This window comes from Xanthomonas sp. D-99, assembly GCF_017746145.1.
GTDB lineage: Bacteria > Pseudomonadota > Gammaproteobacteria > Xanthomonadales > Xanthomonadaceae > Xanthomonas > Xanthomonas cissicola.
In genome coordinates, this window is sequence record NZ_JAGHWU010000041.1 from 1 (window position 1) to 57671 (window position 57671).

Below are 57671 nucleotides of genomic sequence, written 5' to 3' on the forward strand. Positions count from 1 at the left end.
GCGATGGGGAGCGTGCGTCTGTGAAGCGGGAAATTCCCGCGGAAAGCGCCAGAAATGGCGAAATTCCGAAGTTCCAAAAGCCACTCTTCGGAACGACGCCACCTTCCGCCCTGTCAGGTCTCGTTGTTCAGACCTTCCCTAGGGGGCGCAGTTTTACAGATCCTGTTGTTTTCCTTTGCGCTGCAGGTATTTGTCATCCTTGCGCCGTTCTATATGCAGTGGGTGGTGGATCAAGTACTGGTGTCGGGCGATCACGACCTTTTGATGGTAGTTGGCCTGGGGTTCGGCTTGGCGCTATTGCTGCAGATCGGCATCGGACTGCTGCGTGGCTGGTCGGTAGTATATCTGTCGTCCACGCTCGGTCTACAATGGATGACTAATGTCTTTGCGCATCTTCTGAAGTTGCCACTCTTTTTTTTTGAAAAGCGCCATTTAGGCGATGTGACGTCGCGTTTGTCGTCTGTGCAAATCATCCAGAACACACTCACCACCAGTTTCGTCGAGTCAATCATTGATGGGCTGATGACGATCGTAACGCTGGGGCTGATGTTGATATACAGTTGGAAGCTTGCGTTGGTGACCTTGCTGGCGGTTGGTCTTTATTTAGCGATTCGGGCAATTGCCTTTCATCCGATGCGCAACTGCACCGAGCTGCAACTTGTTGCAGCTGCCAAGCAACAAACCCACTTGTTGGAGTCTTTGCGCGGTATTCAGAGTCTGAAGGTCGCAGGTGAGGAATCGCAACGTCGATCTACTTATGAAGGCTTGCTCAATGATACGGTCAACCAGGATGCGCGGTTGGCGCGTATGGGGCTTGGATTCAGCACAGCGAGCCAGCTTGTATTTGGCATAGAGCGGATTGCGGTGATCTGGATTGGTGCCACTATGACGTTGGATAATGTGTTTTCGGTCGGAATGTTGGTCGCCTATCTGGCGTACAAGGACCAGTTTGCTACACGCGTGAGTGCTTTGATCGACAAATGGATCGAGTTCCGCATGTTGCGGCTGTATGGGGAGAGATTGGCCGATATCGTGCTGACGCCGCCGGAATGCGATTACGCATTACCGGAAGTACTGCCGCCGACTGAGCCGCGCATCGAAGTGGAAGGGCTATCCTTTCGGTATGCCGAAGGTGAGCCGTGGGTACTCAAGGGATGTAGTTTCAGCATCCACGCCGGTGAGTCGGTGGCGATCATCGGCCCGTCTGGCTGCGGAAAGACTACGTTGTTGAAGCTTTTGCTTGGTCTGCTGCAGCCGACCGAAGGCGTCATCCGCATCGGCGGTCATGACGTGCATAAGATCGGCCCGCGCAATGTGCACGCGATCGTGGGTGCGGTAATGCAGGACGACCAGTTGTTCGCCGGAAGCATCGCCGACAACATCAGTTTCTTCGACCAGGATTTCGATCTTGAGCGGATCGAGGCGGCAGCGCGGCTGGCAGCGGTCCATGAGGATATCGCTGCAATGCCGATGGGTTACCACGGATTGATTGGCGACATGGGCAGTTCGCTGTCTGGCGGCCAGAAACAGCGAATCATCCTGGCACGGGCGCTATATCGTCAGCCGAAGTTGCTGTTTCTGGATGAAGCCACCAGTCACCTCGACGTGATGTGTGAGCGACTGGTCAATGAGGCGGTCAAGCAGCTGAAGGTAACCAAGGTGCTCGTAGCGCATCGACCTGAGACCATTGCCAGCGCAGACCGGGTGATCGTGCTTGAGCAAGGGCGCGTGGTACAGGAGTTTCATCCCCACGCGGCGCTTTCGGACGTGCTTCCCGCCCGAGATATCGAGCGCGCGCATGGTCCTGCTGTTGTATAAACCCTCAAGAACTCGCTGGTCGGGGCGGTTGACATGGAGCAGGCACAGTGAGGAAGGCGATGGGTTTCAGGAGCGCCGTGGTAGCGGCCAGCATGCTGCTGTCGGGCTGCGCGAGTGACGACTGGGGGACGGCAGGCGCCTCGTCCCCGCCTGCCGATTGCCTGGTGGGCAACGACGATGGCCCGGTGGCGCCGGCCGGTGCAACGGGTGCGCGCAGCCTGCGCGACTCACGCTGCGATCCCACCAAGCAAGCGGAGTCCACCGGCATGCGTGCCGATCCGATCAAGCCGAACTTTGGCAAGCGGAACGAGTGAAGCACCAGCGGCGCGCTGCGACATCGATCGTTGCCACAGCCGCTCTCGATACGGCTCGCGCTGCTAGAATACCGGCCGTTCCCCCCGCCTGCGATGTACGCCATGAGCCAGACCGCCACCGCGCCCGCCAATGCCGAAAAGCGTTACACCGTGCACCGCGGCGACCTGCCGCTGAGCTGCCCGACCCCTGCGATGGCGCTGTGGAACTCGCATCCGCGCGTGTACCTGCCGATCGAAGACGAGCCCAACGGCGAAGCCAAGTGCCCGTATTGCGGCGCGCTGTTCGTGCTCGCCGACTGATACTGGCCGGATGCACCGCCTGACCGTGGTGCAACTGCTGCCGGCACTGCAGTCCGGCGGCGTCGAGCGCTCCACCCTGGAAATCGCTGCCGCGCTGGTGCGCGCCGGTCATCGCGCCGTCGTCGTATCGGCCGGCGGTCGCCTGGTCCAGCCGTTGCTGGACGCTGGCGGCGAGCATCTCACGCTGGAGATCGGCCGCAAATCGTTGCTGACGCTGCGGCATGTGGCCGGCCTGCGTCGCCTGTTCGCCGAACTCGGGGCCGATATCGTGCACGCGCGTTCGCGGCTGCCGGCCTGGCTGGGCTGGTACGCGCTGCGCGGAATGCCCAAGGCGGCGCGGCCGCGTCTGGTGACCACCGTGCACGGGCTCAATTCGCCCAGCCGCTACAGCGCGGTGATGACCTACGGCGAGCGCGTGATCTGCGTGTCCAAGACGGTGCGCGAGTACGTGTGCACGCACTACCCCCAGACCGATCCGGCGCGCCTGCGCACCATTCCGCGTGGGGTGGATATCGCACAGTTCCCGCGCCGGCTGCAGCCGGACCGCCGCGCACGTGCATGGGCGCAGACGCTGCTGCCCGGACTGCCGGCCGATGCACCACTGCTATTGCTGCCGGGCCGCGGCACGCGCCTGAAGGGGCATGCCGATGGTCTGCACCTGCTCGCCGAGATCCGTGCAGCCGGCGTGCCGGCCTTCCTGTGGTTGCCAGGCGCACGCGAGCCCGGGCGCGAAGCGTATGTGCGGGAGCTGGAGACAGAAGCCGCCAAACTGGGCGTTGCCGAGGCCGTCGCCTTGACCGAGCCCACCGCCCGCATCGCCGAGGCCTATGCGGCCAGCGATCTGGTGCTGCAGCTTTCGCGCAAGCCGGAAGCCTTCGGTCGCACCGTGGTGGAGGCGCTGTCGGTCGGCCGTCCGGTACTGGGCTGGGCGCATGGCGGCGTGGGCGAACTGCTGGCCGAGTTGCAACCCAGTGGTGCGGTTGCCGCCTTCGATGCCCAGGCCTTATGCGCGCAGGCACTGCAGTTGCTGCAGCGCGCCCCGGCAGCGCCGGCCGGGATTCCCTACACGTTGCAGGCCATGCAAACGGCCACTCTGAAGGTCTATGACGAACTCCGCCGCTGAGGCCCTCCCGCGGGCGCCCGTGTTGACGCCCGATGCCGGCCGCTGGGCGCCGCTGTGGGTGATCGTGTTCGTGGCGCTGTGGCCTACGCCCGGCCTGGCCGAAACGGTGTTGTCGCTGGGTGCGTTGTTCGCGGCGTACCGCCTGTTGCATGCACGCTTTCGCGGCGGCACGCGCCTGCTCAGCGGCGCGGCCTGGGCGCTGACCAGCGTGTTGTTCCTGGCGTACTGGTTGCCGCAGATGCTGTCGGCGTTCGACGCGGTGGATGCCGGCCGCGCGCTGCGCAAGTCGGCCACCGATCTGCGCTACCTGCCGTTCATGTGGTTGTGCGCCATCGCCGTGGCCAATGCGCAGCGTCGGCGTCGCACCTTTACCGGGCTGGCGGTCATCGGTGGAGTGTGGACGCTGGACGCGCTGCTGCAGCCCGCCTTCGGCACCAGCCCGTTGTTCTTTGGCATCGATCAGATCAAGCAGCTGATCAGCGGCCATGGCCTGTGCACGGCCCAGGAGCTGGCGCTGGTGGACAGGTTGAGCGGCGTGTTGGGCCCCTGCAATCTGAAGTTCGGGCAGACCCTGGCCAGCCTGTCGCCGTTCCTGTTGCTGGCGTTGGGGCGGCGTCATGTCTTGGCCTGGCTTGTCGGTGCGGCGGCGGTCGGCATCGTGTTGGTGTTGGCTGGCTCGCGCGCATCGTGGATCACCTATGGCGTGATCATGCTGCTGTCGGGTTGGCAGCTGCTGGGCGGGCGTCGTTTACTGGCTGTGGCGGTGGCCGGCGCACTGCTGGCCGTAGCGCTGGTGGCGGTGGCGCCACAGGCGCGCGAGCGCATCCAGCGCACCACGCTGGCGTTCGGCAATGGCGAACAGGGCGTGGACCAGGCCCTGTCCGGGCGCGCCCAGATCTGGGGCGCGGCGCTGTGCATGATCCGCGAGCATCCGCTCAACGGCGTGGGTGCGCGCGGGTTCCGGCAGGCCTATCAGGCCTGCAATCCAGCACCTGGCCGAGCGCCGGCATGGGGCGACGGGCCGGCCTTTCATGCGCATCAGATCGTGCTCGAAATCCTGGCCGAAACCGGCGTGATCGGCTTGCTGCTGTGGCTGGCCGGCGCGGCGCAGGCGTGGCGCGCGTGGCGCTACTCAAGCGTGGTGGCGCGCGAGCAGGCGCGGCCGGCAATGATCGCGCTGGTGGCCACGGTCTTTCCGTTCAACACCCATCTGGCGTTCTATTCCAGCTTCTGGGGCGGACTGAGCCTGATGCTGGCCGGGCTCTATGCCGGTGCCTTGCTCAACGACGATGCGGACCGCGTGTCGCAGTAACGCGGTGCGTAAGGGTGATCGGCACCGCGTCGATTTGCGAGCGTGCAGCGGCAACGCCCACACCTGCATTGCAGGCGTTCGCCGGCCCGGCGTCAGCGATAGAACGCGCTACGCCCCCCCGGCTGGCGCTTGAAGCGCCGATGGATCCACAGGTACTGGTCCGGCGCTTCGCGCACCATGTCTTCGATCGCGGCATTGACCTGCGTGGTATCGGCGATGACGTCATCGGACGGAATGTCGGCCAACGGCGGCGCGATCTTGAGGATGTAACGGCCACCCTCGCGACGATGGAAGTAGGGCACTACCGCGCAGCCGGTCAACCGCGCCAGCTGATGCGTGGCGGTGATGGTGGAGGCCGGATGTCCGAAGAACGGCACGAACACGGTGTCCTTGCCGCGCATGTCCTGATCCGGCGCATACCACAGAAAACCGCCGCGCTTGAGATGCTTGATGGTGGCGCGCAGGTCTTCGTTGGCGAACATGTGCGTGGCATAGCGCAAGCGCCCACGCTTGACTGCCCACTCGAACACCGGGTTGCGATGCCTGCGGTACATGCCGGCCAGCGGCACGTGGTCGCAGAGCAGGCGCCCGCACATTTCCAGTGTCATGAAGTGGCCGGACACCAGCAACACGCCGCGCTTTTGCTGTTGCAGTTGCTGCAGATGCTCCAGGCCCTCGATCTGCACGCCAGGTCGAATGGCATCGATGCTGCCCCACCAAGCGCGCGCGAACTCGAACAGGCCTACGCCGAGCGCGTCGAAACTGTCGCGCAAAAGCCGCGCTCGCCAGGCATCGTCCTGTTCGGGGAAACACAGTTCGAGGTTGACCTCGGCCGCGCGCCGACGTGTGCCCGCCAGGCGCATCGCAAGCCAGCCCACGCCGCGGCCCACTGCACGTTGCAGCGTCCAGGGCAGGCGCCCGGCCACCACCATCACCACCAGGCCCAGATACATCGGCCAATGCTTGGGGTTGCGCAGGGAAGGGCGGACGGCGACGTTGGCGGGCTCGGACATGCGCCAATTCTAGAGCGTGTTATGCACTTTGAGATGAGATGCATTGGCCGCTGACGGCCAACCCTCCGGGAAGCGCCCTGTGGCGCACCGATACTGCGTGCGCGCCTTGCCCAGGCGGCCGGCCTGGGCCGCAGCACACGCCTTGTCTCGACGCGCCACAGGACGCTTCGCACTCACCTCACAGTACATAACACGCTCTAAGGGATTGCATCCAGCCGGCAGCGTGCACATGCGCACGCACGGACGCTCCCGTATCCTGCACCCATGCGGAAAGATCCGATCGAATGGCTGTTGCGCGGGCTGTACTCGGCGCTGCTCTACTTGTTGTTGCCGGTCACGGTGTACCACCTGGTATGGCGTGGCTTTCGCGTGCGCGAATACTTCAATCGCTGGAACGAGCGCTATGCGTCCTACACGCATGCCTGTGGGCGGCCACGGGTATGGGTGCACGCAGTGTCGGTGGGCGAGGTCAACGCGGCCGCGCCGCTGGTCAACGCGCTACGTGCGCAGCGCCCGGATATCCGTTGGGTCATCACCACCATCACCCCCACCGGCTCCGAGCGCGTGCGCGCGCTGTGGGGCGATGCGGTGGACCATGTGTACCTGCCCTACGACGTACCCGGCAGCGTGGGGCGGTTTCTCGAACACTTCCGCCCGCGCCTTGCGTTGATCCTGGAAACCGAGCTGTGGCCGAACATGTTGTTCGGCTGCCGCGATCGCCAGATTCCGGTGTACATCCTCAATGCGCGATTGTCGGCGCGTTCGTTGCGCGGTTATCGGTTGCTGGCACCGTTGATCAGTCGTGCGCTGCGCACCGTCACCTGCGTGGCGGCGCAGTCGCAGGACGATGCCGAGCGGTTCGTCACCCTGGGCGTGCGCCCGGATCAGGTGATCGCGTTGGGCAATCTCAAGTTCGATATCGCCGCGCCGGCGCAATTGCAGGCGTTGGTCGCGCAGTTCCGCATGCACGTGCCGGCCACGCGCCCGGTGTGGATCGCCGCCAGCACGCACGAAGGCGAAGAGGCGGCCGTCGCCGATATCCACGCACGTGTGCTGCTGCAATTTCCGGACTTGCTGCTGTTGTGGGCGCCGCGCCATCCCGAGCGCTTTGCCAAGGTCGAGACATTGGCACGCGAGCGCGGTTGGCGCGTTGCCACGCGCAAGACCCAGCAATGGCCGCAGGCAGGCGACAAGGTATTCGTCATCGACACCCTGGGCGAGCTGATGAGCTTCTATGCGTGCGCGCAGGTGGCTTTCGTCGGTGGCAGCTTGCAGCCGATCGGCGGACACAACCTGCTCGAGCCGGCCGCCGTCGGCACGCCGGCAATCACTGGCCCGCATCTGCATAACTTCTCGGAGATTTCGCGGCGCATGCGCCAAGCCGATGCCGTTGCCATCTGCGAGGATGCCGAGTGCGTCTACCAGGCGTTGGCGCGCCTGCTCGCCGACCCCGCACAACGCCAGGCGATGGCCACTGCGGGCCTGGCGCTGGTCGCCAATGGCAAGGGCGCCGTGACCCGCACCTTGGTTCAGATCGCTCCCGATCTGCCGCCGCTGGCGAGCGAGGGCGTTGCGGCGTGAGGTCTGTCGCCCGGTGCGTGGCTGCGTGCATGGACGTGCTGCACTCCACCGAGGCGTGACCCCGGATTGCAGCCTTCGTTGCGTTCGGCGGTGAGAGCGTGCGCCAGGGAGTGAGACGCGCGTGGTCGGATCGCTCCGGTCGCATGCTGCATGCCGGAGTTGCCGGTTTACCGTACTTGCAACAGACCTCACAACAGGTGCGCATGCAGTTGCATCGCGCACAAAAAAAGCGGGCCTGGGCCCGCTTTCTCGTGCATCCCGTGGGTCTTACTGCAACGAACCACTGCCCTGCAGCTTGGATTCGGCATCCTGCGACAGCAGGCGATTGACATCCTGCAGGTCGGTGATGTCGAGCTTGCCGATGGCCTGGCCCAGCAGCAGGCGGTTCTGCAGGAAGTTGTAACGCGACTGCGCGTAATTCAGCTGCGCCTGGAACAGCGTGCGCTGGTTTTGCACCACGTCCAGCACGGTGCGCGTGCCGACTTCCAGGCCCACCTGCGAGGCGTCGTAGGCGGCCTGCGCCGACACCACGGCCAGACGGCGGGCTTCCACTTCGCTGATACCGGCAACGACGGTCTGGTAGGCATTGCGGGTGTTGCGATCCAGCGCGCGCTTCTGCTGCTCGTAGGTGTCCTGCTGGATGTCGCGTTGCGACAGTGCCTGGCGCACGGCCGACTGGGTCGCACCGCCGGCAAAGATCGGAATCGTCAGCGTGATGCCGACCGAATCGGTATCGATATTACGGCCTGCGGTGGTGAAGTTGCCCGCCGCCTCATCGACCGTTCCCTGGCCACCCCAGCTATTGCTGCGGCCGACATTGGCACCCAGGCTCAGCGTGGGCAGATGGCCGGCACGCGCAGCACTGACCTGCGCCTCGGCAGCGCTGACCTGCAACTGCTGCGCCTTCAGCGCGGGATTGTCGGCGATCGCGGTGGCAACCAGCTGATCCACATTGCTGTAGGCGGCCGGTACTTCGGGGCGGAACTCATCCGGCAATGCGCGCAAGCCGACCACGGGCTGGCCGGTCAGCTCGGTCAGAGCCTGGTAGTAGTCCTTGAGCGTATTGCGCGCGGTGATGGTGTCTGCACGCGCCTGGTCGTACTGGGCGCGGGCTTCGTGCACGTCGGTGATCGGCGCAAGACCCACTTCCAGACGCTTGTCGGCGTAGTCGAACTGCTTCTTTGCGGCCGCTTCGTTGGTCTCGGCTGCCGCCAGCGACTCGATCCCCACCAGTACCTGGAAATACGCCGCCGAGGTGCGGGTGATCAGGTCGTTGTTGGCCGATGCCAGGGTGAAATCCGCAGCCTTGGCCACTTCGCGCTGCGCACGCAGGTTGGAAAACTGCGCCCAGTTGAAGATGGTCTGGCTGCCCTGAATCGCGTACTGGCGCTGCTTGGTCGTGGAACGGCCATCGACGCCCTCCAGCTCGCGATGCGACTGGGTGTAGCCGGCGCTACCGTCCAGCTGCGGCAACAACGCCGCACGCGCCTGCACCTGACCTTCCCGATTGACCAGACGCGTGGACTCGGCCACGGCCAGCTGCGGATCGCCGTTGCGGGCCATTTCGTAGACCTGCAGCAGGTCGGTGGCGTGCGCAGCCATGGGAGACAGGGCGGCGGCCAGGGCCAGAACGAGGGATCGGCGGATCATCGGGGAAGCTTCCTTGGGAATCAGAATTGGAATCGGGGCGTCGGTGCGGCGCCCTGGAGATAGGCGAGGTCGGTTTCGAACAACGATTCGATGCGCGGGGCGTTGACGTCGCCACGGACCAGGACCGCTTCCATCACCGGGTCGTGACCGCGCACGACGAACAGCCGGCCGTTCGGGCGCAACCACTGCAGCCACTGGACGGGCAGCGTGTCGACCGCGCCGGTCACGCAGATGGCGTCGAAGCGACGCTCGCTCTGCCAGCCGAAGACGTCGGCGGTTTCGATGCGGACGTTGCTGCCCAGGCCGGTGCGATCCAGATTGGCGCGTGCGGCGGCGGCCAGCGCCGGATCGATCTCCAGGCTAAGGACTTCGCGTGCCAGTGCGGCCAGGCAGGCGGTGGCAAAGCCGCTGCCGGTGCCGACTTCCAGGACGTCCTCGCCTGGTTGCAGATCCAGTGCCTGCAACATGCGGCCTTCGACCACCGGCTTCATCATCTTGTGGCCGGCCGACAGCGGAATTTCCACGTCGACATAGGCCAGCGTCTTGTAGGCCTCCGGCACGAAGGCTTCGCGCGGCATGCGCGCCAGCACGTCGAGTACGCGCAGGTCCAGCACGTCCCACGGCCGGATCTGCTGCTCGACCATCTTTTCGCGGGCCTGGGTGAAATCGATCGTCATGATGCGGGTATCCAACGCGGTGGGGCGAACATTTTACCGGTGCGCGAGGCGCCTGGCGCATCTAGCATCGCCGCGCGCTGGCATCCGGCGCAGTGCCGGAAGTCATCGCCACCAAAGGCCGGGGCGCTCAGCGCGGCGCATAGGCCCTCAAAAAGAAGTCCACGCTGGTGTCGATGTGCTCATTGACCTGGGCGCGGGTGGGCTGGCCGTGCAGGCCGCACATCATCAAGGCGTAGAGCTCGCCCTTGAGCAGGCAGAAGAATTGCGAGGCGGCGCGTGCGACCTCCGGGATCTCCAGCTGGCCGTCGGCCACCCGTGCGGACAGGAAATCCGCCAGCGCCCGCTGCGTGCGCTTGGGGCCTGCATCCCAGAACATCTCGCGGATATGCACGTCGCCGGTCCCCGGCGCCATCATCATGCGGTGGGTGGAGATGGCCGATTCGGTGCTGACCATGGCGAAGAACGCATGGGCGATCTCGGTGAGCTGGTCGCGCAATGCGCCCTTGGGCGCGTGATCGAACAGGTCGTCCGGCATCATGTGCTGGCACTGTGCGCGGATCGCCTCGGAAAACAGGCTCTCCTTGTCGCCGAAGTGGCTATACACGGTCAGTTTGGAGACGCCGGCCTGTGCGGCGATCCCATCCATGCTGACCCCTGCATAGCCCTGCTCCATGAACATGGTGCGGGCGGCACCGAGGATGGCGGCACGCTTTCCAAGATCCTTGGGACGACCAGGGCCGTTGCTCTTGGTCTTGGAATTGAGAGGGGACGAGCTGGACATGCCGCCAATACTAGACCATCGGGTTCTATATTTATACTCGGCGCCGAATCGGTACGTTAACGGTTCCGTCTGCCCGGTTCCCGGTGTCGTGCCGCTCCCGGCAGCTGTCAGGGATCCACCGAAGGCAGCGCAAAAACCCCGGTGATAAATTTGCCGTAGGCCTGCCGGTGCATACGGTAGGTATCTCCAGCAGGCACGGACGAGGGGACGGGGAGCGTGGGAAGGGGCGGTACGCAGGCGCACACAAGCTGCGTTCGCAGCACGTGCGTGCGGCGGATCGGGCAGGCGTGGCTGTGGCTGCTGTGGTGCTGCGCAGTGCTCAACGCCTGGCCGGCCGGCGCGCAGGTGCTCAAACACACCGCTTACCACACCGTCACGCGCTGGAACATGGACGACGGCCTGCCGCACAACCTGGTGCACGCGGTGGCCCAGGGCGAAGACGGGCTGATCTGGCTGGGTACCTGGGAAGGCGTGGCGCGCTTCAATGGGCGCGACTTCACCGTGTACGACCGCCAGAACACTCCCGGCGTCGAGCTGGGCGGGGTCTTCGTGGTGGTGCGCGACAGCACCGGCGGGATGCTGTTCGGTACTGCGTTCGACGGTGTCTACCACTATCAGGATGGTCACTGGCAGCAGCTGGGGGATGCGTCGGCGCGGCATCTTGCGGTCAGTGCCCTGCTGCGGCGTGCCGATGGCGCGCTGTGGGTGGGCACGCCGCAGACGCTGTACCGCATCGAGGGCGACGGGCGGGTGGTCGACGTCGGCCGCCAGACCGGCTTGCCGCGTGCGCGCGTCACCGCCCTGTCTGCAGACGAAAGCGGCGACCTGTGGGTTGGCACCGAGGTCGGCCTGTATCGCCTGCCGCGCGATGGCGGCCAGGCTGCGGCCTGGGGCAGGGTGCACGGGATGCGCGATGCGCCGGTGCGGCGGTTGGCCAGCGACCGGCAGGGCGGCCTGTTGGTCGCTGGCGACGACGGCGTGTGGTGGTGGAGCCGCGGCGGTGGCCTGCAGCGTTTCCGCCAGGGCCAACGCGTGGATTCGGTGTTGCTGGACCGCCGTGGGCACCTGTGGATGAGCCTGTCTTCGGGAATGCTGGTGGTGCACAGCGGCCCGAACGACCCGGACGAGCAGATCGCCATCTCCGGCGTCGCCAGCCCGGCGCTGCTGGAGGACGCCGAAGGCCTGATCTGGGTCGGCAGCACCCACGGGCTGTTCCGTATTGCCGAGGGCGCCGCGCATGGTGTCACCCACGACGAAGGCCTGAGTTCGGACTACGTGCGCTGCGTGCTGCAGACCGGCCAGGGCACGGTATGGGTGGGTAACGCCGTCGGCCTGGATCGTTGGCGCGACGGCACCATCAGCCGCGTGTCGCTGTCGCCCAGCGAAGGTGGGCGTGTGCTCGAGCAGTCGGTGCTGGCGCTGGCCGATGCTGGCGATGGCGGCGTCTGGGCCGGTACCTATAGCCAGGGCGTGGTGCGTCTGGACGCGCAAGGCCACGTGCTGGTGCGCATCGGCGCGGCCGATGGCCTGCCCTCCATGTCGGTGCGTGCGGTGTTGCCGGACGGCGACGATCTGTGGATCGGCACCACCGCCGGGTTGGTGCGCTGGCGCAATGGCAAGGCGCGTCGCTACACCGCAGCCGATGGCGTACCCGATGGCTCGGTGCAGGTGTTGTACCGCGATGCGCAGGGCATCGTCTGGATCGGCACCGATCGCGGTGTGACCGCGCTGTCGCCGGACGGCAGCACCCGCGCCTGGCTGGGCGAGCAGGATTTCCCGGGACAGAACGCCTTCGATTTCCTGCGCGATGCCGCTGGCGATGTGTGGATTGCCAGCGATCGCGGCCTGCTGCGGTTGCGCGGCGACAGCTTCCGCGTCTACGACCACCGGGTCGGGCTACCGCGCGACAAGGTGTTTCGGGTGATCGACGACGGTCGTGGCTATTTCTGGTTGTCGAGCAACCACGGGGTGTTCCGCATCGCACGCGATAACTTCGACCAGCTCGATGCGGGCACGCGCGAGCAATTGAGCGTGGAAGTGGTCGACCGCAGCGACGGCATGCCCAGCAACCAGGGCAACGGCAGCAGCGCACCGGCCGGCTGGCTGACCCGGTCCGGGCAGTTGCTGTTCCCCACCGCCGCGGGCCTGGGCGTGATCGACCCGGCCCGCGTGGGGACCTTGCAAGGCCATCGGCTGCCGATCGTCTTCGAGCGTCTGCTGGTCGATGGCATGGTGCAGCCGCTCAGTGGCCCGCACCGGTTCGGTGCCGAGACGCGGCGTATCGCGATCGCGTACGCCGGGCTGAATTTCCGCGGCCCGGACAAGGTGCGGTATCGCTATCGGCTGGAAGGCTTCGACCCGGAGTGGGTGGATGCCGACAATGCCAGCGAAGCGGTCTACACCAATTTGCCGCCGGGCCGCTTCCGCTTCCGCGTGCAAGCGATGTCGCTACCAGTGGACTGGCGGCAAAACGACCTGCTGGGCGAAGCCAGCCTGGTCATCGAACTGGCGCCGCCGTGGTGGCGCCGGGGCGAAGTGATCGGCCTGGGCATCCTCGCCCTGGCCAGCGTGATCTACGGGTTTTACTTATGGCGTACCGCCAGCTATCGCCTGCGTCAGCGCCAGCTCAATACCGTCATCGACCGGCGCACGCGCGAACTGAGCGACAAGAACCTGGCGCTGCAGCAGGCCAGCCAGGAGCGCGAAGCGTTGATGCGCCAGCTCGAACACCGCGCCAGCCACGATGTGCTGACTGCGCTGCCGAACCGGCGCGAAGCCGAGCGCGTGTTGCAGCAATGGTTCGACGAGGCGCACGCCGGTGGCGCGGCGTTGGCGCTGGCGTTGATGGATATCGATCACTTCAAGCGTATCAATGACGACTACGGCCATGAGGTCGGCGATGCGGTGCTGTCGGCCATCGGCGAGGTGTTGGGCGAGCAGGATCAGGCGCACTGCTTCGCCGCGCGTCACGGTGGCGAAGAATTCCTGCTGGCGGCTACCGGACTGGATGCGGTACAGGCGCGCGCGCTGTTCGAGCGCATGCGACAGCGACTGGCCGACATCGAAGTCGATGCGCAAGGCATGACGGTGCGTTGCACCGCCAGCATGGGCATGGCGATGAGCGAGGAAGCGCCCAGCCGGCGCGAATTGCTGGCGTTGGCCGACCGTCGTCTGTACGAAGCCAAGCGGCAGGGGCGGGATCGCTTGATCGGGCCGTAAGACGTTGCTTAGGCCCGTGAACGGCTGGATGCTGGAGCGATGCAGCACACGTGTTGTGACAGCGCACGGCTGGTGTGTGGCGAAGAACAATCGCAGCATTGCGGGCCGGTTCGCGGCATCGCCGAGTCCGCAAGCCGCGTGTGCATGACGCATCGCACTGCTCGTGCGGTCGTGCCGAGATCGACCTGCTGACGTCATCTTTCGCCGACGCGTGCAGCACGCTGCAGACATATCGCCCGCAGCCTACGCCTGCGCCGGATCCGCCTGCGCGTGCAACAACGCAACAAACGCCTGCGCAGCGCGCGACAAGGTGCGCCCGCCATGGGTGACGCAACCCAGCTCGCGGGATAACGCGACATCGGCCAGCGGCAGCGCCACGATCTGATGGTCGATCATGCGCTCGGGCAACACGCTCCACGCCAGGCCCACCGACACCAGCATCTTGATCGTTTCCAGGTAATTGGTGGTCATGCGCAGACTCGGCACCAGACCGCGCTCGGCGAACAGGTTGGCAACGATGCGATGGGTGAAGGTGCCTGGATCGGGCAATACCGCCGGGTGCGTCACCACATCGTCCAGCGACACCGCAGGCAGTGCTGCCAATGGGTGGTCGGGTGCAACCACGAACTGCAAGCGGTCATGCCAGATCGGCTGCGCGCGCAGCGGAGCGCGCGTGTCCGGTGCCAGGGTTGTCACTGCCAGTTCCACCTCGCCGCGCAGCACCGCGGCGTACGCCAACTCCGAATCCAGGAACTGGATGTCCAGCGCCGCCTGCGGATGTCGCGTGGCAAAACCGCGCAACAAGGCCGGCAGGCGGTGCAGACCCACATGGTGGCTGGTGGCCAGACTCAAGCGGCCGCCAACGGCTGCGCCCAAATGCTCCAGCACGCGGCGGGTGTCCTGCAGCTCGGCCAGGATGCGTTGCGCGCGCGGCAGCAACGCCTGTCCGGCTTCGGTCAGCACCACCTGCCGGCCCAGGCGATCGAACAGCCGCGCCGACAATTGCGCCTCCAGGAGTGCGATGCGTTTGCTCACCGCTGGCTGGGTCAGGTGCAAGGCCTCGCCGGCTGCCGAAAAGCTGCCGCTCTCGGCGATCGCCACGAAGGCATTGAGGCTCGCCAGGTCCATTGCTATTCCTAAAATTCATTTCTTGAATAAACAATATGAATTTGCGTAATCCAAGGCAAGCTCCTAGCATCGATCTCAGCCAGGTGGGCGCACCCACCATCCGCCACTCGGATTGCCGCGATGACTGCCAAGACCCTGTACGACAAGCTGTGGGAACTGCACGAGGTCACACGCCGTGACGATGGTTCGTCGCTGATCTACATCGACCGCCACATCCTGCACGAAGTGACCTCGCCGCAAGCTTTCGAAGGCCTGCGCCTGGCCGGGCGCAAGCCGTGGCGCATCGACGCCAATATCGCCACGCCCGATCACAACGTGCCGACCACGCGCGCCGAGCGCCAGGGCGGGCTGGAGTCGATTTTCGACGAGGTCTCGCGCCTGCAGGTGCAGACGCTGGACGAGAACTGCGACGACTTCGGCATCCTCGAGTTCAAGATGAACGATGCGCGCCAGGGCATCGTGCATGTGGTCGGCCCGGAGCAGGGCGCCACCCTGCCGGGCATGACCGTGGTCTGCGGCGATTCGCATACCTCCACCCATGGCGCATTCGGCGCGCTGGCGCATGGCATCGGCACCTCCGAGGTCGAGCACGTGCTGGCCACGCAGTGCCTGATCGCCAAGAAGATGAAGAACATGCAGGTGCGCGTGGAAGGCACGCTGCCGTTCGGGGTGACCGCCAAGGACATCGTGCTGGCGGTGATCGGCAAGATCGGCACCGCCGGCGGCAACGGACATGCGCTGGAATTTGCCGGCAGCGCCATCCGCGCGCTGTCGATGGAAGGCCGCATGACCATCTGCAACATGTCCATCGAAGCCGGTGCGCGTGTGGGCATGGTGGCCGTGGACGAGAAGACGATTGCCTACGTCAAAGGGCGCCCGTTCGCCCCCAAGGGCGCCAACTGGGAGGCGGCGGTCGCGTTATGGAGCACGCTGGTCTCCGACCCGGACGCGCACTTCGATACCGTGGTGGAGTTGCGTGCCGAAGACATCAAGCCGCAGGTCAGCTGGGGCACTTCGCCGGAAATGGTGCTGGCCATCGATCAGCACGTGCCCGATCCGGCCATCGAGCAGGACCCGACCAAGCGCGATTCGATCGAGCGCGCGCTGAAATACATGGGGCTGAAGGCCAACCAGCCGATCACCGCCATCCGCCTGGATCGCGTGTTCATCGGCTCGTGCACCAATTCGCGCATCGAAGACCTGCGTGCCGCGGCCGCAGTGGCCAAGGGCCGCAAGGTCGCTTCCAGCATCAAGCAGGCCTTGGTGGTGCCGGGCTCGGGGCTGGTGAAGGCACAGGCCGAAGCCGAAGGCCTGGACAAGGTGTTTCTGGATGCCGGCTTCGAATGGCGCGAGCCAGGCTGCTCGATGTGTCTGGCCATGAACCCGGACAAGCTGGGGAGCGGCGAGCATTGCGCTTCGACCTCCAACCGCAACTTCGAAGGCCGCCAGGGCGCCGGTGGCCGCACGCATCTGGTCAGCCCGGCGATGGCGGCGGCTGCGGCGGTGAGCGGTCATTTTGTCGATGTGCGTGAACTGCAGGGAATCGAGAGTCGGGAATAGGGAATCGCAAAGTCCTGCTTCCCGCTCTGCCCATTCCCGACTCCCCATTCCCCATTCCCGGCCTCTCTCAATGACTCCTTTCACCCAACACACCGGACTGGTCGCGCCGCTGGATCGCGCCAATGTCGATACCGACCAGATCATTCCCAAGCAGTTCCTCAAGTCGATCAAGCGCACCGGCTTCGGGCCGAACCTGTTCGACGAGTGGCGCTATCTGGATATCGGCGAGCCTGGTCGCGACAACAGCACGCGCCCGCTCAATCCGGAATTCGTGCTCAATTTCCCGCGCTATCAGGGTGCCAGCGTATTGCTGGCCCGGGAAAACTTCGGCTGCGGTTCCTCGCGCGAGCATGCGCCGTGGGCGCTGGACGAATACGGCTTTCGCACCGTGATCGCGCCGAGCTTTGCCGACATCTTCTACAACAACAGTTTCAAGAACGGGCTGCTGCCGATCGTGCTGGCCGAAGCGCAGGTCGATGCATTGTTCGAACAATGCCTGGCGACCGAGGGCTACCAGCTCACCGTGGATCTGGCCGCGCAGCGCGTACGCCGCCCCGATGGCGTGGAGTACGGCTTCGATATCGATGCCTTCCGCAAACACTGCCTGCTCAATGGCCTGGACGATATCGGCCTCACCTTGCAGGACGCCGATGCCATCGGGCGCTTCGAGCAAGGCCATCGCGCGCGCCAACCGTGGTTGTTTGGCGCGTTGCAGTAGTGTCGAGCGGCAGATGCGCGCGCTCACCGCGCTGCGTGCGGACTGCATTGGATTGATGTCAATGACGCTGCGGCGTCACTTCACGAGGATGGCATGAGCAAGCAGATTCTGATTCTTCCCGGCGACGGGATCGGGCCGGAGATCATGGCCGAAGCGGTCAAGGTGTTGAAGCGCATTGATGCGCAACACGGTCTGGGTTTCCAGTTGGTGTATGACGAGCTGGGCGGCGCTGCGTACGATAAATACGGCAGCCCATTGGCCGATGAAACACTGGAGCGTGCGCGTGGCGCCGATGCGGTGCTGCTGGGTGCGGTGGGTGGCCCGCAGTGGGACACCATCGACCCGTCGCTGCGCCCGGAGCGCGGGTTGCTCAAGATCCGCTCGCAGCTGGGCTTGTTCGCCAACCTGCGGCCGGCATTGCTGTATCCGCAGCTGGCCGATGCGTCCACGCTCAAGCCGGAGGTGGTGGCCGGGCTGGATCTGCTGATCCTGCGCGAACTCACTGGCGGCATCTATTTCGGCCAGCCGCGTGGTAACCGCACCCTGGACAACGGCGAACGCCAGGCGTACGATACCTTGCCGTATAGCGAGAGCGAGATTCGTCGCATCGCCAAGGCCGGCTTCGACATGGCACGCCTGCGCGGCAAGAAGCTGTGTTCGGTCGACAAGGCCAACGTGCTGGCATCAAGCCAGCTATGGCGTGCAGTGGTCGAAGAAGTGGCCAAGGACTACCCGGATATCGCGCTGTCGCATATGTATGTGGACAACGCAGCGATGCAGTTGGTGCGTGCTCCCAAGCAGTTCGACGTGATCGTGACCGACAACATGTTCGGCGACATCCTGTCCGACCAGGCATCCATGCTCACCGGTTCCATCGGCATGCTGCCTTCGGCCTCGCTGGATGCCAACAGCAAGGGCATGTACGAACCCTGCCATGGCTCGGCACCGGATATCGCCGGCAAGGGCATCGCCAATCCGCTTGCCACGATCCTGTCGGTGGCGATGATGTTGCGCTACACCTTCGCGCAGGCCGATGCCGCAGACGCAATCGAGCGCGCGGTCGGCAAGGTCCTCGACCAGGGCCTGCGCACCGCCGACATCTGGTCCGAAGGCACCACCAAGGTTGGCACCGTGGCGATGGGCGATGCGGTGGTGGCTGCGCTCTAGGTTCTGCGTTCGTTCTTGTGGTTGTGAGTGCCAGCGGCCATCGTTTGACGACGATGGCCGCTTTCGTTTGCGTTGTTCGGGTGTGGTGTTGTGTTGTTTGAGCGATCGAAGCGCGACTTGCACTGCCTGCAAGTGAGCAGTTCTACGCAGGCGGTGCTTGCCTGAGCGGTCGGTCGAGGCAGCGCCAGCAGCAACCCAATACGCTCGTAGCAGACATCGAAGGCCAGATGCCAGAACGGCCAGCAGATCGCTCTGCTGGCCGTCAGATTTGCAGCGCTCAGCGAGCCACCGCTTTATGCCACCGCAGCGGTCTTGCTGGCGACCACGCCACGCTCGCGCTGACGCAACAAGCGGTTGGCCACATCGAGCCACGCAAGTGCGCTGGCCTCGATGATGTCCTTGCTGGTGCCGGTGCCTTCGTATTCCACGCCGTCGTGGCGCACGCTCAGGCTGGCTTCGCCGCGCGCGTCCGCACCGATGCCCACGCTGTGCACCTGGTAGCTGTCCAACTCCAGCTTCACGCCGGTGGCCGAGGCCAAGGCGCCGAAGAGCGCATCCACTGGCCCGTTGCCCTGCGCGGTTTCAGCCACACGGTTGCCTTCCGGGTCGGACAACTCCACCAACGCGTTGGCGCGGCTGCCCACGTCGCTGATGGTCATCGACGCCAGGCGATAGCCTTCCTGCACCGTGGCATCCTGCATCAATGCCTGCAGATCGGCATCGGTCACCACGCGCTGCTTCTCGCACAGCGCCTTGAACTGTTCGAACACCAATTTGACCTCTTCTTCCTCCAGCAGATAACCCAGCGCGCGCAGCCGCTGCTCGACCGCGGCGCGGCCGCTGTGGCGGCCCAGTACCATTTGCGAGGATTCCCAGCCCACATCTTCCGGGCGCATGATTTCGTAGGTGCCACGATGGCGCAGCATGCCGTGCTGATGAATGCCCGATTCGTGCGCGAAGGCGTTGCCGCCCACGACTGCCTTGTTGCGCTGCACCGGCATGCCGACCAGGCGTTGCAACAATTGCGAGGTGGACACGATACGCGGCGTATTGATTGCCGAATCGATGTTGTAGAACGCACCGCGCACTTTCAGCGCCATGGTGATTTCTTCCAGCGCGCAATTGCCCGCGCGCTCACCGATGCCATTGATGGTGCATTCCACCTGGCGCGCACCGCCTTCGATGGCCGCCAGCGAGTTGGCCACCGCCAGGCCCAGGTCGTTGTGGCAGTGCGCGCTGAAGATGACCTTGTCGGCACCTTCCACGCTGGCGATCAGGCGCGAGAACATGCCGCGGATTTCTTCCGGCGTGGTGAAGCCGACCGTGTCGGGCAAATTGATCGTGGTGGCGCCGGCGGCGATCGCCACACGGGTGACCTCGGCCAGGAAATCTTCTTCGGTGCGGGTTGCATCTTCGGCAGAAAATTCCACATCGTCGATATAGCCGCGCGCCAGCGTCACATGCCGGTGCACCGATTCCAGCACCTGCTCGCGGCTCATGCGCAGTTTGTGCTCGCGGTGCAGCGGGCTGGTGGACAGGAACACATGCAGGCGCGGGTTTGCGGCTGTCTCCAGCGCCTTGGCCGAGGTTTCGATATCGGCCTGCAGGCAGCGCGACAACACTGCCAGGGTGGGGCGGCGCAGTTCACGGCCCATCATCGCCACCGCTTCGCGGTCCGAATGCGAGCTGGCAGGAAAACCGGTTTCGATGATGTCCACGCCGAGTTCGTCCAGCGCGCGCGCCATGACCAGCTTCTGCTGGGGCGTCATGCTGCAGCCGGGGGATTGCTCGCCGTCGCGCAGGGTGGTGTCGAAAATTCGGATACGCGGGGTCTGGTTGGATACGGTCGTGTTCACCAGGAAGACTCCTCTACGGCGATGGCGGTGACAGGCGTTGAAGCGACTGCGGATGGGCGGGAAAGAACGGGTGTGGCGGGTGGCGGATTGGCGCTGCGTTCGCTGCGGAGTCGCTCGGTATTGCGACGGCGCGGCTTGCGAGGCGGACGCGGCCGCACCTCGGACAAGAGTGTGGCCAGCACGGTTGCGTCGATATTACCGCCAGAGACCACTGCACATTTGCGTTTGCCGGAAACGCGGCGACCGGCGGCCAGCGCGAGGGCGCCGGCGCCCTCGGCAATGACGTGTTCTTCCAGTGCCAGGCGCACCAATGTTTCGCGCAATTCGGCCTCGCGCACGATCACCACATCATCGAGCAGGCTCGAGCACAGGCGGCGCGTGAGCAGGCCTGGAATCTTGACCTTCACGCCATCGGCGAGCGTTGGCACCGGGGTGATTTCGCGCAGATCGCCGCGGACGGCGCGCGCCATCGAATCCACCCCTTCCACCTGCGCCCCGACCACGCGCACGCCTTGCGACTTCAAGGCTAGCGCCACGCCGGAAGCCAGGCCGCCGCCGCCGATCGGCACGATCACCACGTCCGGCGCATGCGCCGCCAGCTCGATGCCGACGGTGCCCTGGCCGGCGATCACGTCCGGGTCGTCGAAGGCGGACAGGAAGCGATAGCCGTTCTGCTCGGCCAGCTCGCGCGCAAATGCGAACGCTTCATCGTAGCTGTTGCCGTGCTGGCGTACGGTGGCGCCCCAATGCGCGACACCGGCAATCTTGGTCTGCGGCGCGCCATAGGGCATCACCGTGATGGCCTGCACACCCAGCCGGTACGCCGACCACGCCACACCTTGTGCGTGGTTGCCGGCCGAGGCGCAGATCACCGGACGCTCATCGCCGCGTTCCAGCCCGGCCAGCAACGCATTCAATGCGCCGCGCACCTTGTAGGAACCGGTGCGCTGCAGATTCTCCAGCTTCAACCACACACCGAAGCGTTCGGCGTAGTGCAGCGGCGTGGGCGACAGGTACTTGCGCAGGCGTGCCTGCGCGGCCAGGACGTCGGCCACGCTGACGGCCACGCCGACGGCCACGTCGCCTACCTCTGGCTCCTGTGCGGAAGGGCGGCCGGAATCAGGCATTGCGGCACGCGCGCGGGCGATCCGGAAGAAGACACCTCCGGACGGCAGTCTGATGGTCGCGCGAGGTCTGCATGCTCATGCCGCCGCCTCGATCGATTCCAGTGCGGTGATCACCACCGATTCGCAGTCGTAGACCTTTTCCAGCTGCAGGCGCAGCGTTTCCGGCGGACGGTTGCTGTCCACATCCAGCAGCAGATGCCAGCGCCCGGCATCGTCTGGCGCTGCTGCGCCCTGGATCGCGCATGGGCGGAAGCCGCGGCGTTCGGTCATGCCGATCACCCGCACCAACGCGCCTTCTGCCGGCTTCAGCACCAGATCAAGCCGGTAACGCATGCGATGTCTCCTTGGCCGCGTGTGCGGGATTGCTGTCCAGCATGGTGCTGTTGGCGTTGTTGGGCGGCACCAGCGGCCACACATTGGCGCGCGCGTCGATGGCGACATGCAACAGGCCGGGACCGGGCTGCGCCAGCAAATCGGCCAGTGCCGCATCCACGTCACCGCGGGCGATGATGCGCTTGGCCGGGATGCCGAACACCTGCGCCAGCGCCGCAAAATCCGGGTTGTCGGACAGGTCGATCTCGCTGTAGCGCTCGGCAAAGAACAGTTCCTGCCACTGCCGCACCATGCCCAGCGAGCTGTTGTCCAGCAGCACGATCTTCACCGGCAGCTTGCAGCGCGCAATGGTCACCAGCTCCTGCACGTTCATCATGAAACTGCCGTCGCCGGAAACCAGCACCACGGTGCGGTCAGGGCAGGCGAACTGCGCGCCCATCGCGGCCGGCAGACCGAAGCCCATGGTGCCGAGCGCGCCGCTGGTGAGGTGATTGCGCGGGTCGTTGAAGCGGCAATGCTGCGCCACCCACATCTGATGCTGACCCACATCGCAGGCGATGATGGTGTCGGCCGGAGCCACTTCGCTCAGGCGCTTGAGCAGCGCCGGGGCATAGATGTCGGTACCGGGCGCGTCGTAACGCGCGCCGAATTTTTCGCGGTTGGCAAAACAACGCGTGCGCCAGGCCTGGCAGTTGGCCCGGGCTGCGCTCAGTGCCTTGAGACTGGTGGCCACGTCGCCGGGCACTGCGATGTCGGCAGTGCGCAGCTTGGAAATTTCATACGCGTCGGCATCCAGGTGGATGACGCGCGCAAACGGTGCGAACTCGCTCAGCTTGCCGGTGGCACGGTCGTCGAAGCGCGCACCGACCACCACCAGCAGATCGCATTCCTGGATGGCCATGTTGGCCGCACGGGTGCCGTGCATGCCCAGCATGCCCAGGTAATCGGGATGCGCATGCGGCAGCGCACCCAGGCCGCGCAAGGTCAGCGCGGTCGGGATGCCGGTGGCTTCGACAAAGCGCCGGAACGGCTCCACCGCGCCCGCTAGCGCGATCCCGCCCCCGCCGTACACCACCGGGCGTTCGGCGCCGGCGATCGCCGCCAGTGCTTCGGCCAGTTTCGCGTCCGCTGGCGCCGGCGGCGGCTGCACGGCTGCCGGAACATGCGGCGGCAGATGCGAGGCATCTGCCACCTGCACGTCCTTGGGCAGGTCGATCAGCACCGGCCCGGGACGTCCTTCGCGCGCGATGCGAAATGCCTGGCGCACCATCTCCGGAAGCTCCTCCACGCGCCGCACCAGAAAGCTGTGCTTGACGATCGGCATGGTCATGCCGAACACGTCCAGCTCCTGGAATGCATCGGTGCCCAGCAACGGGGTGGCGACCTGGCCGGTCAGGCAGATCATCGGCACCGAGTCGAGCATCGCATCGGCGATGCCGGTGACCAGGTTGGACGCGCCCGGGCCGGAGGTGGCCAGGCACACGCCGACCCGGCCGCTGGCACGGGCATAGCCGTTGGCAGCCAGTGCAGCGCCCTGTTCGTGACGAACCAGGATGTGCTTGAGCCTGGAATCCACCAGGGCATCGTAGAACGGCATGATGGTGCCGCCCGGATAGCCGAATAGCGTTTCCACGCCTTCGGCTTCCAGGGCCTGCGTCAGCCAGCGCGCGCCATTGCGGGGCGTGCTGTGTGCGGAGGTGTTCATGCGTTGCGGACCTTCGGTTTAAGCGGTGGGGGAGGCGGCGGCGTTATGCCGCCTGTTGATTCGCAGGTGCGGCAGCGGCTTGCTGTTGCCCGTTGAGCCACACCATCTTGGCGCGGAGCTTCTTGCCCACTTCCTCGATCGGGTGCTCCAGGTCGGCCTGCTTGAACTTGTTGTAGTTCGGCAGGCCGGCGTCGTATTCGGCCACCCAGTTCTTGGTGAAGGTGCCGTTTTGGATGTCGGTCAGCACGTCCTTCATGCGCGCCTTGGTGCTGGCATCGATCACGCGTGGGCCGCTGACATAATCGCCGTATTGCGCGGTTTCGGACACGAATTCCAGCATGCGGGTGATGCCGCCTTCGTAAAACAGGTCCACGATCAACTTCAATTCGTGCAGCACTTCGTAGTATGCGATTTCCGGCTGATAGCCGGCCTCGACCAGCACTTCGAAACCGGCCTGCACCAGCGACGAGGCGCCGCCGCACAGCACGGCCTGCTCGCCGAACAGATCGGTTTCGGTTTCTTCCTTGAACGTGGTCTTGATGATGTTGGCGCGCGCGCCACCCAGGCCGCCGGCATAGGTCAGCGCGAACTGCTCGGCCTTGCCGCTGGTGTCCTGGTACACCGCATAGATGCACGGCACGCCGCGGCCGATCTCGTATTCGCGACGCACCAGCGCACCCGGGCCCTTGGGCGCGACCAGCACCACGTCCAGATCGGCGCGCGGTTTGATCATGTCGAAGTGCACGTTCAGGCCATGCGCGAACAGCAGGCAGGCGCCCTGCTTCATGTTCGGCGCGATGACGTCTTCGTAGAGCTTCTTCTGCACCATGTCCGGGGTCAGGATGGCGACCAGGTCAGCGCTCTTGACCGCCTCGGACGGTGCCACGACGGTGAAGCCGTCGGCCTGGGCCTTGGCTTCGGTCGGGCCACCGGCACGCAGGCCGACGGTGACGTCGAAGCCGGAATCGCGCAGGTTCAGCGCGTGTGCGCGGCCCTGGCTGCCGTAGCCGATGATCGCGATTTTCGGTTGGGTGTCGTTGCTCATGGGATGTCCTTGCGGAGTTGGCAGTGGAGATTGGTCGATAAATGGATCAGCCGGCAGTGCGGGCACTGGCCGGCTGAGCAAAGCGGGGACGCGCGATGACACGGCGCAGGCAACCACAGGCGGCCATGCGCGTCTGGGCGCACGGCGATGTTGCGGATGTGGCAATGATGTCGTTCATGTCATTCGAAACTTTTGGTGATCCCTGAAACGCGAAACCCCGCGCCGTTGCCGGTGCGGGGTCTGATCGAAGCCTTGTGTGTCTGTTGCCTACACGAAGTCTCGTCCCGCACCGGTTGGCGAGGTAATAAGTACGAGCACGAGAAGCGACGCGGCCGACGCGCCGAAGGGCGCGGACATCAGAGCATTCGAGGTGGTGGGGCGGTGCAGCATGGGTTGAGATAACCATCGCCGCCGGTGAGGTGTCAACCCTTGCGGGTGAAACATCCGCGGGCCCGCTGCACGTATCGTGCGAAGCCGCATGGCAGCAGCATGGTTACCGCTGAAACCGCATCGTCTCATGATCTGCAGAGCCGACCTGGATCACCAACTGCGCGGGTTTATCGTAACTCGCACTGTTGATCGGGCGCTGTGCCCCGGGCCGCTGGTATGGTGGGTCATCCACTGTTGTGTCTTGGGGAGTTGCCTGTACATGCGTCGCGTACCTGTCTTGTTGGTGTCTGCTCTGGCGCTGCTCGCGTCACCTCTCGGCGCTGCCGACCGCGTCACCGGGCTGCCGTTTGCCACCCGTTCGGAAGTCATTGCGCCGCATGCCATGGCCGCCACCTCGCAACCGCTGGCCACCCAGATCGCGCTGGATGTGATGAAGGACGGCGGCTCGGCGGTGGATGCAGCGATCGCGGCCAATGCGGCGCTGGGCCTGATGGAGCCAACCGGCAATGGCGTGGGAGGGGATCTGTTCGCGATCGTCTGGGACCCCAAGACCAGCAAACTCTATGGCTACAACGGCTCGGGCCGCTCGTCCAAATCGCTGACCCTGGCTGAATTCCAGCGCCGCGGCCTGAAGGACATTCCGCCGACCGGACCGTTGCCGGTGTCGGTGCCGGGCGCGGTGGATGGCTGGTTCGCGCTGCACGCGCGCTTCGGGCGCAAGCCGATGGCGCAGAACCTGGCGCCGGCCATCCGCTACGCGCGCGAAGGCCACCCGGTGGCCGAAACCATCGCCTACTACTGGGACCGTTCGGTGCCGCGGCTGTCGCAATACCCGGGTTTCAAGGAGCAATTCACCATCGACGGCCACGCGCCGCGCAAGGGCGAGCTGTGGAAGAACCCGAACCTGGCCAACACGCTGCAGCAGATTGCCGACGGCGGCCGCGATGCGTTCTACAAGGGCGAGATCGCGCGCACCATTGGCGCCTACTTCAAGGCCAATGGCGGGTATCTGAGTTACGACGACATGGCCAGCCACCAGGGTGAGTGGGTAGAGCCGGTCAGCACCAACTATCGCGGCGTTGATGTGTGGGAACTGCCGCCCAACAGCCAGGGCATCGCCGCGTTGCAGATGCTCAACATCCTGGAAGGCTACGATTTCTCGAAGATTCCGTTCGGCTCGGCCGAGCACGTGCACTTGTTCACCGAAGCCAAGAAGCTGGCCTTCGCCGACCGCGCACGCTTCTATGCCGACCCGGCGTTTCAGCCGGCACCGCTGGCCAGGCTGATCTCCAAGGACTACGCCAGTCAGCGGCGTGCGCTGATTTCGATGGACAAGGCGCTCAAGGAAGTACAACCGGGGACACCCAAGCAACTGGAAGAAGGCGACACCATTTATATGACCGTGGCCGATGCCGACGGCATGATGGTGTCGCTGATCCAATCCAACTACCGTGGCATGGGCAGCGGCATGGCGCCGCCGGGGCTGGGTTTCATCCTGCAGGACCGCGGCGAGATGTTCGTGCTGAAGAAGGATCACCCCAACGGCTATGCGCCGGGCAAGCGGCCGTTCCAGACCATCATCCCGGCCTTCGTCACCAAGGACGGCAAGCCCTGGCTGAGCTTCGGCGTGATGGGCGGGGCGATGCAGCCGCAGGGGCATGTGCAGATCGTGATGAACCTGGTGGACTTCCACATGAACCTGCAGGAAGCCGGTGACGCGCCGCGCATCCAGCACGAGGGCTCCACCGAGCCCACCGGCCAGGCCACCGCGATGAGCGATGGCGGCGAGGTCAACCTGGAAACCGGCTTCTCCTACGACACCATCCGCGCGCTGATGCGCAAAGGCCACCGGGTGATCTTTGCCGACGGCCCGTACGGCGGGTATCAGGCGATCGCCCGCGATCCGGCCAGCGGCGTGTACTACGGTGCCTCGGAAAGCCGCAAGGACGGACAGGCGGCCGGATATTGAGCGCGGTACGGTCGAGGTTGCCGCTCAATTCCGGCCGCCGCACGCCGCTAATCACGGGATGGAGCAGGAGCCCCTCATGAATTCGATGCAACAGCCCGACCCGCCGTCGCAGGCCCAGACGGCCGTGCTCCCGGATGCGCCCGTGGCCTTGCTGCGCCTATCTGCCGAGGCGTGTGTGGTGGCCTGCAACCGCGTTGGCCTGGATGTGCTGGGCAAGACCGCGGCCGAGCTGCAGGGGGCGCCGGCCTCGGTGGTGTGGGGGTTGAGCGCCGCCGATCTGGTGGGCGAAGAAGGCGTCTGGGCTGCCCCGGGCGACGACCCGGCGCGGCGCGTGCGCTATGTGCGCGACCGCGCGCAGGGCGGCTGGATGCTGTCGCTGCCGCATGTGGAAACCGCGATCCTGCTGCGCGAGGCCACGCGTCTGGCCGACGGCAGCCGGCCGGTGCCGATCTCGCCCCTGCTGCAACCGCTGGTTGCGCGTCTGCAGGCCGAGCACGAAGACCGCACGGTGCTCGAGCGCACCGCGCAGGCGCTGGCCGGCTGCGAACTCGAACTGTTGTTGCCGCCAGGACTGGCAGAAACCGAGATGGGCCGGCGCCTGCAAGCCGGGTTCGGCAATCTGGCCGAGGCCATCCGTCAGGCAGTGGCCTTGTCGGTGCAGATCGCCGCCGAAGTGCCGCCGCTGGTGGCCGAAAACGATGAAATGGTGCGCCAGTCGCAGGCGCAGAACGAGGCGCTGGACGGCGCGCGCACCGCGGTGGAGCGGTTGTCGTCGAGCCTGCAGGACGTCAATGCCGAGCTGGCACAGGTGATCGCGCTGGCCGCCAGCGCCGACGACAGTGCGCGCCAAGGCGTGGCCGCCGCGCATGCGCTGGGCCAGGCGATGCATGAAGTGGAGCGCCGAGCGTCGCGCGCGGGCGAAGTCATCGAAGTCATCGATTCGGTGGCGTTCCAGACCAATATCCTGTCGATCAACGCCAGCATCGAAGCCGCGCATGCCGGCGATGCCGGGCGCGGGTTTGCGGTGGTGGCCACCGAGATCCGGCGGCTGGCCGAACGCGCCGCAGCGGCGGCGCGCGACGTGCGCGCGATCCTGGCCGAAACCAGCGCCGCCGTGGGGGAGGGCGCAGCCTCTGCACGTGGTACCGAAGCGGTGCTCGATGGCATCACCCGCGTGCTCGGGCAGGCCAGCAGCGCGATGACCACGGTGGCCGGGCGCATCCAGGCGCAGGACGGGGAAATTCGCGGGATCGAGCGTGCGGTAGATGGCGTGGTGGCGTTGGGCCGCAGCAATCTGCAGCATGCTGCGCACGTGGCCGAACGCAGCGAAGCGCTGGGGCGCGGCACCGAAACCCTGCGCGATTGCGTGGGCTTGTTCCGGTTGCCGCCGGACCCACTGCTGGTGCCCAGGCACGCGCGGGTCAAGGAGCTGGCCGTTGCCACGGCCGGCAAGATCGGCAGTGCGCTGGCGCAGGCCATTGCGCGCGGGCAAATTGAGCAGGCTGCATTGTTCGCGCGCACCTATACGCCGATCGCCGGCGTGGAGCCGCCCAAGTTCAATACCGACTTCGATGCGCTCTGCGACCAGGTACTGCCCGCTTTGCAAGAGCCGCTGCTGGACGCGCACCCGTGGATCGTCTTCGCCATCTGCGCCAATCCCGATGGCTATGTGCCCACGCACAATCTGCGCTTCACGCAACCGTTGACCGGCGATGCCAAGCGCGATCTGGTCGGCAACCGCACCAAGCGCAAGTTTACCGACCGCGTTGGGCGCAGCGTGGGCGCGCACACCGACCCATACCGCCTCCAGGTCTATCGCCGCGATACCGGCCAGATCATGTTCGACCTATCCGCGCCGATCTTCGTCGGCGGCAAGCACTGGGGCGGCTTGCGGGTGGGCTATACGTTGGAGTGATGGCGTTGACCGGCCGGCGTTTGGCGGCTGTGCGTCAACCCGGGCAACAAAAAAAAGCCGCCGAAGATCGGCGGCAGGGAGAGAGAGCAGGTTTCTTGTTGTAGTGGCTGCAGGCTAACGGTGCGATGTGCCGTGGAAATGTCTGTGCATGTCGCCATCGCCGTGCCGTGTGCCAGGCGCTCGATTGCGTGTTAGCCGTGGCACACAGACAACGACCTCCCGAAGGAGGCCGTTGTGACACCACGTGGATCAGGACAGCGTGCTCAGAAGCGCTGGGTGTACTGCAGGTAGCTGTAGCGTCCCGGGATGGCGTAGGCCGGATCGAACGAGTTGGCCGAGGCGCTGAGCGCGACCGGCGGGTCGCGGTCGAAGACGTTGTTCAGGCCCAGCCGCACGGTCGCATTCCACGGAAGCTGGTAAGACACCTGCATGTCGTTGAACGCAGTCGCCGCAACGTGGCGATAGTTTCCGTTGTCGTCCAGTTCCGAATCGTAGTCCTTCATGCCCGAGTAGTAACGCACGGCCCAGTTGGCGGCCAGATTGCCGTAGCTCCAGTCCAGGGTGAGCGTGCCGCGGGTGCGCCAGTTCGGATTATTGGTGTGGTAGATGCCGTTGTAGCTTTCCCACGCAGAATTGTCGTCCTGCTTCTGCTCGTTGACCGCCACGTAGGTCGAATCCAGCGTCAGCATGAACTGGCCGATTGCGGTCTGCGGCAGTTTGTAACGCGCGGTGAAATCGTAGCCCTGCATGCGTTGCTCGCCGATATTCACCGGCTGGATCACCAGGCCGGTGATGGTCCCGGTCGCATCGCGGGTCACCAGGTCGCAGAACGCCGAGACGTTGAACTGGTAGCACTGCGTCAGGATCTGATTGGCGCTGAATTCGGTGATGGCGTCGGTGATCTGGATCTTCCACCAGTCCAGCGACACGTCCAGGCCCTGCACCAAAGCCGGGCTGTAGACAAAGCCAAGCGTGGTGTTCTTGGACTTTTCCGGTTGCAGATTGGCGTTGCTGGTGTAGGTGAACGGATAGATGGTCTGGCCGGAGTTGCCGCTGGCGCTGTTGTATTCGGCAACGTAATTGGCAGGCACGCCGCGGGCGGCGCATGCGGCCGCAATCGCGCTGGTGTAGGAGGTGCTGTTGGTCGAGCAGGGATCGGAGTAGGTATCGAAACTGTCCGACGCGCCCAGATACAGATCTTCGATCGATGGCGCGCGGAAACCGGTGGCGTAATTGCCGCGAATCAGCAGGTCGGCGACCGGCTTCCACTTGAAGCCGAACTTGCTATTGGTGGTGCTGCCGAAGGTGTTGTAGTCCGAATAGCGCACAGCCGCGCTCAACTCCAGCAACTGCGCACCAGGCACATCCTTCAGCAGCGGAATCGCCACTTCGGTGTAGTAGTCGTTGAGCGTGTACGAGCCGGAGGTGGGCGTGAACGAATTGCCCGAGGTATAGCCGGCAGAGATCAGGGCATCCGGTGAGGAAAACCCGCTTTCCTCGCGGTGTTCGACACCGGCGGCAAAACTCATCCAGCCGGCGGGCAGCTCGAACAGGTCGCCGGTGAGGTTGGCGGTGAAGCTGCTGTTTTTGTATTGATAGGTGTTGTGCGCAGTGAACAGGATGTAGTCCAGCATTTCCTGGGTCACGCCACCGGCCGGCGACAAGGGGTTGAACGGTACGCAGCCGGTAATGACGGCGCCGCCGCTGTCCAGGCACGCCAGGGTGCCATTGACGATGGCCGATGCCCCGAGCGCATTGCTCAGGTTGAGCAGATTGACATCGCCATACTGGGTTTCGGTCTGGTCGGTCTGGTTGTGCGCAAAGCCCACATCCCAACTGAACTGCCGGTCGGCAAACTGGAAGTCGCCTTCCAGCCCGGTGTACACGTGCGAGGTCTTGACGTCCTGCTGGTAGGTGCGCGCGAATTCGGTCAAGCGATGCGACCAGCCCACATCGCGCCCGTCGCCGCCGTAGGCCGTGTTGTACGGGTTGTAGTAGCTGTCGCCGCTCAACAGGATGCCGGTGTTGACCGAAGCCAGCGGAAAGCCGGCCAATTGCTGCGACGACTGGCGGCGGTTATACAGTCCATCGAACTTGAAGCGCACGTTGTCGGTGAGTGCGTAGTTGCCCTGCACATACAACGCGTCGCGCTTCTGTGGTGTCACCAGGTAATTGTCCTTGGCGTAGTTGTAGCCATATTCGGATGTATTGAAGGCGGTGTACTGGTCCAGGCCGTAGCGCGGATACCTGCTGTCGCCGCTGGCGGTAGCACTGTCGGGCAACACCGTCCATGCGCCGCTGGTGCCATTTGCACGGAGGCGGCCGCTTGCCGAGTAGCTGCTGTAGGCCGAAGAGCCCGCGCCGTACACCGGCTCGGCGGAGATCTCCCGGTCGCCTGCCATCACCGCATCTTCCTTGACGCTGGACAAGCCGATGACCAGGTTGCCGCGCTCGCCGGTGGCGCCCACGGTGGCATCGAAGGAGGTGCGCTGGCCATCGCCCTGGCCATATTGGCCAACGTAGGCGTTGACTTCGGCACCATCGAAATTGGTACGGGTGATGATGTTGACCACGCCGGCGATGGCATCGGAGCCATAGATCGACGAGGCGCCATCCTTGAGGACTTCCACGCGCTCCACGATGGCCGAGGGAATGGTGTTCAGATCCACCGAACCGGACAGGCCCGAGACCCAGCGCCGGCCGTTGACCAGCACCAGCGTGCGAGAGGCGCCCAGGTTGCGCAGGCTGACCGTGACCGAGCCGTCGCCGCCGTTGTTGACGGTGCTGTTCATCGTTGCACCGTTGGAAGGGATGCGCTTGAGAACGTCGGCAACCGAGGTCAGGCCCTGCTTTTCGATGTCCTGGCGCGTCAGGACCAGCACCGGTTGCGAATTTTCCACATCGACCGAGCGGATGCGCGAGCCGGTGACTTCGATCTTGTCCAGGTTGGTCGGACTCTTGTCGGTTTGTTCCTGGGCGATGGCGCTCGTGCTGACGCACAGGCTGATGGCGATCGCGAGCGAGCCCCGACGCATGGTCGGGTGGAGCGTTGTCATAGTCATATGTACGGCGGTTCCCGGTAGAGGAGGAGCGACAGCGCGATCCCCGTGAATGACACCTGCATGCGCGCGGCGTTTCCGGCATGCCCTGCAGGCTTAGCGGGAATTTAACGAGCGGGTTTCGCCGCCGTTTTTCGTCAATCGGCGCCTTGTTGCGTGGCCACGCGCGCAATGCATTGGCGCGCCATGTAATGCCTGCGCAACGCAGGGCGTGTGCTGCAGCGACGTGGGATGACCTGTGCGGACATATGTCGCCGCCGGACGCGACAACCTTGCCACGCGCAACAGCAGGCCGGTGCGGGCGCCGCGTCAGTGCGGTATGCCCTATGGGTTTGGCTTGGCGCCATGCGCGCCGCAGGTCTCTGGCGACGTTTGTTTAGCCGCGCAGGGTGCGATGTGGTTTAATCGCCGCAGAAGTGGGGGTACCGCAGCGTGCTGCGGTTGAGATAGTCCCTTCGAACCTGATCCGGCTGATACCGGCGTAGGGAAGCTTCGTCAGATGCGATGGTTCGTGCATGCACGGGCGATCCGTATCGAGCGCCGCCGCTTCGTCCGCACTGCGACTCCTTCGCAGGGCCAGCACACAGGACGAATGCCATGAATGCCGCGCCCACCGTTTTGCAGCAACAAGCCCAGTCGTTGTCGGAGGCCGTCACCCAGCCGATTCCCGGTTCACGCAAGATTTTCGTGCGAGGCTCGCGCGCGGATCTGCAAGTGCCGATGCGCGAGATCGCGTTGACGCGCACGCCCACCTTGTTCGGTGGCGAAGAGAATCCGCCGCTCAGCGTCTACGACACGTCCGGGCCTTACACCGATCCGCGGGTGGCGATCGATCTGGCCGCCGGTCTGGCACCGCTGCGTGCGCAGTGGATTGCCGAGCGTGGCGACACCGTCGCCCTGGGCGGGCTGAGCTCCAGCTTCGGGCGTGGCCGCGAGCACGATGCGCGTCTGGATGCAGTGCGCTTTCCGGCGCGGCGTCTGCCGCGGGTAGCGCGCCAGGGCGCCAACGTCACCCAGATGCATTACGCGCGCCGCGGCATCATCACGCCGGAAATGGAGTACGTGGCGATTCGCGAAAATCAGCGCCTGGAAGCGGTGACCGATGCAAGCTTGCGCAAGCAGCATCCGGGCCAGGCGTTCGGCGCCTCGATCCAGCAACGCATTACACCGGAGTTCGTGCGCGAAGAGATCGCACGCGGCCGTGCGATCTTGCCCAACAACATCAATCACCCCGAAAGCGAGCCGATGATCATTGGCCGCAATTTCCTGACCAAGATCAATGCCAACATCGGCAACAGCGCGGTGTCTTCAGGCATTGCCGAAGAAGTCGAGAAGCTGGTGTGGTCGATCCGCTGGGGCGGGGACACGGTCATGGATCTGTCCACCGGCAAGCACATCCATGAGACGCGCGAGTGGATCATCCGCAACTCGCCGGTGCCGATCGGCACGGTGCCGATCTATCAGGCATTGGAAAAGGTCGATGGGCGCGCCGAAGAACTCACCTGGGACATCTTCCGCGACACCTTGATCGAACAGGCCGAACAGGGCGTGGATTACTTCACCATCCACGCGGGCGTGCTGCTGCGCTACGTGCCCCTGACCGCAAAGCGCGTGACCGGCATCGTGTCGCGTGGCGGTTCGATCATGGCCAAGTGGTGCCTGGCGCATCACAAAGAGAACTTTCTCTACACGCACTTCGAAGACATCTGCCAGATCATGCAGGCCTACGACGTGGCGTTTTCGTTGGGCGATGGCCTACGCCCCGGCTGCATTGCCGATGCCAACGACGCGGCGCAATTCGGCGAGCTGGAAACGCTGGGCGAGCTGACCAAGCTCGCCTGGAAGCACGATGTGCAGACCATGATCGAAGGTCCCGGCCATGTGCCGATGCAATTGATCAAGGAAAACATGGACAAGCAGCTGCGCGAATGCGGCGAGGCGCCGTTCTACACCCTGGGCCCGCTGACCACCGACATCGCGCCGGGCTACGATCACATCACCAGCGCGATCGGGGCGGCAATGATCGGCTGGTTCGGCACCGCCATGCTCTGCTACGTCACTCCGAAAGAACACCTGGGCCTGCCCAACCGGCAGGACGTGCGCGACGGCATCATGGCCTACAAGATCGCCGCGCATGCAGCCGACCTCGCCAAGGGGCATCCGGGCGCGCAGGTACGCGACAACGCCCTGAGCAAGGCGCGTTTCGAGTTCCGTTGGGACGACCAGTTCCATCTTGGCCTGGATCCGGAAAAGGCCAAGGAGTTCCACGATGAGACGCTGCCAAAGGACGCGCACAAGCTGGCCCACTTCTGCTCGATGTGCGGGCCGCACTTCTGTTCGATGAAGATTACCCAGGACGTGCGTGATTACGCAGCAGAGCACGGCATGAGCGATGCGCAGGCGTTATCGACGGGCATGCAGGAAAAGTCCGCGCAATTCGTCGCGCAGGGCGCGCAGGTCTATCGCGCCACGTGACGCGTTACATGGCAGCGTTTCACGGAACGTGATGTAGCGCCTGCTTAGGAAAAGTTCATTTTTGTAATGAAAAGATTGCAGCGCGGTGCGCAAGTGCCGCGCGATGGCAGGGTTGCAAGCGATTCCAGGAAATAAGGGTTTCGGCTGATTTAGCTGAATCGCAGATAAAAAAATCGCGCCAGAAGGCGCGAAGGGTACATCGTCATTATTCGAATTCGTCGGCGAGAGAGAGAGAGCCTGACGCTGCCGCCTGTCATAGGAAGCAACGGGGCATAGCGTAAAATTTGCACCAAATGGATGCATGACACAGTTGGTCGTCGTCCTTTGCTGAATTTGGCGTTTCACGGATTGCGCGGGGCGCTCTTTGTTGTTCTTGCATGCCGACGCGTGTTTTTTGCCGATGAGTGTTCCTCCCGTCATTGCAATGCCATCGGGCCGGCTACGGGTCGGCCAGTGCGTGGTCGACGTTGCCTCGCGCGAGGTGCACGCACCTGGCGCAAAGCGTCCGCTGCGGCTGGCGCCCAAATCCCTGGCGGTGTTGCTGACCCTGGCACGGCAGCCGGGCCAGGTGGTCACGCGCGAGCAACTGCTGGCCGAGGTTTGGCCCGATACCTTGCCGACCAACGATGTGGTGACCCAGGCGGTCACGCAGCTGCGCAAGGCGCTTGCCAGCCACGGCGGGCAGCGCTCGGAGCATATCGAGACCATCGCCAAGACGGGGTATCGCTTGATGGCGGCGGTTGCGTGGGAAGCGCATGCACCTGCATCGGCAACGCTGCCGGACGAGGCACCTGGTTCGGATGCGTTCGAGCCGGCGCAGCCATACGCAGGCGTGGCGTCCGTCCCCGAGCAGTCCGACGCTGTTGCACCACCCATCCGCGCCGCGCGTGGCCAGCCTGTGGCGCCCACCGCTGCGACGCCGGCCGCGCTGCGGCCGCAGCGCTCGATGGCGCTGGCAGTCGCCTGCGTGGCGTTGCTGGTCGTGCTGGGGCTTGCGGTATGGACCTCATGGCGACGTGCCCCGGCGCCTGAAGCCGAGCAAGCGCCTGCGGTCTTGGGCAGCCCCAAGCGGCCGTATCAGGTGATTACCGCAGGCGGTGGATTCGATCTCACGCCAAGCCTGTCGCCCGATGGCGCGATGGTGGCGTACGCCTCGTTGACCCGCGATCGTGCCGGCACCTCGATCCTGGTCAAGACCACCGACAATGCCTATCCGCGGGTACTGGAAACGCCTGGCCCCGGCGTCTCCGATCGTTTGCCGGCGTGGTCGCCGGATGGCCGCCAGATCGCGTTTTCCAGGCAGGCGCCCGACGGGAGCTGCCGGGTCATGATCGCTGCGGCCACCGGGCCGGCGGCCTCGCGCGAGGTCGTGCGGTGCGATGGTGCCGACATGCTGAGTTTCAGCTGGTCGCCGGATGGGCGCGCGCTGGTATTTGGCAGCATGACCGGCACGCACGGCGCGTCCCGCATGCGTCGCCTGGATCTGGCAACCAGGCACTGGCAGGCGCTGGACTACCCGGCACAGGCGGGTGATTTCGATTACGCGCCGCGTTATTCGCCCGATGGGAATTGGATTGTATTTCTGCGTAATCCGCAGCTCGGGGACCTGTGGCGGATTCCGGCCGAAGGCGGCGTTGCCGAACGACTCACCCATGACAACGCCGATATCCGTGGATGGAGTTGGCTGCCCGACGGCAGCGGTTTGATCTTCGGGCGTCGCGTGGACAGCGAGGCGCGGCTGTATCGCCTCGATCTGCGAGACCACAGCTTGCACGATGTGGGCGTGGACGATGCGCAGGCACCGGACGTGGCGCACGGCCATCTGGTGTTCGTGCAACGCAAACCGCAATTCGGCGTCTACCAGGTCATTGGCGACACGATGAATGGCGGCTACATTCGACGCCGCCTGTTTCCATCCAGCGGGCGCGACGATCAGCCGATGATCGCGCCGGACGGGCGCCAGCTGATCTTTGCATCCAATCGCTCCGGTGCGTACGGGCTGTGGTGGGGCGATGTCAGCAAGCCCGGCTCGGTGCGCTTGATCGAAGGGCTGCGCCCGGATTCTCGCCAGGCCGGCGACTGGTCAGCCGATTCGCAACGCGTGCTGGTCAGCGGCAGCGATGCAGCCGGGCATGCCGCGTTATTCGAAGTGACCCCCGGTAGCGGCCAGGTGGTGCGACTGCCTGTGCCGCAGCCGCGCCCGCTGCAGGCGATCCATCTTCCCGATCCCGACCGGTTGCTGGTGCTTGCTGCTGCCGACGACGGGCATACCTTCGCAACGCTGTACGACCGGCGCAGCAGCCCATGGCGTGCGCTGGCAACGCTGCAGGACGTCTCGCAACTACGCCTGGACCGCGTCAGCGGACAGGTGTTGCTGACCCGCCTCAGCGGCGGCGGTGTCTGGCAGGTCGCTCCGTCGCTGGCGGCCGATACGTTGCATGTCGTTGATCCGCAGCAGCCGTCGCGCTGGCGATATCGCAGTTGGGCGCCGGGCGTGAATGGCCAGCTGCATTACCTGTCGTCGACCGACAGTTGCGCTGCCTACGATAGCGAGCTGCGCAGCGGTCGCGGCCAGTGTCTGGATGCGGTCAAGTTCACCACCATCAACGGTTTCAGCCTGAACCAGCACGACGGGACGTTGTATGTGTCGCTGGCCGAAGAAGATGGCAGCGCTATTGCATACATGGCGCTGCCGCAGCATGCCGTGGCGCCAGTTGGCCTGATTGCTAACTTGTTGGCGGTATTGAGAAAAAGTGCTTCGTAAGTTTTTCGGAAAGGCTTCGTGGCAATTTCGGCACAGTTTCGTCAAAACTTCCTGACTGACGACACATTCGGCAAAACACTACGCCCTCTTTTGTACAGGGGGCTGCCAACATGCAACAGGTCATCACTGCAGATCGTGGGCTTGCGCTCGCGCTTGATAGCGCCAGCGAGTCGACATCGACCACCTGTCTGGCGGTCTCGCGACTAGGTAGTATCCGGACCAGCGCGGCGACATTCACGTTGTGGATTCAGCTGCGTGGACGCGCATGGGTGGAATCCAAGGAAGGCCGCTTTCGTCTGCGCGCCAGCGACTGGATCGCCTTCGACAAGGATTCCCATCCCACCGTGCAGGCAGACCGCAGCGCGCTCTGCGTGGATGTCGGTCTGGATGGCGAGAGCCTGCAGTCGCTTGCTGAACTGACTGACGCCACGCTGTATCCCGGCCGTGCCCAGTTGTCGCGCAGCGATCTGCGCATCGCCTTGCGCTTGTGGCGCAATGCTGCCGCACAAAGCGGTAGCGCGTCCGCGCGGCCGTTGCTGTTGCACCTGGCCGCGATGCAGCGCGATTTCATTGCGCAGGAACAGCGTTGCCCGGGCCGCTCGCGCAGCCGTCGGCGTCAGGTGTTCGGGCGCATGCAGCGTGCGCGGCTGTACCTGGAAGGCAACAGCGACCGCGTGGTGCGCATCAGCGAACTGGCGCAGCTGACCAACTTTTCCAGCTGGTACGTCTCCAAGACGTTTCAGAGCTTGTACGAAGAAAGCCCGCAAGCGTTGTCGGCACGCTTGCGTCTGGAGCGTGCCTCCGATTTGTTGCGCGATACCTCAATGATGATCGGCGAGGTTGCAGCGGCAAGCGGCTTCGACAACTGCTGCAGCTTCGCGCGTGCGTTCCGTGCGCGCTTCGGTGTCTCCGCATCGCACTACCGCGACCAAACGGCAAATCCGCCAGATTCGGCAAAGCCACGTAGCGTGACGCGCAAAGCGACGGCGTTCACGCAATCGTAATTTGCACAGGGGCGCTTAACGCGCCACTAACGAACCCTGGAGAGATTGATGAACCTTCGCACTTCCGCAGTGCGGCTGGGCCTGTTGCCCGCCGGTATTGCGATCGCGTTGACGCCGGCTTTTGCCGCCGCACAAGAGTCGACCACCACGCTTGACCGTATCGAGATCACCGGCTCGCGCATCCGCAGCGCGGACGTCGAGACGCAGCAGCCGATCCTGACGCTTGACCGTCAAGCGTTGGAAAAGCAGGGCCTGACGTCTGTTGCCGACGTGCTGCAGAACCTGACCTCCGCCGGCTCCCCGGCCATCTCGCGCGCTGACGCGCTATCGTCCGGCGAAGACGTTGGCGGTTACTACGTCGACCTGCGCAATCTCGGCGCGCAGCGTACGTTGGTGCTGGTGAACGGTAAGCGTCTGGGTGCATCGACCTCCGGTCTGCAGGATCTCAGCCAGATTCCGATGTCGGCAATCGAACGTATCGAAGTGCTGAAGGACGGCGCCTCGTCCATCTACGGCTCAGACGCAATCGCCGGTGTGGTCAACGTCATCACCCGCAAGCGTTTCGACGGCGCTGAAGCCAGCGTGCAGTTCGGCCAGTTCGGCCAGGGCGACGGCGACACCACGCAGTACTCCTTCACTGTTGGCTCGCAGGGCGAGCGCGGTGGCGTGACGCTGTCTGCCGAATATTCCAAGCAGGACCCGGTGTTCGCCAAGAACCGTTGGTTCAGCCGCGATGGTTCGCGTGGTCCCAACTCGACCCCGAACAGCTGGAGCCCGATCAGCCAGAACGGTTCGTGGTGCAATCCGCTGCAGGTCGACTGCGATGATCCGGATACCGCGGTGTGGCAGACGCTCAATGCCGGCGGCAACCCGAACAACCCGGCCGACTATCACCGCATCACGCCGGCCGAGTACGCCAACTCGAACCAGCAGATGATGGTGCAGACCGGTATCGAGCGGAAGTCGGTGTTCGCCAACGTCAACTACGACGTTGCCGATGCCATCACCTTCAACGCCGATATTGCCTACAACGAGCGCACGACCGATGGACAGATCGCGGGCTACCCGTATCAGTCCGGTTCGTTCGGCACTCCGCTGGAAGGCAGCAGCGCGTTTAATCCGATCGGCCAGGATGTCGACTTCCGTCGCCGTCTGTGGGAAGTGCCGCGCGCCAGCGAAAACCAGCTCAAGACCCTGCGCTTCGCGCCGACCTTGAGTGGCTACTTCGACATCGGCGGCAAGACCTGGGACTGGGACGTGGGTGCGTTGTGGAACCGCAACGAGAACACCAAGCGCAGCCGTGGCGACATGAGCCTCATCGCGTCGCGTCAGGCACTGGGCCCGTCCTTCATCAACGGCCAGGGCGTTGCGCAGTGCGGTACCGCTGCAGACCCGATCTCGTTGTCGGCCTGCCGTCCTTGGAATCCGCTGCTGCCGTACAACGTTGCAGGTCAGGGCTCGCTTGCCGACCCGGCGCTGCAGGAATTCCTGTTTCCGACCTTCACCGATACCGGCCTGACCAAGACCACCAGCTTCACCGCAAACCTGTCCGGTTCGGTGGTTGAGCTGCCGGCTGGCGATCTGGGCGTTGCGGTGGGCTATGAACATCGCAAGGAAGAAGGTCGCTTCTCTCCGGATGCGTTTGCGCAGTCGGGCGAAAGCACCGGCCTGGGTGCCAAGACCACGCAGGGCCAGTACTCGCTGGACGAGGTCTACCTCGAATTGAATGTTCCGCTCCTCAGCGATGTCGCTTTCGCCAAGGAACTGACCTTCAACGCCGCAACGCGTTATTCGGACTACAGCAACTTCGGTAACACGCTGAACTCGAAGTTCGGCCTGACCTGGCGTCCGCTGGAAGACCTGCTGGTGCGTGCGACGTATGCAGAAGGTTTCCGTGCGCCGACCATCAGCGACCTGTATGGTGGCCTGAGCAGCAGCTTCGAGTCTTACATCGATCCTTGCGGCGTCGGCGCCCCGAACAGCGTCAACGGCAACGCGGCTTGCAACAATGCCAATGTTCCGCTCGGCTACACCCAGCTCGGTCAGGGCTTCGTGCCTTGCACGACCTATCCGTGCCAGACGCCTGATGAATTCATCAGCGGCGCCAACCCGAACCTGAAGCCGGAAACCTCCACGAGCAAGACCGCCGGTCTGGTCTGGAGCCCGCGTTGGGTGCAGGGTCTGGACATCTCGCTGGATTGGTACCGCTACGAGATCAACGACATGATCATCGCCGATAGCGTCGACCGCATCCTGCGCGACTGCTATGTGCTCGGCAATGCAGAACGTTGCGCAAATGTCACACGCGCAGCCGATGGTCATATCTCGGCGATGAGCTACGGCGTGGCCAACCTCGGTCAGATGGAAACCGAAGGCTACGACCTGGGTGTGAAGTACAGCCTGCCGGAAACGGCCATCGGTTCCTTCACCTTCGACTGGCAGACCAGCTACGTCAGCAAGTACGACGAAGCCGGCCAGGACAGCGCGGGCAACGCCATCATGATTGGTCGCGTCGGCGAGCCGGGCATCTTCCGCGTGCGTTCGAACGTTGGCGTGAACTGGTCGCTGGGTGATTTCGGCGTCAACTACACCCTGCGTTACTACTCGGGCATGAAGGAAAGCTGCATCACGCTGGCCGAAGGCTATTGCGATGCGCCGGACCATGTCGCCAATGGCGAGTCCGACCCGCTGCGTCACACCGGCGCCAACACCTTCCACGACCTGCAGGTCAACTGGAAGGCGCCGTGGGACGCAACGGTCGCACTCGGCGCGAACAATGTGTTCGATCACCGCGGTCCGCTGCAGTACTCGGCACCGAACAGCAGCTTCGCCTACTACGGCGGCTTCGAAATCGGTCGTTTCGTGTACATGAAGTACACCCAGCGCTTCTGATCCATCGACGCGCGTAGTAAATAGAAGACGGGCCGCAAGGCCCGTCTTTTTTATGTGCAATGCGCTGATGCGATGAGGAAGCTGCGCGTGCGACGCGGTGATTTAGATGCAGGGTAATCGCTGCGCTACTCAAGCGGTGCGGCACTCCCGCGAAGAGCGCGCGCAGGAGGTGAAGGTTGCCGAGCGATGCGGCTTGGGAGAACTGCCGTCCTTATTGCCGTGCAGCTTCCACAGCGCGTGAGCGCACCTGCGGTGCGCGTCGGGTGAGGGTCGTCGTCACCCAGGCCAAGGTTTGCAATGCGCGGCCCTGGCGTAACGGCTCCATGCAGGAAGAAACGGCATAAAAAACGCGGCCTTGGCCGCGTTTTTTTTCAGGCATGCCGCATGCGACTAACTTACGCTTCGGTAAGCCCCAGCAACGTGTCGGCCTGTTCGCGCCAGCTTGGCAGGCGCGCGATGACGCCGACCTTGGTCAGGTACTCTTCGTCCACGCTTTCGCCGCTGGCCAATGCCGTGGCGACATGCACTGCGCCGGTGACCCAGAAGCTGCGCATGCTGGAACGCAGCGGATGGCGATGGAAGGCCACCGCTTCGATGATGGGCATCGGCAAGCCCCACAGGCCAAGCAGGTAGGCGCCGGCTTCGGTGTGACCCAGGCGTTCGTCGCCGCCTTCGGCCGGTGGTTCGCGCTCGTCGCGCACGCCCGGCAGCAGCAGGCCGATGTCGGCCAGCAGTGCGGCGGTGGAACCGAGTTCTGCGCTGGTCGGCGGAAGCACCTTGGCCGCCAGGCGCGAGGAGAGCAGGGCGCGGCGCTGCATCGCATTGCGCTCGGCCGGTGTGAGCGTCTGGACCGAAAACACTTCGCTGGCCAGCACCAGGTCGCGCAGCGTCGCCACGCCCAGGCGGGTCACCGCCGTGCGCAGATCGGTAATGCTGCGGCCACCTGAAAAAAACGCCGAATTGCACAATTGCAGCACTTTCGCCGCGATCGCCGGGTCGCCGGCGATCAGCTTGGCGATATCGGCCGCATCGGCGCCATCGTCCTCTTCCAGCGCATGCATCAGGCTCAGGTACAAATGCGGAGGCGAGGGCAGCTTTTCGATCCGCCCGATCGCCGCGCGCAGGCGCGGATTGCTGAGCAGCTCGCGCAGTTCTTCCAGGCTGGTGACCGCTTCGAGCAGCACTTCGGGTGCCAGCGGCATCCGCAAGAAGCGATGCGCCACGCCGATGATGCGGGCCGGCGGCGTGCGCTGGCCGCATTGCGCATCGATCAACGCAATACGAATGGTGTCCGGGCGCAGCGTGCGGATTTGCCCCAGCAAGGTGGCGGCAGTCAGGTCCGGCAGCACCGGGGCAACGATGACGGCGTCGAACGGCGACAGCGCGGCAGCTTCGATCGCCGAATTGCCATCGGCCACCTGCTGCGCCTGCCACTGGTCGCCCAGGTCGGCGACATAGTCGACAAGGTCGGACGGAAGACTGGCTTCGTCCCCAACAAACAGAATACGCAAGACACTTCCCCAGAAGTCACCGGTGACAGACACCGGCCAAACGCTTTCGGCAATGTACCCAATCTGCCGAAAGCGGTCACCGGGATCACGCCAGAAGCGTGATCCCGGTCGCCCCCAACACGCAGGGCAGCATCATGATCGATGGATTAGGGTGCGTCGGAATTGTAGCGTTCCACCGACTCGGTCAGGATGCGCTTGGCCTCGGCCGCGCCGCCCCAGCCATCCAGCTTGACCCACTTGCCCTTCTCCAAGTCCTTGTAATGCTGGAAGAAGTGGCCGATACGCTCCATCCAGTGGCTGGATACCTGGTTGATGTCTTCGATGTGCGCGTAACCGGAGAAGATCTTCTCGATCGGCACGGCCAGGATCTTTTCGTCGCTGCCGGCCTCGTCGCTCATGCGCAGCACGCCCACCGGACGGCAGCGCACCACCGAGCCCGGCACCAGTGGCAACGGCAGCACCACCAGCACGTCGGCCGGGTCGCCATCGCCGCACAGGGTGTTGGGCACGTAGCCATAGTTGCAGGGGTAACGCATCGGGGTCGACAGGATGCGGTCCACGAAGATCGCCCCGCTGGCCTTGTCGACTTCGTACTTGACCGGCTCGGAATCCTTGGGGATCTCGACGACGACGTTGATTTCTTCCGGCAGATTCTTGCCAGAGGTGACCAGTTCAAGGCCCATGCGGGTAGCTCCGAGGCGTCAGCAGTGTGTGGAGCGCGATTCTACGCGTTCGGCTGTTGCGCTGCAGCGACACTGAATGGGCAATGTCCTGACCACTGCGTGCGGCATAGCCCGCGTTCATCACGGGTGGCTGCCTGATCGTTGCGGCCCGGCCGGCGGCGCACGCTGCAGGCTCATCCACCGCATAGGAATTGCCAATGTCCAGGCTTGCGCGTTTGCTCGTTCTCCTGCTGCTGTCCCTTACCGCCCAGATCGCCGCCGCCACGCCTCCACCCACCTTTGTGGACGCGGTGGACTGGCCCGCCAATGGCGAGGGCTGGGAGGCGTTCATCGACCTGGAGCAGCGGCTGGACCGCGACTTCGACAATATCTGCGGCGATACCTTTTGCGGTGGCGACTTCAGCGACTACCAGCCGCTGCGCTTCCGCTGCTCGGTGCATCGCGTCACCGGGGTGGTGCGGAGCTGCATCTGGACCTTCGGCGCCAGTGAGGTCAGCGTCGATCCGCGCAGCGGTTACCTGCGGTCGGACAGTCGGGTGTGGCGCTGCACGGCACCGTTGAAGGCCGGGACCCGCCTGGATGAGATGTATCGCACGCTTGCGGTGGCCAATCCGCTGTTCCAGCCACTGCCGGGCGGCGCACCGCCGATCTATGACGGCTTGATCGGCTGCCTGTGATCGTTGGTCAGGGCGGGACGGGGGCTTGCCAACACGGGCCAGCCCCTTCCACCTGGGGGTGCCATCTTCGTATCGACGATTTCATATCGACGATGGTCGCCGCCAGCCGGCGCCGGCGTGCTGCCGATCCTGAGCTGGTGAGCAGATGAGCGGGTCGGCCGTGCCCTTATGTGCCTGGTCCCTGGGCCGCAGCGTTGCCACTTTCCGCGTGACCTGCCGCGACTGGTTGGTCGGCTGCTTCCGTCGTCACGACCGCAGGTCACGCGACCTGCGGTCATCGCAGCGTTACAGCAGGGGCACGAGCAATAAGGCCACGATGTTGATGATCTTGATCAACGGGTTGATCGCCGGCCCCGCGGTGTCCTTGTACGGGTCACCGACCGTGTCGCCGGTAATCGCAGCCTTGTGCGCCTCGCTGCCTTTCCCGCCGAAGTGGCCGTCCTCGATGTATTTCTTGGCGTTGTCCCAGGCGCCGCCGCCAGTGGTCATCGAAATCGCCAGGAACAAGCCAGTGACAATCGTGCCGATCAACAAGCCACCCAGTGCACGCGGCCCCAGTAGCAACCCCACAATGATCGGAACCACCACCGGCAGCAGCGACGGCACGATCATTTCGCCAATCGCCGAGCGGGTCAGCATATCGACCGCGCGGTCGTACTGCGGCTTGGCGGTGCCGGCCATGATGCCGGGAAGCTCGCGGAACTGACGGCGCACTTCTTCCACCACGGCGCCGGCGGCGCGGCCGACCGCTTCCATCGCCATCGCGCCGAACAGATACGGAATCAGCCCGCCAATCAGCAGCCCGATGATCACCGTGTGGTCGGATAGATCGAAGGCGTACACCTGGTCGGGATTGGCCGCCTGCAGGTTGTGCGTGTAGTCGGCAAACAGCACCAACGCAGCCAGCGCCGCCGATCCGATCGCGTAGCCCTTGGTCACTGCCTTGGTGGTGTTGCCCACCGCGTCCAGCGGATCGGTAATGTTGCGGACCTCGGGGGGGAGCTCGGCCATCTCGGCGATGCCGCCGGCGTTATCGGTAATCGGCCCATACGCGTCCAGCGCAACGATCATGCCGGCCATCGACAACATGGCCGTCGCTGCAATCGCAATGCCGTACAAGCCGCCGAAATGGAACGCCCCCCAGATTGCTGCACAGACCGCGATCACCGGCAACGCGGTAGATTTCATCGAAATACCGAGCCCTGCGATGATGTTGGTGCCGTGCCCGGTGGTGCTGGCCGATGCAACATGCTGCACCGGGGTGTACTGCGTGCCGGTGTAGTACTCGGTGATCCACACGATCAGGCCGGTGAGCACCAGGCCGATCAGTGCGCAGGCGTACAACGCCGTGGCGCCGTGGATGTTGTCGCGCATCAGCGATTGGGTGATGGGCCAGTAAGCCAACGCCGCCAGCACGCCCGACACGATGACGCCTTTATAAAGCGCACCCATGATCGAGCCGCCGTCTTTGACCTTGACGAAGGCCGCGCCCACGATCGAGGCGATGATCGATACCCCGCCGAGCACCAATGGATAGAGCACGGCATGCGGGCCGGTGTCGGCCAGCGTCAGACTGCCGAGCAGCATGGTGGCGATCACGGTGACCGCGTAGGTTTCGAACAGGTCGGCCGCCATGCCGGCGCAGTCGCCCACGTTGTCGCCGACATTGTCCGCAATCACCGCCGGGTTGCGTGGATCGTCCTCGGGAATGCCGGCCTCGACCTTGCCGACAAGATCGGCGCCCACATCTGCGCCCTTGGTGAAAATTCCGCCACCCAGGCGCGCAAAGATCGAGATCAACGACGACCCGAACGCCAGGCCCACCAAGGCATGCAGGTTCTGCTCCAGTGGCAGCCCCATGCCTTGCAGCACAGCAAAGTAGCCCGCAACGCCGAGCAGCCCCAGGCCGACCACCAGCATGCCGGTGATCGCCCCGCCACGGAACGCCACATCCATCGCCTTGCCAATGCCATGCCGCGCCGCCTCGGCGGTGCGTACATTGGCGCGTACCGACACGTTCATGCCGATATAGCCGGCTAACCCGGACAATGCCGCACCCAGTGCAAACCCGATCGCGGTGTACCAACTCAGGAACAGCCCGACCAACACGAACAGCACTGCCCCAGCAACCGAAATGGTGAGGTATTGCCGGTTGAGATAGGCACGCGCGCCTTCCTGGATCGCGGCGGCGATCTCCTGCATGCGTGCATTGCCGCTCGACTGCGCGACCACCCAGCGCGCCGACACGATTCCATAGACGATTGCCAAGACCGCGCAACCCAGCGCAAGCCACAACCCGTAGTGTTCCAGCATGACCCCTCCCAAGAGAATGGATGTCGTCCGGTCGGGACGAACCAAGGGCGATGCACACAACGAGTGGACTGACGAATACGGACTCGACGGCCGCCTGGGCCGTAATGCGCGTCGCGAATGTTCAGATGGCCGGATCGCGGCCGAGTATGCGCCGCGCCCTGCGTGGCGACCAGCGTTATGGCTTTGGCGCGTCGTTCAGTTGCGGCGTGACAGCCTGCAGCCAACGTGATTCGGTCGACCAGGAGTGTCCATGTCCCACCATGCTGCGCAAAAATACGCCGCGATGCTCGCGACGCTGTTGCTGACGAGCCAAGCGTTTGCGGCCGATCCCACGCCCGAACTCAAGCCGCGCGCACCCGGCGCCGCGCAAGCGGTCGGTGCCGTGCACACTTTGCGTCAGATCCCGGAAGCCTGCGCACGCCTGGAAGGCGTGTTTACCGGAAATGCTGCACAGCCGTATACATTGTCGGTGGTGCGCAGCAGCCCCACCTGCCAGCCACGTGCACGCTTCGTGGATTTCGCCAAGACCGCGCCCAGCGTCGCCTCGGGCTGGATCTTCAACGATGTGATCCGTGTACCAAGCGCAGCGTGCCCGTCGCAGCAGGCGGTCGTGCGCGTGTGGCGCAAGCCGGCCGACGCAAAACCACAACTCGATGGCCAGGGCCAGTCGCGCATCTATCTGGAAGACGCCAAGCAGCAAGCCGCTGCCGGCAAGATTCCACAGGTGCCCATGTTCGCTGCGCAGATGACGCTGGAAGGCAAGGCGTGTCAGTAAGTCGAGACTTTGCTCTGCATCCATAACGACGAACCCCGGCCAGTCCGGAGTTCGCTTTCAGCGCATGCACAGGTGTATCAATTACTTCGACAGACGCCTAGACAACGCGCTTTCATCACCTGTCGTAATGACCGACGTCCTCAGCGCCAACTTTCGTCAGGGCGCAACCCACGTGCATGAGTTGCCCGATGTGCCGCCACCTCAGCGGAGAATTGAGCATCGCTGTGCATCCCACGCGGCGTCGATCTTACCCCTCCCAAACCGGCAACTTCTTCGCCACCGCGACATTCTTCAAACTCACATACTTCGGCAGGCCATCGCTGCCGTAAGCCAGCGGGGCTTCGCCCTTGATCAACGGGGCGAAGTAGCGGCGGGCGCGTTCGGTGATGCCAAAGCCGTCCTTGCGCAGGAAGCTGGGCGGCATCTTCTTTTCGTGATTGGCCACCTTGTGCAGGGGGGCGGGCACGATCTTCCAGCGGTATGGTGCGTCGCTGACGCGTTCGATCACCGGGATCACCGCGTTCATGCCTTTGATCGCGTATTGCACGGCGGCCTTGCCGACCGCTTGCGCCTGTTCCCAGTCTGTCTTCGATGCAAGATGGCGCGCGGAGCGCTGCAGGTAATCCGGTAGCGTCCAGTGCACCTTGTAGCCGAGCTCCTGCTTGACCTGTGCGGCCAGGAACGAGGCCACGCCGCCGAGCTGTGCATGGCCGAACGAGTCGGCCGCGCCGCCGGCATCGGCAACGAACTTGCCGTGTGCGTCCTGGATGCCCTCGCTGGCCACCACCACGCACCAGCCGACCTTCTCCACCACCTGTTTCACCTTGGCCAGGAATGCAGCCTGGTCGTAGGCGCGTTCGGGCAGCAGGATGATCTGCGGGGCGTCATCCGGGCCTTGCCCGGCCAGGCCTGCCGCTGCGGCCAGCCAACCGGCATGACGGCCCATCGCCTCATAGATGAAGACCTTGGTGGAGGTGTCGGCCATGGCGGCGACATCCAGTGCGGCCTCGCGTACCGAGACGGCGGTGTACTTGGCCGCCGAGCCGAAGCCGGGGCAGGTGTCGGTCACCGCCAGATCGTTGTCGATGGTCTTTGGCACGCCGATGCAGTGCAGCGGGTAACCATAGGCCTTTGCGAGTTGCGAGACCTTCCACGCGGTGTCGGCCGAGTCGTTGCCGCCGTTGTAGAGGAACCAGCGGACGTCGTGCGCGCGCAGCACGTCGAGCAGACGTTCGTACTGGGCGCTGTCTTCTTCCAGCGATTTGAGCTTGTAGCGGCACGAGCCGAATGCACCGCCGGGCGTCTGCGCCAGGGCGGCAATGGCGGCGGCGGACTCTTTGGATGTGTCGATCAACTCCTCGCGCAAGGCGCCCAGGATGCCGTTGCGTGCGGCCAATACCTTGATCTTGCGTGCGCGTGCTTCGGCGATGACGCCGGCTGCGGTGGCGTTGATGACGGCGGTGACGCCGCCTGATTGGGCATAGAGCAGGTTGCCAGTGGTCATAGGGGGACGGACTCCTCACATGGGGACATGGCGCAGGGGGACAGTGCCGGGACATTCCCCGGATGCGGTAAGCTGCACGGCCATACGGTCAGCGCCGGCGAAGACGTGAGTCTAACGCCGCCCACCGCAACGCGTTTTTATTCGAAAGTGGAGTCCACTGATGCGATTGGTTCTGTTGGGACCGCCCGGTTCGGGCAAGGGCACCCAGGCGACACGTCTCAAAGACACGTTTGACATTCCGCATATTTCCACCGGCGACCTGTTGCGCGCCGAAGTGGCCGCTGGCTCGCCGCTGGGATTGAAGGCCAAGGAAGTGATGGCACGCGGCGACCTGGTGTCCGACGACATCCTGCTCGGCATGCTCGAGGCGCGCCTTGGCCAGGCCGATGTGGCCAAGGGTTTCATCCTGGATGGCTACCCGCGCAACGTGGCCCAGGCCAATGCGCTGGACGAATTGCTCGGCAAGATCGGTCAGCCGCTGGATGCCGTGGTGCAGCTGGATGTGGCCAGCGAGTTGCTGGTCGAGCGCATCGCCGGTCGTGCCAAGGCCGAAGGCCGCGAAGACGACAACCCGGAATCGGTGCGCAAGCGTCTGCAGGTCTACACCGATTCCACTGCACCGGTGATCGGCTTCTACGAGCAGCGCGGCAAGTTGGCGCGCGTGGATGGCGTGGGTTCGCTGGACGAAGTGCTGGAGCGCATCAGCAAGGCGCTCGGACGCTGAGTCGGTAGGGGACGCACGGCGCAAGGCCCAGTCTCGGCCAGGCGCGGCCTCTGGTCGCGCTGCTTTCTCGCCGTGATCGTCCGGACAGCGCGACCCAAAAGAAAAACCCCGGACGTACAAGACGCCCGGGGCGGAATAACGCCAGTAGTAGGCTTGCTCAGAGCCCCGACAGCATGAGCTCCCTGGGGATTTGGCCTCTTGGGGAGTAGGACCAAAGGGATACTGCGACTGGCGTTCAGCATAGTGAGCGATGTGACCGGGTTCGCACATCGGGAAATTCCCGACAGTACGGTAGGAAAGCCCCGACACCTGGGCTTGCGTTGGATTGGAATGTCCGGCAACTGCGGCGATCGGCGACAATAGGCGGCATGAGCAAACTCCACATTCTCGGCATCGCCGGAACTTTCATGGGCGGTGTGGCCGCCCTGGCGCGTGAGCTGGGCTGGCAGGTGGAAGGCAGTGACCAGGCCATCTATCCGCCGATGTCCACACAGCTGGAAACGCTGGGCATTGCGCTGGAACAGGGATACGCGCCGTCCAATATTTCGCCGGACGCGACCGAGGTGATTGTCGGTAATGCCCTGTCGCGCGGCAATCCGGCGGTGGAGGCGGTGCTGGATGCCGGCCGCCGGTACACCTCCGGCGCGCAGTGGCTGGCCGAGCGGGTGCTGCCGGGCCGCGACACGCTGGCGGTCGCTGGCACCCATGGCAAGACCACCACCACCACCATCCTGAGCTACCTGCTGGAGGCGGCCGGGCGCGCGCCGGGGTTTTTGATCGGTGGCGTGGCCGAAGATTTCGGCGTGTCGGCGCGACTGGGCCAGGGGCGCGAATTCGTGGTGGAAGCCGACGAATACGACACCGCGTTTTTCGACAAGCGCAGCAAGTTCGTGCACTACCGGCCATTGGTGGCGATCCTCAATAACCTGGAATACGACCACGCCGACATCTTCCCGGACGTGGCCGCCATCCAGCGCCAGTTTCACCATCTGGTGCGCACGGTGCCCGCGCGCGGTCGCCTGATCGTCAACGGCGAGGACGCGCACCTGGCCGAGGTGCTGGCGATGGGATGCTGGACGCCGGTGGAGCGGTTCGGCTTCGAGGCGTCGCTGGACTGGAGTGCGCGTTTGATCGCGGCCGATGGCAGCGCATTTGCGGTGCTGCATCGTGGCGTGGAAATTGGCCAGGTGCAGTGGCCGTTGGTTGGGCGGCACAACGTCCTGAACGGGTTGGCGGCGCTGGCGGCGGTGCAGGCGGTGGGCGTGGATCCGGCGACGGTGATGCCGGCGTTGGCGCAGTTCCAGAGCGTCAAGCGGCGGCTGGAAGTCATTGGCAACGCGCGCGACATCACCGTGTACGACGACTTTGCGCACCATCCCACCGCAATCGCGACGACGTTGCAGGGCTTGCGTGCGAAGGTCGGGGCGGCGCGCGTGCTGGTGGCAATGGAGCCGCGCAGCAATTCGATGCGCTTGGGCGCGCATGCGCAGGCTTTGGCGCCATCGCTGCACGATGCCGATGCAGTGGTGTTTTTACATCGGCCGGAACTGGCCTGGGACGCGGCGCCGATCATCGCGCAGGTGCGTGGCGATGCGCATGTTGCGCACGACGTGGATGCATTGCTGCAGACGCTGGGCGAGATTGCGCGGCCTGGCGACCATGTGGTGTTCATGTCCAATGGCGGCTTCGATGGTGCGCCGCGTCGCTTCCTGGCGCAGTTGTCCTGATGGTGCCGCTCATGCCTACCGGCGAGACCAGCACCTTGCCGCTGTTTCCGTTGCACAGCGTGTTGCTGCCCGGTGCGGCAATGGGCTTGCGCGTGTTCGAGCGCCGCTATCTGGACCTGGTGCGCGAGAGCGGCCGCACCGGCAGCAGCTTTGGCGTGTGCCTGATCCTGGAAGGCGCCGAGGTAGGCGCGCCGGCGACGCCGGCGGCCTTCGGCACCGAGGTGCGTATCGAAGATTTCGATGTCGGGGCCGATGGCGTGCTGGTGCTGCGCTTGCGCGGTACGCGCCGCTTCCATGTACAGCGCTCGCGTATCCGCGACAACGGTCTGGTCGTCGGCCAGGTGAGCTGGTGCGAGCCCGACAGCGACGACGAATTGCGCCCCGAACACAGCCTGCTGGCCACGGTGCTCGAGCGGATGCTCGAACAGGTGGGTGGCGAATTCGCCACAGTGGGGCCAGGTTTGCTGGATCAGGCCGCCTGGGTTGGCTGGCGGTTGGCCGAGCTGTTGCCGCTGACCGAACAGCAACGTCTGTCGCTGCTGCAGCAAGACGATCCGCATCGGCGACTGGATCAATTGCTCGCCTGGATGCCGTAACGCGCCGACGCAATGGCGCAGGCGAGCCCATCACTGCGCTTGCACCCTTGCAACGGCACACTGGCGACGCTTGAGTGCGCTGCCGATGGCATCCACGCTCTGGATGCGTGCAATGGCCGCACTCGCTATCGATCCACGGGAGTGAGCCTTGATCATCGACGTCAAACCGCGTGTGGCGGATGTGTTCCACCAGGTCTGGCGGACCCTGGCGGTGTCGTTCGTGTGGGACGTGTTGATCACGATCATCTATTACGTGCTGCCGTTCCGCGCGCCGGCGTTGCCGCTGACCATCTTTGGCTCGGCGCTGGCGTTATTCCTGGGTTTTCGGGCAAATTCGACCTATCAACGCTGGTGGGAAGGACGCGTGCTGTGGGGCCAGATGATCAACGCATCGCGTAACCTGGTGCGTTTGAGCGTGAGCATTCTGTCCGGGCCGGAAGCGGCGGCGTTGAGGCGTACGATCGCGCTGCGCCAGATCGCTTACGTCAACGCCTTGCGCTGTCAGTTACGTCGGCTGCCGGTTGCCACGGCGCTGGAGTCGCGGCTGGATGCCGATGAAGCGGCCGCGGTGAGCACCCGCACCAACGTGGCCAACGGCTTGCTCGACATCACCGGCCGCAGCGTGGAGCAGGCGCGGCGCGATGGCTGGATCGACAGCATCCAGCAGGCCAGCGTGGAGCGCATCCTGGTGGATATCGCCAACGCACAGGGCGGCATGGAACGCCTGAAAAATACGCCGTTGCCGTACCAATACCGCTTCTATCCGAACCTGTTTACGCGGCTGTTCTGCGTGCTGCTGCCGATCGGTCTGGTGGAGACGCTGCAATACGCCACACCGGTCGGTTCGACCGTGGCCGGGTTGATGTTCCTGGCGGTGCTGAAGATCGGCGATGAGCTGGTGGACCCATTCGCCAACACCATCCACGACCTGCCGCTTGACACGATGTGCCGCACGGTGGAGATCGATGCGCTGCAGGCCATTGGTGAGCAGGCGCCAGAGCCGATGCAGCCGGTGGATGGCGTGTTGTGGTGAGCTATCGCACACTGGTTCAACGCGGTTTGTGCGCATCCGAACGGCGCTGAACCGACATGTCTCGGTTGCCTTGAAGGGTAATCGAACGGTGCGGATGCGTCGGTTGTAGAGCAGAGCATGTGCGGCCTGGCTGCCTGGCCCTTGCCCGCTCACCATCGCGGACACGCTGCAAGTACGTCCCTGTCAGCTCCGTGGCGGTCTCCATACCGCCAAGGGTCCCGCGACGGTGAGCGGGCAAGGACCAGTCGAGAGTTCGGTGTGTCAGTGCAGGCGACAGGCAATGTTTGCTGGCTATCTAAATAAGCGTTGGGAAATGGCAGTTGGCAACGCCCAAGCCCTAAGCTGCACACCGCCTTCGCGCCACGAGCCGCTTTTATAAAGCCGCCGCCCAATGCCCGTGTGCGGTGTCCTCGCCGCTTGCGTGACCGTTGGCAGCATGGATGCCGCCATCGAGCCCCATGGACGGGTTCACGGCGTGTCCGGCAAGTGGCGAGGGCATCGCGCACTCGGCGCACGAGGCTTTCGTCCTAAAATTTCAGCTGCATCCAGACAACGCCAGCACACGACCGCCACCGATACGGCGTTCAATGGCATGGCTGGCAGCTCCTGTCTCCAGAGCCGCGCGATCACCGTCCGCTTGATATCGCTGCCAGATCGATCAACGCTGCCGCTGTGACGAACCCGATGCAGCAGCATCAGACGCAACGGTTCCCGGTGGCGATGCAACGTTGTCGTTGTCATCGCCACGCACCGCACTGCCCGAGGTGCTGTCGATCAGGATCACCGGCACCTGCGAGCGACGACGCTGTTCCATGCGATGGGGCAGCGGGCCGAGTGCCTCGCGCAATGCGCTCAGTGCAGGATCGACGCCGCGCAGCGGGTACCACAGGCCGATCAGGCTGAAGTGGCGGCTGTAGCGCAAGGTCTGGGTGCTGCCCACCCACAGCGGTTGTGCATCCGGCTGCAGGCGTGCAGCCGCCGGCCACAGACGCAGCACATGCACGTGGCCGGGCGCGGCGTGACGCACCATCAACAGGGCTTCGACCTGCGTCTCCAGCGTGGCCGGCAGAATCGGTACTTCGTCGGGGCGGCCGCTGACATCGAGCAAGTGCAGCGCCTGTTCCCAGCCCGCCTGGGGCTGGACCCGCCAGCCGCGCGCCTGAAGCTGGCGCTGCAACGGGGCGAGCGGGCCGGCCAACTGGACGTCCAGCGGCCAACGCTGATCGTCGTCGAATTCGTTGCGGCGCGCCGGCAGCAGGCGCCATTGCTCTTCCCACCACTCGTGTGCGGGCAACTCCATCAATGCCGGCGGCGGCGGTTCGAACTTTGCCAGCTTGATGTCGAGGTTGCGCGGCGCAAAATAAATGGCACAGCTCACGAACACCCCGTAGAAGATCCACGACACCGGCTTGACCCAGAACGCGCGGGTGGCGCGGCGGCGGTAGGCAATGCCCAGCACCAGCAGCCAGAAGATGCCGAACAACATGCCGCCGACGACGTCGCTGAGCCAGTGCGCACCGAGGTACAAACGTGCAAAACCGATCAGCGAGACGATGGCGCCGCTGACCAGATACGGCCACACGCGGCGGCGGCCAGGCAACTCGCGCGCGATCAACAGCGCGAAAAAGCCGAAGGCGATCGTGGCCATGGTGACCGCAACCGATGGAAAGCCGAAACCGCTGCTGGCCGCAGGCGGGCGCACCACCTGCACGGTGGCGCCAAGCAGCTGCGTGAGCGCCAGGCCGAAGGCCAGCGCGATCACCCAATGGGCCACGGCCATCCAGCGACGGCGCCAGGCCAGATAGCCCATCGCGGCGGCGATGGCCGGCAACAGCACCTGCCAGTCGCCCAATGAGGCCAGCGCCACCATCGGGTAGTCGGCCAATGGGTTACGCAGCGCCAGCATCAGGTCGTGCACGGCCAGGTCCACGCGCACTGGCTCGCCGTGCGCCAGCACCACCATCAGCAGCACGAACCAGCCCCAGCCGAGCAGCAAGAGCATCAGGGCCATCATGGCCAGCGGCACCGATTCGCGACGGCGCGGGTCGAATACGCCGACCGACCAATTCCCCAGGACCGGATGCCGGTGCGACCACGCCAGCAGACGTGCCAGCAAGGCATCCAGATGGCCGGCCGACCAGCGGTACGAATACAGCACGACCGCCCAGGCAAGCCCGATCACGGCCGCCAGCAACGCAACCACCACAAACAGCCGCCCGGCCACCGCGGCCACTGCGTCGTAGGCCGTGCCCAGCACCCAGCCAGGCACCAGGAACAACAACGCCCACGAAACGCAGGCCAGCCCGCTGGCGACCAGATACCGTTTGAACGGCATGCGCGACATGCCGGCAATCGCCGGTACGAACGGGCGTACTGCACCTACATAGCGCGCGATCAGGATGCTCTTGAAGGCATTGCGCCGGAACAGCAGCTCGCCGCGCTCCAGCAGTTGCGGGTAACGCCGGAACGGCCAGTAGGTGTGCAGCTGATGGCCCCAGCGATGGCCGACCCAGAAGCTCAACGCATCGCCAACGAAAGCGCCCAGGGTGGCGCACGCCACCGCGTAGGGACCGTTGATCTGCCCGAGCCCGATGAGCACGCCAATGGCGAACAGCAACGGCAACGCAGGCACGATGGCGCCCAGCACGATGACCGCATCACAAAATGCGATGCCAAAGATCACCACGCCAGCCAAGGTGGGGTGGTGTCCGATCCACTCCAGCGTGGCGTCGATCCATGAGTTCATACCTGAATTATAGGTGGGCGCGGCGGCGCCTGACCTGCATCGTCCTCACATCGGGGGATTGGCTTCACCTGAGGTTGCAGCCATGCAGCTGCCGCACGCGCGCATGCCACGGATGCGCGCAGCGAGACAGACCTGCCGCCTACAATGGGGTATGAGTCACGACCCTGCAGCCAATCTGCCGCTGAAGTCCGATACGTTCGGGCGCATTCTGTTGGTCCGCGAGGGCGAACGCATGTTCGTGCGTCGCGACGTGAGCGTGGCGCCGTGGCTGTTGCGCGGCGTGGCCTGGTGGCTGGCACGGCGCGAGGCGCTGGCCTTGCGCCAACTGGATGGCGTGCCGCGCACACCGCGCCTGCTGGACTGGGACGGGCGGCACCTGGACCGCAGCTATCTGGACGGCGCTGCGATGTACCAGCGTCCGCCGCGCGGCGATCTGGCCTACTTCCGCAGCGCGCGCAGGCTGTTGCAGCAGCTGCATCGCCGCGGCGTGGCGCATAACGACTTGGCCAAGGAAGCCAACTGGCTGGTGCAGGAGGACGGCAGCCCGGCGGTGATCGATTTCCAGCTGGCGGTGCGCGGCAACCCGCGCGCGCGCTGGATGCGTCTGCTTGCCCGCGAGGATCTGCGCCACCTGCTCAAACACAAGCGCATGTACTGCCCGGCCGCACTGACCCCGGTGGAACGCCGCGTGCTCAAGCGCACCTCCTGGGTCCGCGAGCTGTGGTTCGCCACCGGCAAACCGGTCTACCGCTTCGTGACCCGGCGCGTGCTGCACTGGGAAGACAACGAGGGGCAGGGGCCGAAGCCCTGAGCGGCTGGGATTGGGGATTGGGGATTGGGAATTCGCAAAAGCGTATTGCTTGAGCGGTGGGTTGGTCGGTGGGAGCAATGAAGGAATAAGCTCTTACGAATCCCGAATCCCGAATCCCGAATCCCGAATCCCCACTCCCATGACGTTATCCGGCAAAACCCTGTTCATCACCGGTGCCTCGCGCGGGATTGGCTTGGCGATTGCGCTGCGGGCGGCGCGCGATGGAGCGAATGTGGCGATTGCGGCCAAGTCGGCGGTGGCCAATCCCAAATTGCCTGGCACCATCCATAGCGCGGCCACGGCGGTGACTGCGGCCGGTGGGCAGGCGCTGGCGCTCAAGTGCGACATCCGCGAAGAAGATCAGGTGCGTGCGGCAGTGGCGGCAACGGTCGCTGCGTTCGGCGGGATCGACATCCTGGTCAACAACGCCAGTGCGATCTGGTTGCGCGGCGCGCTTGATACACCGATGAAGCGCTTCGATCTGATGCAGCAGGTCAACGCGCGCGGCAGCTTTCTGTGCGCGCAGGCGTGCCTGCCGCATCTGCTGCAGGCGGCCAATCCGCACATTCTCACCTTGGCCCCGCCGCCATCGTTGAACCCGTCGTGGTGGGGCGCGCACACCGGCTACACGCTGGCCAAGATGGGCATGAGTCTGGTGACCCTGGGGCTGGCAGCGGAATTCGGCCCGCAAGGCGTGGCGATCAATGCGTTGTGGCCGCGTACCGTGATCGCCACTGACGCCATCAACATGCTTGCCGGCGTGGACGCCGCGGCCTGCCGTCGGCCGGAGATCATGGCCGACGCCGCGCATGCGGTGCTGACGCGCGCCGCGGACGGATTTTACGGGCAGTTCCTGATCGATGATGAGGTCTTGGCCCAGGCCGGCGTCACCGATTTGCGCGGCTATGCGATGGATCCATCGCGCGCGCTGTTGCCGGATCTGTTTCTGGACTGAGAGCGGCTAACCGCAAGGCGAGCAGTGTCGTGAGCGTGGACGGCATGCTCCAACCGCAGTGGACGCGTGGCACACGCGCTACCGAGCAACGGCCGCGTCCGCCTGACGGCGGCGCCGTGGCGTTGGCTGCTCCAGCGCCTCAGCCGTTGCCCAGCTCCGGCAGTGGCTCGGCGCATTGCCGGCAATAACGTGCGTCGGCCGCGTGGCCTTCCAGCCCGCAGCGGGCGCAGTTGCGCGCATCGCGTTTGCCGGTGTGGCCACCTTCGCGCAATGAGCTGGCCAGTTCGGCGGTATAGATGCCGGTGGGCACGGCGATGATGCTGTAGCCGATCAGGATCAGTGCCGAGGTGACGAATCGCCCAAGTGTGGTCTGCGGCACCAGATCGCCGAAGCCGACCGTGGCCATGGTGACGATCGCCCAGTACATGCTGGTGGGGATGCTGGTGAAGCCGTGCTGCGGGCCTTCGATGATGTACATCGTGGCGCCGGCAATCACGGTGATGGTGAGCACGGTGAACAGGAACACCAATACCTTGCGACGGCTACGCCACAACGCATCCAGCAATTGCCCGCTTTCTTCGATGTAGCGGGTGAGCTTGAGAATGCGGAACAGCCGCAGGATGCGCAGCACGCGCACCACCAACAGCGTCTGTGCGCCGGGCACGAAGAACGAGAGATAGCTGGGCAGGATCGACAGCAAATCGATCACGCCCCACACGCT

At 64.8% G+C, this 57671-nt stretch carries 41 protein-coding genes, 2 pseudogenes and 1 riboswitch (1 of these 44 running past the window's edge); of the genes and pseudogenes, 25 read left to right on the plus strand and 18 right to left on the minus strand.

Going from position 1 to position 57671, the window contains the following annotated elements; all coding sequences use genetic code 11:
* Positions 1–147: 147 nt before the first annotated feature.
* The 5 genes and pseudogenes from J7360_RS14200 to J7360_RS14220 all read left to right on the plus strand — a co-directional run.
* A pseudogene (locus J7360_RS14200) lies at positions 148–1818 on the plus strand (peptidase domain-containing ABC transporter); the annotation flags it as partial.
* A gap of 92 nt (positions 1819–1910) precedes the next feature.
* The gene (locus tag J7360_RS14205; protein ID WP_042676142.1) at positions 1911–2132 is read left to right on the plus strand and encodes a hypothetical protein; all 222 of its coding nucleotides are present in this window, start codon (positions 1911–1913) and stop codon (positions 2130–2132) included.
* A gap of 102 nt (positions 2133–2234) precedes the next feature.
* Positions 2235–2432 carry a zinc-finger domain-containing protein gene (locus J7360_RS14210; RefSeq protein ID WP_003483377.1) on the plus strand — a complete coding sequence of 66 codons (198 nt, stop codon included), beginning with the start codon at positions 2235–2237 and terminating at the stop codon, positions 2430–2432.
* Between the two features lie 10 nt (positions 2433–2442).
* A complete protein-coding gene (locus J7360_RS14215) occupies positions 2443–3555 on the plus strand; it encodes a glycosyltransferase (protein ID WP_057661131.1) in 1113 nt (370 codons plus the stop codon).
* Complete coding sequence (locus J7360_RS14220; RefSeq protein WP_057661129.1) at positions 3536–4867, plus strand: O-antigen ligase; 1332 nt, start codon at positions 3536–3538, stop codon at positions 4865–4867. Before J7360_RS14215 ends, J7360_RS14220 begins: the two co-directional genes overlap by 20 nt.
* A gap of 92 nt (positions 4868–4959) precedes the next feature.
* On the opposite strand, the gene J7360_RS14225 is transcribed toward J7360_RS14220, so the two are convergent.
* The gene (locus tag J7360_RS14225) at positions 4960–5880 is read right to left on the minus strand and encodes an LpxL/LpxP family Kdo(2)-lipid IV(A) lauroyl/palmitoleoyl acyltransferase (protein WP_057661127.1); all 921 of its coding nucleotides are present in this window, start codon (positions 5878–5880) and stop codon (positions 4960–4962) included.
* Positions 5881–6144: 264 nt separating this feature from the next.
* On the opposite strand from J7360_RS14225, the gene waaA reads away from it, so the two are divergent.
* Positions 6145–7461, plus strand: a complete 1317-nt coding sequence (gene waaA, locus J7360_RS14230) for a lipid IV(A) 3-deoxy-D-manno-octulosonic acid transferase (protein ID WP_209034120.1) — start codon at positions 6145–6147, stop codon at positions 7459–7461.
* Positions 7462–7728: 267 nt separating this feature from the next.
* On the opposite strand, the gene J7360_RS14235 is transcribed toward waaA, so the two are convergent.
* The 3 genes from J7360_RS14235 to J7360_RS14245 all read right to left on the minus strand — a co-directional run bounded on the left by J7360_RS14235 (position 7729) and on the right by J7360_RS14245 (position 10569).
* Positions 7729–9111: a TolC family outer membrane protein gene (locus tag J7360_RS14235; protein WP_007967744.1), complete on the minus strand. Its 1383-nt coding sequence runs from the start codon at positions 9109–9111 to the stop codon at positions 7729–7731.
* A 20-nt stretch (positions 9112–9131) separates the two neighbouring features.
* Positions 9132–9788 (minus strand): protein-L-isoaspartate O-methyltransferase, encoded by a 657-nt coding sequence (locus J7360_RS14240; protein WP_007967742.1) that lies wholly within the window; start codon positions 9786–9788, stop codon positions 9132–9134.
* Between the two features lie 127 nt (positions 9789–9915).
* Positions 9916–10569 carry a TetR/AcrR family transcriptional regulator gene (locus tag J7360_RS14245; RefSeq protein WP_057661125.1) on the minus strand — a complete coding sequence of 218 codons (654 nt, stop codon included), beginning with the start codon at positions 10567–10569 and terminating at the stop codon, positions 9916–9918.
* 216 nt (positions 10570–10785) lie between these two features.
* Between J7360_RS14245 and J7360_RS14250 the strand changes: the two genes are divergently transcribed.
* Complete coding sequence (locus tag J7360_RS14250) at positions 10786–13788, plus strand: two-component regulator propeller domain-containing protein (protein WP_007973353.1); 3003 nt, start codon at positions 10786–10788, stop codon at positions 13786–13788.
* Positions 13789–14031: 243 nt separating this feature from the next.
* On the opposite strand, the gene J7360_RS14255 is transcribed toward J7360_RS14250, so the two are convergent.
* Complete coding sequence (locus tag J7360_RS14255; protein WP_007967737.1) at positions 14032–14916, minus strand: LysR family transcriptional regulator; 885 nt, start codon at positions 14914–14916, stop codon at positions 14032–14034.
* Between the two features lie 120 nt (positions 14917–15036).
* On the opposite strand from J7360_RS14255, the gene leuC reads away from it, so the two are divergent.
* A complete protein-coding gene (leuC, locus tag J7360_RS14260) occupies positions 15037–16476 on the plus strand; it encodes a 3-isopropylmalate dehydratase large subunit (RefSeq protein ID WP_057661121.1) in 1440 nt (479 codons plus the stop codon).
* Here leuC and J7360_RS21425 read toward each other — a convergent pair.
* A pseudogene (locus J7360_RS21425) lies at positions 16451–16543 on the minus strand (16S rRNA (cytosine(1402)-N(4))-methyltransferase); the annotation flags it as partial. The gene leuC and the pseudogene J7360_RS21425 sit on opposite strands and share 26 nt — an antisense overlap.
* Positions 16544–16546: 3 nt before the next feature.
* On the opposite strand from J7360_RS21425, the gene leuD reads away from it, so the two are divergent.
* Positions 16547–17194 carry a 3-isopropylmalate dehydratase small subunit gene (gene leuD, locus J7360_RS14265; RefSeq protein ID WP_007967735.1) on the plus strand — a complete coding sequence of 216 codons (648 nt, stop codon included), beginning with the start codon at positions 16547–16549 and terminating at the stop codon, positions 17192–17194.
* Between the two features lie 93 nt (positions 17195–17287).
* Positions 17288–18361 (plus strand): 3-isopropylmalate dehydrogenase, encoded by a 1074-nt coding sequence (leuB, locus tag J7360_RS14270; RefSeq protein ID WP_007967734.1) that lies wholly within the window; start codon positions 17288–17290, stop codon positions 18359–18361.
* Positions 18362–18654: 293 nt separating this feature from the next.
* On the opposite strand, the gene J7360_RS14275 is transcribed toward leuB, so the two are convergent.
* From J7360_RS14275 to ilvC, 5 genes are all read right to left on the minus strand, one after another.
* Positions 18655–20217, minus strand: coding sequence for a 2-isopropylmalate synthase (locus tag J7360_RS14275; RefSeq protein ID WP_022558520.1), 1563 nt, complete (start codon positions 20215–20217; stop codon positions 18655–18657).
* Positions 20214–21344, minus strand: coding sequence for a threonine dehydratase (locus J7360_RS14280; protein ID WP_057661120.1), 1131 nt, complete (start codon positions 21342–21344; stop codon positions 20214–20216). Before J7360_RS14280 ends, J7360_RS14275 begins: the two co-directional genes overlap by 4 nt.
* 75 nt (positions 21345–21419) lie before the next feature.
* Complete coding sequence (locus J7360_RS14285; protein ID WP_022558522.1) at positions 21420–21677, minus strand: ACT domain-containing protein; 258 nt, start codon at positions 21675–21677, stop codon at positions 21420–21422.
* A complete protein-coding gene (ilvG, locus tag J7360_RS14290) occupies positions 21661–23382 on the minus strand; it encodes an acetolactate synthase 2 catalytic subunit (protein ID WP_057661118.1) in 1722 nt (573 codons plus the stop codon). Before ilvG ends, J7360_RS14285 begins: the two co-directional genes overlap by 17 nt.
* 43 nt (positions 23383–23425) lie before the next feature.
* Positions 23426–24427: a ketol-acid reductoisomerase gene (gene ilvC / locus J7360_RS14295; RefSeq protein WP_017156821.1), complete on the minus strand. Its 1002-nt coding sequence runs from the start codon at positions 24425–24427 to the stop codon at positions 23426–23428.
* A gap of 649 nt (positions 24428–25076) precedes the next feature.
* On the opposite strand from ilvC, the gene ggt reads away from it, so the two are divergent.
* Together ggt and J7360_RS14305 are read left to right on the plus strand one after the other, a co-directional pair.
* Complete coding sequence (gene ggt / locus J7360_RS14300; RefSeq protein ID WP_209034122.1) at positions 25077–26786, plus strand: gamma-glutamyltransferase; 1710 nt, start codon at positions 25077–25079, stop codon at positions 26784–26786.
* Between the two features lie 58 nt (positions 26787–26844).
* Positions 26845–28701, plus strand: coding sequence for a methyl-accepting chemotaxis protein (locus J7360_RS14305; protein ID WP_170922377.1), 1857 nt, complete (start codon positions 26845–26847; stop codon positions 28699–28701).
* A gap of 263 nt (positions 28702–28964) precedes the next feature.
* Here J7360_RS14305 and J7360_RS14310 read toward each other — a convergent pair whose 3' ends face one another.
* Positions 28965–31736, minus strand: coding sequence for a TonB-dependent receptor (locus J7360_RS14310; RefSeq protein ID WP_209034141.1), 2772 nt, complete (start codon positions 31734–31736; stop codon positions 28965–28967).
* A 432-nt stretch (positions 31737–32168) separates the two neighbouring features.
* Positions 32169–32266, plus strand: a riboswitch (TPP riboswitch).
* A 91-nt stretch (positions 32267–32357) separates the two neighbouring features.
* On the opposite strand from J7360_RS14310, the gene thiC reads away from it, so the two are divergent.
* The 4 genes from thiC to J7360_RS14330 all read left to right on the plus strand — a co-directional run bounded on the left by thiC (position 32358) and on the right by J7360_RS14330 (position 40895).
* Positions 32358–34235, plus strand: a complete 1878-nt coding sequence (thiC, locus tag J7360_RS14315) for a phosphomethylpyrimidine synthase ThiC (protein WP_057661111.1) — start codon at positions 32358–32360, stop codon at positions 34233–34235.
* 424 nt (positions 34236–34659) lie between these two features.
* Entirely contained in the window at positions 34660–36999 is a 2340-nt protein-coding gene (locus tag J7360_RS14320; protein ID WP_057661109.1) for a winged helix-turn-helix domain-containing protein, read from the plus strand.
* Between the two features lie 110 nt (positions 37000–37109).
* Positions 37110–38003: a helix-turn-helix transcriptional regulator gene (locus J7360_RS14325; RefSeq protein WP_057661108.1), complete on the plus strand. Its 894-nt coding sequence runs from the start codon at positions 37110–37112 to the stop codon at positions 38001–38003.
* Positions 38004–38051: 48 nt separating this feature from the next.
* Complete coding sequence (locus tag J7360_RS14330; RefSeq protein ID WP_057661106.1) at positions 38052–40895, plus strand: TonB-dependent receptor; 2844 nt, start codon at positions 38052–38054, stop codon at positions 40893–40895.
* 395 nt (positions 40896–41290) lie between these two features.
* On the opposite strand, the gene J7360_RS14335 is transcribed toward J7360_RS14330, so the two are convergent.
* Positions 41291–42439: an HDOD domain-containing protein gene (locus J7360_RS14335; protein ID WP_209034124.1), complete on the minus strand. Its 1149-nt coding sequence runs from the start codon at positions 42437–42439 to the stop codon at positions 41291–41293.
* A gap of 113 nt (positions 42440–42552) precedes the next feature.
* Positions 42553–43089 (minus strand): inorganic diphosphatase, encoded by a 537-nt coding sequence (ppa, locus tag J7360_RS14340; protein WP_209034126.1) that lies wholly within the window; start codon positions 43087–43089, stop codon positions 42553–42555.
* A 197-nt stretch (positions 43090–43286) separates the two neighbouring features.
* On the opposite strand from ppa, the gene J7360_RS14345 reads away from it, so the two are divergent.
* Positions 43287–43766, plus strand: coding sequence for a hypothetical protein (locus J7360_RS14345; RefSeq protein ID WP_022558530.1), 480 nt, complete (start codon positions 43287–43289; stop codon positions 43764–43766).
* A 285-nt stretch (positions 43767–44051) separates the two neighbouring features.
* On the opposite strand, the gene J7360_RS14350 is transcribed toward J7360_RS14345, so the two are convergent.
* Positions 44052–46079 (minus strand): sodium-translocating pyrophosphatase, encoded by a 2028-nt coding sequence (locus tag J7360_RS14350; RefSeq protein WP_057661099.1) that lies wholly within the window; start codon positions 46077–46079, stop codon positions 44052–44054.
* Positions 46080–46329: 250 nt separating this feature from the next.
* On the opposite strand from J7360_RS14350, the gene J7360_RS14355 reads away from it, so the two are divergent.
* Positions 46330–46854, plus strand: coding sequence for a hypothetical protein (locus tag J7360_RS14355; RefSeq protein WP_007972791.1), 525 nt, complete (start codon positions 46330–46332; stop codon positions 46852–46854).
* Between the two features lie 247 nt (positions 46855–47101).
* Here the strand turns inward: J7360_RS14355 and J7360_RS14360 are convergent, their stop codons facing one another.
* Positions 47102–48358 carry a 6-phosphofructokinase gene (locus J7360_RS14360; RefSeq protein WP_057661098.1) on the minus strand — a complete coding sequence of 419 codons (1257 nt, stop codon included), beginning with the start codon at positions 48356–48358 and terminating at the stop codon, positions 47102–47104.
* A 160-nt stretch (positions 48359–48518) separates the two neighbouring features.
* Between J7360_RS14360 and J7360_RS14365 the strand changes: the two genes are divergently transcribed.
* From J7360_RS14365 to J7360_RS14385, 5 genes are all read left to right on the plus strand, one after another.
* Positions 48519–49082, plus strand: a complete 564-nt coding sequence (locus J7360_RS14365) for an adenylate kinase (protein ID WP_003483308.1) — start codon at positions 48519–48521, stop codon at positions 49080–49082.
* 359 nt (positions 49083–49441) lie between these two features.
* Complete coding sequence (mpl, locus tag J7360_RS14370; protein ID WP_176215021.1) at positions 49442–50809, plus strand: UDP-N-acetylmuramate:L-alanyl-gamma-D-glutamyl-meso-diaminopimelate ligase; 1368 nt, start codon at positions 49442–49444, stop codon at positions 50807–50809.
* Complete coding sequence (locus J7360_RS14375) at positions 50809–51405, plus strand: LON peptidase substrate-binding domain-containing protein (protein ID WP_057661093.1); 597 nt, start codon at positions 50809–50811, stop codon at positions 51403–51405. Before mpl ends, J7360_RS14375 begins: the two co-directional genes overlap by 1 nt.
* Before the next feature lie 148 nt (positions 51406–51553).
* Positions 51554–52438, plus strand: coding sequence for a bestrophin family ion channel (locus J7360_RS14380; protein WP_209034128.1), 885 nt, complete (start codon positions 51554–51556; stop codon positions 52436–52438).
* A gap of 436 nt (positions 52439–52874) precedes the next feature.
* Positions 52875–53114, plus strand: coding sequence for a hypothetical protein (locus J7360_RS14385; protein ID WP_209034145.1), 240 nt, complete (start codon positions 52875–52877; stop codon positions 53112–53114).
* On the opposite strand, the gene J7360_RS14390 is transcribed toward J7360_RS14385, so the two are convergent.
* Positions 53097–55184: a bifunctional DedA family/phosphatase PAP2 family protein gene (locus J7360_RS14390; RefSeq protein ID WP_057661089.1), complete on the minus strand. Its 2088-nt coding sequence runs from the start codon at positions 55182–55184 to the stop codon at positions 53097–53099. The genes J7360_RS14385 and J7360_RS14390 overlap by 18 nt on opposite strands.
* Before the next feature lie 151 nt (positions 55185–55335).
* Between J7360_RS14390 and J7360_RS14395 the strand changes: the two genes are divergently transcribed.
* Together J7360_RS14395 and J7360_RS14400 are read left to right on the plus strand one after the other, a co-directional pair.
* Positions 55336–55995, plus strand: coding sequence for a serine/threonine-protein kinase (locus J7360_RS14395; protein WP_042806174.1), 660 nt, complete (start codon positions 55336–55338; stop codon positions 55993–55995).
* Positions 55996–56134: 139 nt separating this feature from the next.
* A complete protein-coding gene (locus tag J7360_RS14400) occupies positions 56135–56950 on the plus strand; it encodes an NAD(P)-dependent oxidoreductase (protein ID WP_007967700.1) in 816 nt (271 codons plus the stop codon).
* A 139-nt stretch (positions 56951–57089) separates the two neighbouring features.
* Here the strand turns inward: J7360_RS14400 and J7360_RS14405 are convergent, their stop codons facing one another.
* Positions 57090–57671: the 3' portion of an ion transporter gene (locus J7360_RS14405; RefSeq protein ID WP_007967699.1), read on the minus strand. Its footprint extends 291 nt past the window's final position; 582 of the gene's 873 nt are visible here — the last part of the coding sequence; its start codon lies off the right edge, out of view; its stop codon occupies positions 57090–57092.

Excerpts from the sequence above, each read along its gene's own strand:
- leuB (WP_007967734.1), top strand. The coding sequence starts at position 17,288 with ATGAGCAAGCAGATTCTGATTCTTCCCGGCGACGGGATCGGGCCGGAG.
- ilvC (WP_017156821.1), bottom strand. The coding sequence starts at position 24,427 with ATGAGCAACGACACCCAACCGAAAATCGCGATCATCGGCTACGGCAGC.
- J7360_RS14390 (WP_057661089.1), bottom strand. The coding sequence starts at position 55,184 with ATGAACTCATGGATCGACGCCACGCTGGAGTGGATCGGACACCACCCC.
- J7360_RS14395 (WP_042806174.1), top strand. The coding sequence starts at position 55,336 with ATGAGTCACGACCCTGCAGCCAATCTGCCGCTGAAGTCCGATACGTTC.
- ppa (WP_209034126.1), bottom strand. The coding sequence starts at position 43,089 with ATGGGCCTTGAACTGGTCACCTCTGGCAAGAATCTGCCGGAAGAAATC.
- J7360_RS14325 (WP_057661108.1), top strand. The coding sequence starts at position 37,110 with ATGCAACAGGTCATCACTGCAGATCGTGGGCTTGCGCTCGCGCTTGAT.
- J7360_RS14285 (WP_022558522.1), bottom strand. The coding sequence starts at position 21,677 with ATGCGTTACCGGCTTGATCTGGTGCTGAAGCCGGCAGAAGGCGCGTTG.
- J7360_RS14355 (WP_007972791.1), top strand. The coding sequence starts at position 46,330 with ATGTCCCACCATGCTGCGCAAAAATACGCCGCGATGCTCGCGACGCTG.
- J7360_RS14345 (WP_022558530.1), top strand. The coding sequence starts at position 43,287 with ATGTCCAGGCTTGCGCGTTTGCTCGTTCTCCTGCTGCTGTCCCTTACC.
- thiC (WP_057661111.1), top strand. The coding sequence starts at position 32,358 with ATGAATGCCGCGCCCACCGTTTTGCAGCAACAAGCCCAGTCGTTGTCG.
- leuC (WP_057661121.1), top strand. The coding sequence starts at position 15,037 with ATGACTGCCAAGACCCTGTACGACAAGCTGTGGGAACTGCACGAGGTC.
- J7360_RS14310 (WP_209034141.1), bottom strand. The coding sequence starts at position 31,736 with ATGCGTCGGGGCTCGCTCGCGATCGCCATCAGCCTGTGCGTCAGCACG.
- J7360_RS14220 (WP_057661129.1), top strand. The coding sequence starts at position 3,536 with ATGACGAACTCCGCCGCTGAGGCCCTCCCGCGGGCGCCCGTGTTGACG.
- ggt (WP_209034122.1), top strand. The coding sequence starts at position 25,077 with ATGCGTCGCGTACCTGTCTTGTTGGTGTCTGCTCTGGCGCTGCTCGCG.
- J7360_RS14225 (WP_057661127.1), bottom strand. The coding sequence starts at position 5,880 with ATGTCCGAGCCCGCCAACGTCGCCGTCCGCCCTTCCCTGCGCAACCCC.
- J7360_RS14215 (WP_057661131.1), top strand. The coding sequence starts at position 2,443 with ATGCACCGCCTGACCGTGGTGCAACTGCTGCCGGCACTGCAGTCCGGC.
- ilvG (WP_057661118.1), bottom strand. The coding sequence starts at position 23,382 with ATGAACACCTCCGCACACAGCACGCCCCGCAATGGCGCGCGCTGGCTG.
- J7360_RS14330 (WP_057661106.1), top strand. The coding sequence starts at position 38,052 with ATGAACCTTCGCACTTCCGCAGTGCGGCTGGGCCTGTTGCCCGCCGGT.
- J7360_RS14205 (WP_042676142.1), top strand. The coding sequence starts at position 1,911 with ATGCTGCTGTCGGGCTGCGCGAGTGACGACTGGGGGACGGCAGGCGCC.
- J7360_RS14235 (WP_007967744.1), bottom strand. The coding sequence starts at position 9,111 with ATGATCCGCCGATCCCTCGTTCTGGCCCTGGCCGCCGCCCTGTCTCCC.
- J7360_RS14350 (WP_057661099.1), bottom strand. The coding sequence starts at position 46,079 with ATGCTGGAACACTACGGGTTGTGGCTTGCGCTGGGTTGCGCGGTCTTG.
- leuD (WP_007967735.1), top strand. The coding sequence starts at position 16,547 with ATGACTCCTTTCACCCAACACACCGGACTGGTCGCGCCGCTGGATCGC.
- J7360_RS14280 (WP_057661120.1), bottom strand. The coding sequence starts at position 21,344 with ATGCCTGATTCCGGCCGCCCTTCCGCACAGGAGCCAGAGGTAGGCGAC.
- J7360_RS14245 (WP_057661125.1), bottom strand. The coding sequence starts at position 10,569 with ATGTCCAGCTCGTCCCCTCTCAATTCCAAGACCAAGAGCAACGGCCCT.
- J7360_RS14240 (WP_007967742.1), bottom strand. The coding sequence starts at position 9,788 with ATGACGATCGATTTCACCCAGGCCCGCGAAAAGATGGTCGAGCAGCAG.
- J7360_RS14375 (WP_057661093.1), top strand. The coding sequence starts at position 50,809 with ATGGTGCCGCTCATGCCTACCGGCGAGACCAGCACCTTGCCGCTGTTT.
- J7360_RS14385 (WP_209034145.1), top strand. The coding sequence starts at position 52,875 with ATGGATGCCGCCATCGAGCCCCATGGACGGGTTCACGGCGTGTCCGGC.
- J7360_RS14400 (WP_007967700.1), top strand. The coding sequence starts at position 56,135 with ATGACGTTATCCGGCAAAACCCTGTTCATCACCGGTGCCTCGCGCGGG.
- J7360_RS14320 (WP_057661109.1), top strand. The coding sequence starts at position 34,660 with ATGCCATCGGGCCGGCTACGGGTCGGCCAGTGCGTGGTCGACGTTGCC.
- J7360_RS14210 (WP_003483377.1), top strand. The coding sequence starts at position 2,235 with ATGAGCCAGACCGCCACCGCGCCCGCCAATGCCGAAAAGCGTTACACC.
- waaA (WP_209034120.1), top strand. The coding sequence starts at position 6,145 with ATGCGGAAAGATCCGATCGAATGGCTGTTGCGCGGGCTGTACTCGGCG.
- J7360_RS14360 (WP_057661098.1), bottom strand. The coding sequence starts at position 48,358 with ATGACCACTGGCAACCTGCTCTATGCCCAATCAGGCGGCGTCACCGCC.
- J7360_RS14305 (WP_170922377.1), top strand. The coding sequence starts at position 26,845 with ATGGAGCAGGAGCCCCTCATGAATTCGATGCAACAGCCCGACCCGCCG.
- J7360_RS14365 (WP_003483308.1), top strand. The coding sequence starts at position 48,519 with ATGCGATTGGTTCTGTTGGGACCGCCCGGTTCGGGCAAGGGCACCCAG.
- J7360_RS14255 (WP_007967737.1), bottom strand. The coding sequence starts at position 14,916 with ATGGACCTGGCGAGCCTCAATGCCTTCGTGGCGATCGCCGAGAGCGGC.